This is a genomic window from Streptomyces sp. NPDC047014 (assembly GCF_040644195.1).
GTDB lineage: Bacteria > Actinomycetota > Actinomycetes > Streptomycetales > Streptomycetaceae > Streptomyces.
Genome location: NZ_JBEYVX010000039.1, coordinates 1 through 56,623, shown reverse-complemented (window position 1 = coordinate 56,623; position 56,623 = coordinate 1). Strand labels below are relative to the sequence as shown.

48 protein-coding genes (1 of these 48 cut by a window edge) are annotated in these 56,623 nt (G+C 73.5%); 23 read left to right on the top strand and 25 right to left on the bottom strand.

Features of this window, described 5'->3' with window-relative positions:
• The 7 genes from ABZ873_RS21160 to ABZ873_RS21130 all read right to left on the bottom strand — a co-directional run.
• Positions 1–116, bottom strand: the 5' portion of a protein-coding gene (locus ABZ873_RS21160) for an ABC transporter ATP-binding protein (RefSeq protein WP_360874161.1). It extends 844 nt beyond the left edge of the window; only the first 116 of its 960 coding nucleotides appear in the window; it begins with the start codon at positions 114–116; its stop codon lies beyond the left edge, outside the window.
• A 5-nt stretch (positions 117–121) separates the two neighbouring features.
• Positions 122–1,861: a branched-chain amino acid ABC transporter permease gene (locus ABZ873_RS21155; protein ID WP_360874175.1), complete on the bottom strand. Its 1,740-nt coding sequence runs from the start codon at positions 1,859–1,861 to the stop codon at positions 122–124.
• A gap of 5 nt (positions 1,862–1,866) precedes the next feature.
• On the bottom strand, positions 1,867–2,799 hold the full coding sequence (locus ABZ873_RS21150) for a branched-chain amino acid ABC transporter permease (RefSeq protein WP_360874158.1): 933 nt from the start codon (positions 2,797–2,799) through the stop codon (positions 1,867–1,869).
• Positions 2,800–2,918: 119 nt separating this feature from the next.
• Positions 2,919–4,151, bottom strand: a complete 1,233-nt coding sequence (locus ABZ873_RS21145; protein WP_360874156.1) for a branched-chain amino acid ABC transporter substrate-binding protein — start codon at positions 4,149–4,151, stop codon at positions 2,919–2,921.
• Between the two features lie 543 nt (positions 4,152–4,694).
• Positions 4,695–5,096 (bottom strand): hypothetical protein, encoded by a 402-nt coding sequence (locus ABZ873_RS21140; RefSeq protein WP_360874153.1) that lies wholly within the window; start codon positions 5,094–5,096, stop codon positions 4,695–4,697.
• A 291-nt stretch (positions 5,097–5,387) separates the two neighbouring features.
• Positions 5,388–5,870 carry a hotdog fold thioesterase gene (locus tag ABZ873_RS21135; protein ID WP_360874151.1) on the bottom strand — a complete coding sequence of 161 codons (483 nt, stop codon included), beginning with the start codon at positions 5,868–5,870 and terminating at the stop codon, positions 5,388–5,390.
• Positions 5,871–5,925: 55 nt separating this feature from the next.
• Positions 5,926–8,196 (bottom strand): FdhF/YdeP family oxidoreductase, encoded by a 2,271-nt coding sequence (locus ABZ873_RS21130; RefSeq protein ID WP_360874148.1) that lies wholly within the window; start codon positions 8,194–8,196, stop codon positions 5,926–5,928.
• 232 nt (positions 8,197–8,428) lie between these two features.
• Between ABZ873_RS21130 and polA the strand changes: the two genes are divergently transcribed.
• On the top strand, positions 8,429–11,152 hold the full coding sequence (polA, locus tag ABZ873_RS21125) for a DNA polymerase I (RefSeq protein WP_360874145.1): 2,724 nt from the start codon (positions 8,429–8,431) through the stop codon (positions 11,150–11,152).
• 45 nt (positions 11,153–11,197) lie between these two features.
• Here the strand turns inward: polA and ABZ873_RS21120 are convergent, their stop codons facing one another.
• Complete coding sequence (locus tag ABZ873_RS21120) at positions 11,198–12,061, bottom strand: DUF4184 family protein (protein ID WP_360874142.1); 864 nt, start codon at positions 12,059–12,061, stop codon at positions 11,198–11,200.
• 185 nt (positions 12,062–12,246) lie between these two features.
• Here ABZ873_RS21120 and ABZ873_RS21115 point away from each other — a divergent pair, with 185 nt between their 5' ends.
• From ABZ873_RS21115 to ABZ873_RS21105, 3 genes are all read left to right on the top strand, one after another.
• On the top strand, positions 12,247–13,530 hold the full coding sequence (locus ABZ873_RS21115) for a lytic murein transglycosylase (RefSeq protein ID WP_360874139.1): 1,284 nt from the start codon (positions 12,247–12,249) through the stop codon (positions 13,528–13,530).
• A gap of 545 nt (positions 13,531–14,075) precedes the next feature.
• Positions 14,076–14,216, top strand: a complete 141-nt coding sequence (locus ABZ873_RS21110) for an SPW_0924 family protein (RefSeq protein ID WP_360874136.1) — start codon at positions 14,076–14,078, stop codon at positions 14,214–14,216.
• Positions 14,217–14,230: 14 nt separating this feature from the next.
• The gene (locus ABZ873_RS21105) at positions 14,231–15,205 is read left to right on the top strand and encodes a DUF3068 domain-containing protein (protein ID WP_360874133.1); all 975 of its coding nucleotides are present in this window, start codon (positions 14,231–14,233) and stop codon (positions 15,203–15,205) included.
• 9 nt (positions 15,206–15,214) lie between these two features.
• Here ABZ873_RS21105 and ABZ873_RS21100 read toward each other — a convergent pair whose 3' ends face one another.
• Both ABZ873_RS21100 and ABZ873_RS21095 read right to left on the bottom strand, forming a co-directional pair.
• Entirely contained in the window at positions 15,215–18,052 is a 2,838-nt protein-coding gene (locus tag ABZ873_RS21100; protein ID WP_360874130.1) for an ATP-dependent helicase C-terminal domain-containing protein, read from the bottom strand.
• Positions 17,965–18,816: a class I SAM-dependent methyltransferase gene (locus ABZ873_RS21095; protein WP_360874127.1), complete on the bottom strand. Its 852-nt coding sequence runs from the start codon at positions 18,814–18,816 to the stop codon at positions 17,965–17,967. Before ABZ873_RS21095 ends, ABZ873_RS21100 begins: the two co-directional genes overlap by 88 nt.
• Positions 18,817–19,166: 350 nt before the next feature.
• Here ABZ873_RS21095 and rpsA point away from each other — a divergent pair, with 350 nt between their 5' ends.
• From rpsA to ABZ873_RS21075, 4 genes are all read left to right on the top strand, one after another.
• A complete protein-coding gene (gene rpsA, locus ABZ873_RS21090; protein ID WP_360874125.1) occupies positions 19,167–20,675 on the top strand; it encodes a 30S ribosomal protein S1 in 1,509 nt (502 codons plus the stop codon).
• Between the two features lie 224 nt (positions 20,676–20,899).
• Positions 20,900–21,838, top strand: coding sequence for a PAC2 family protein (locus tag ABZ873_RS21085; RefSeq protein ID WP_360874122.1), 939 nt, complete (start codon positions 20,900–20,902; stop codon positions 21,836–21,838).
• A gap of 71 nt (positions 21,839–21,909) precedes the next feature.
• Positions 21,910–22,521: a dephospho-CoA kinase gene (gene coaE / locus ABZ873_RS21080; protein ID WP_360874119.1), complete on the top strand. Its 612-nt coding sequence runs from the start codon at positions 21,910–21,912 to the stop codon at positions 22,519–22,521.
• A gap of 72 nt (positions 22,522–22,593) precedes the next feature.
• A complete protein-coding gene (locus ABZ873_RS21075) occupies positions 22,594–22,986 on the top strand; it encodes a tetratricopeptide repeat protein (protein WP_360874117.1) in 393 nt (130 codons plus the stop codon).
• A gap of 19 nt (positions 22,987–23,005) precedes the next feature.
• On the opposite strand, the gene ABZ873_RS21070 is transcribed toward ABZ873_RS21075, so the two are convergent.
• Positions 23,006–23,266: a DUF6343 family protein gene (locus tag ABZ873_RS21070; RefSeq protein WP_360874114.1), complete on the bottom strand. Its 261-nt coding sequence runs from the start codon at positions 23,264–23,266 to the stop codon at positions 23,006–23,008.
• A gap of 99 nt (positions 23,267–23,365) precedes the next feature.
• Positions 23,366–23,983, bottom strand: coding sequence for a hypothetical protein (locus ABZ873_RS21065; RefSeq protein WP_360874111.1), 618 nt, complete (start codon positions 23,981–23,983; stop codon positions 23,366–23,368).
• A gap of 156 nt (positions 23,984–24,139) precedes the next feature.
• On the opposite strand from ABZ873_RS21065, the gene ABZ873_RS21060 reads away from it, so the two are divergent.
• The 3 genes from ABZ873_RS21060 to ABZ873_RS21050 all read left to right on the top strand — a co-directional run bounded on the left by ABZ873_RS21060 (position 24,140) and on the right by ABZ873_RS21050 (position 29,709).
• Entirely contained in the window at positions 24,140–25,477 is a 1,338-nt protein-coding gene (locus ABZ873_RS21060) for a helix-turn-helix transcriptional regulator (protein WP_360874108.1), read from the top strand.
• A 243-nt stretch (positions 25,478–25,720) separates the two neighbouring features.
• Entirely contained in the window at positions 25,721–28,507 is a 2,787-nt protein-coding gene (locus tag ABZ873_RS21055) for a DEAD/DEAH box helicase (protein WP_360874172.1), read from the top strand.
• A complete protein-coding gene (locus tag ABZ873_RS21050) occupies positions 28,504–29,709 on the top strand; it encodes an SWIM zinc finger family protein (RefSeq protein ID WP_360874106.1) in 1,206 nt (401 codons plus the stop codon). The genes ABZ873_RS21055 and ABZ873_RS21050 overlap by 4 nt, the downstream gene beginning before the upstream one ends.
• Here the strand turns inward: ABZ873_RS21050 and ABZ873_RS21045 are convergent.
• Entirely contained in the window at positions 29,690–30,238 is a 549-nt protein-coding gene (locus tag ABZ873_RS21045) for a hypothetical protein (protein WP_360874103.1), read from the bottom strand. The two genes, ABZ873_RS21050 and ABZ873_RS21045, sit on opposite strands and share 20 nt — an antisense overlap.
• Before the next feature lie 127 nt (positions 30,239–30,365).
• Here ABZ873_RS21045 and ABZ873_RS21040 point away from each other — a divergent pair, with 127 nt between their 5' ends.
• A complete protein-coding gene (locus ABZ873_RS21040) occupies positions 30,366–31,106 on the top strand; it encodes a chaplin (protein WP_360874100.1) in 741 nt (246 codons plus the stop codon).
• On the opposite strand, the gene ABZ873_RS21035 is transcribed toward ABZ873_RS21040, so the two are convergent.
• Complete coding sequence (locus ABZ873_RS21035) at positions 31,099–31,779, bottom strand: DUF2293 domain-containing protein (RefSeq protein WP_360874097.1); 681 nt, start codon at positions 31,777–31,779, stop codon at positions 31,099–31,101. The genes ABZ873_RS21040 and ABZ873_RS21035 overlap by 8 nt on opposite strands.
• Positions 31,780–31,925: 146 nt before the next feature.
• Here ABZ873_RS21035 and ABZ873_RS21030 point away from each other — a divergent pair, with 146 nt between their 5' ends.
• Positions 31,926–32,318, top strand: coding sequence for a hypothetical protein (locus ABZ873_RS21030; RefSeq protein WP_360874095.1), 393 nt, complete (start codon positions 31,926–31,928; stop codon positions 32,316–32,318).
• Positions 32,319–32,456: 138 nt separating this feature from the next.
• Here ABZ873_RS21030 and ABZ873_RS21025 read toward each other — a convergent pair whose 3' ends face one another.
• Positions 32,457–33,899 carry a WGR domain-containing protein gene (locus ABZ873_RS21025; protein ID WP_360874092.1) on the bottom strand — a complete coding sequence of 481 codons (1,443 nt, stop codon included), beginning with the start codon at positions 33,897–33,899 and terminating at the stop codon, positions 32,457–32,459.
• A gap of 93 nt (positions 33,900–33,992) precedes the next feature.
• Here ABZ873_RS21025 and ABZ873_RS21020 point away from each other — a divergent pair, with 93 nt between their 5' ends.
• Complete coding sequence (locus tag ABZ873_RS21020; RefSeq protein WP_360874090.1) at positions 33,993–34,640, top strand: uridine kinase; 648 nt, start codon at positions 33,993–33,995, stop codon at positions 34,638–34,640.
• Positions 34,641–34,701: 61 nt separating this feature from the next.
• Here ABZ873_RS21020 and ABZ873_RS21015 read toward each other — a convergent pair whose 3' ends face one another.
• Both ABZ873_RS21015 and ABZ873_RS21010 read right to left on the bottom strand, forming a co-directional pair.
• Positions 34,702–35,601, bottom strand: a complete 900-nt coding sequence (locus ABZ873_RS21015) for a PfkB family carbohydrate kinase (protein ID WP_360874087.1) — start codon at positions 35,599–35,601, stop codon at positions 34,702–34,704.
• Positions 35,598–36,530, bottom strand: coding sequence for a pseudouridine-5'-phosphate glycosidase (locus tag ABZ873_RS21010; protein ID WP_360874084.1), 933 nt, complete (start codon positions 36,528–36,530; stop codon positions 35,598–35,600). The genes ABZ873_RS21015 and ABZ873_RS21010 overlap by 4 nt, the downstream gene beginning before the upstream one ends.
• A 177-nt stretch (positions 36,531–36,707) precedes the next feature.
• On the opposite strand from ABZ873_RS21010, the gene ABZ873_RS21005 reads away from it, so the two are divergent.
• Entirely contained in the window at positions 36,708–37,088 is a 381-nt protein-coding gene (locus tag ABZ873_RS21005) for a cupin domain-containing protein (RefSeq protein WP_360874081.1), read from the top strand.
• On the opposite strand, the gene ABZ873_RS21000 is transcribed toward ABZ873_RS21005, so the two are convergent.
• The 3 genes from ABZ873_RS21000 to ABZ873_RS20990 all read right to left on the bottom strand — a co-directional run bounded on the left by ABZ873_RS21000 (position 37,078) and on the right by ABZ873_RS20990 (position 40,070).
• Complete coding sequence (locus tag ABZ873_RS21000) at positions 37,078–38,424, bottom strand: MFS transporter (RefSeq protein WP_360874078.1); 1,347 nt, start codon at positions 38,422–38,424, stop codon at positions 37,078–37,080. The two genes, ABZ873_RS21005 and ABZ873_RS21000, sit on opposite strands and share 11 nt — an antisense overlap.
• A 141-nt stretch (positions 38,425–38,565) precedes the next feature.
• Entirely contained in the window at positions 38,566–39,129 is a 564-nt protein-coding gene (locus ABZ873_RS20995) for a methylated-DNA--[protein]-cysteine S-methyltransferase (protein ID WP_360874075.1), read from the bottom strand.
• A 35-nt stretch (positions 39,130–39,164) separates the two neighbouring features.
• Positions 39,165–40,070: a glycerophosphodiester phosphodiesterase family protein gene (locus ABZ873_RS20990; RefSeq protein ID WP_360874072.1), complete on the bottom strand. Its 906-nt coding sequence runs from the start codon at positions 40,068–40,070 to the stop codon at positions 39,165–39,167.
• Between the two features lie 201 nt (positions 40,071–40,271).
• On the opposite strand from ABZ873_RS20990, the gene uvrB reads away from it, so the two are divergent.
• From uvrB to ABZ873_RS20970, 4 genes are all read left to right on the top strand, one after another.
• A complete protein-coding gene (gene uvrB, locus ABZ873_RS20985; RefSeq protein ID WP_360874069.1) occupies positions 40,272–42,437 on the top strand; it encodes an excinuclease ABC subunit UvrB in 2,166 nt (721 codons plus the stop codon).
• Between the two features lie 87 nt (positions 42,438–42,524).
• Complete coding sequence (locus tag ABZ873_RS20980) at positions 42,525–43,103, top strand: TerD family protein (RefSeq protein WP_360874066.1); 579 nt, start codon at positions 42,525–42,527, stop codon at positions 43,101–43,103.
• 43 nt (positions 43,104–43,146) lie between these two features.
• Positions 43,147–45,123: a TerD family protein gene (locus ABZ873_RS20975; protein WP_360874063.1), complete on the top strand. Its 1,977-nt coding sequence runs from the start codon at positions 43,147–43,149 to the stop codon at positions 45,121–45,123.
• A gap of 237 nt (positions 45,124–45,360) precedes the next feature.
• Positions 45,361–46,350, top strand: a complete 990-nt coding sequence (locus tag ABZ873_RS20970) for a TerC family protein (RefSeq protein ID WP_360874060.1) — start codon at positions 45,361–45,363, stop codon at positions 46,348–46,350.
• 15 nt (positions 46,351–46,365) lie between these two features.
• Here ABZ873_RS20970 and ABZ873_RS20965 read toward each other — a convergent pair whose 3' ends face one another.
• The 3 genes from ABZ873_RS20965 to ABZ873_RS20955 all read right to left on the bottom strand — a co-directional run bounded on the left by ABZ873_RS20965 (position 46,366) and on the right by ABZ873_RS20955 (position 49,209).
• The gene (locus ABZ873_RS20965) at positions 46,366–47,694 is read right to left on the bottom strand and encodes an MFS transporter (protein ID WP_360874169.1); all 1,329 of its coding nucleotides are present in this window, start codon (positions 47,692–47,694) and stop codon (positions 46,366–46,368) included.
• Between the two features lie 145 nt (positions 47,695–47,839).
• Positions 47,840–48,496, bottom strand: coding sequence for an MBL fold metallo-hydrolase (locus ABZ873_RS20960; RefSeq protein ID WP_360874057.1), 657 nt, complete (start codon positions 48,494–48,496; stop codon positions 47,840–47,842).
• A gap of 23 nt (positions 48,497–48,519) precedes the next feature.
• Complete coding sequence (locus tag ABZ873_RS20955; RefSeq protein WP_360874055.1) at positions 48,520–49,209, bottom strand: maleylpyruvate isomerase family mycothiol-dependent enzyme; 690 nt, start codon at positions 49,207–49,209, stop codon at positions 48,520–48,522.
• 186 nt (positions 49,210–49,395) lie between these two features.
• On the opposite strand from ABZ873_RS20955, the gene uvrA reads away from it, so the two are divergent.
• Positions 49,396–52,395: an excinuclease ABC subunit UvrA gene (uvrA, locus tag ABZ873_RS20950; RefSeq protein WP_360874053.1), complete on the top strand. Its 3,000-nt coding sequence runs from the start codon at positions 49,396–49,398 to the stop codon at positions 52,393–52,395.
• 49 nt (positions 52,396–52,444) lie between these two features.
• On the opposite strand, the gene ABZ873_RS20945 is transcribed toward uvrA, so the two are convergent.
• On the bottom strand, positions 52,445–53,323 hold the full coding sequence (locus ABZ873_RS20945) for a carbohydrate kinase (RefSeq protein ID WP_360874050.1): 879 nt from the start codon (positions 53,321–53,323) through the stop codon (positions 52,445–52,447).
• Between the two features lie 125 nt (positions 53,324–53,448).
• Here ABZ873_RS20945 and ABZ873_RS20940 point away from each other — a divergent pair, with 125 nt between their 5' ends.
• Positions 53,449–53,880 (top strand): Rieske (2Fe-2S) protein, encoded by a 432-nt coding sequence (locus ABZ873_RS20940; RefSeq protein WP_360874047.1) that lies wholly within the window; start codon positions 53,449–53,451, stop codon positions 53,878–53,880.
• A gap of 29 nt (positions 53,881–53,909) precedes the next feature.
• Here ABZ873_RS20940 and ABZ873_RS20935 read toward each other — a convergent pair whose 3' ends face one another.
• Complete coding sequence (locus ABZ873_RS20935; protein WP_360874044.1) at positions 53,910–54,854, bottom strand: hypothetical protein; 945 nt, start codon at positions 54,852–54,854, stop codon at positions 53,910–53,912.
• A gap of 229 nt (positions 54,855–55,083) precedes the next feature.
• Here ABZ873_RS20935 and ABZ873_RS20930 point away from each other — a divergent pair, with 229 nt between their 5' ends.
• Positions 55,084–55,686, top strand: coding sequence for a papain-like cysteine protease family protein (locus ABZ873_RS20930; protein ID WP_360874042.1), 603 nt, complete (start codon positions 55,084–55,086; stop codon positions 55,684–55,686).
• A 5-nt stretch (positions 55,687–55,691) separates the two neighbouring features.
• The gene (locus tag ABZ873_RS20925) at positions 55,692–56,465 is read left to right on the top strand and encodes an LPXTG cell wall anchor domain-containing protein (RefSeq protein ID WP_360874166.1); all 774 of its coding nucleotides are present in this window, start codon (positions 55,692–55,694) and stop codon (positions 56,463–56,465) included.
• Positions 56,466–56,623: the final 158 nt, after the last annotated feature.

The window sequence follows — 56,623 nt, the reverse complement described above, 5'->3', positions numbered from 1 at the left end:
TCGACGCCCTTGACGGCGGTGAGGCCGCCGAAGCGCATGGTGACGCCCTTGGCTTCGAGGACCGTGGTCTTCGTCGTGGTGGCGGTGTCGGTGGTGGTGGTTGCGGTGTTGGTCATGGCCGTTATGCCCCCGCCTTGGCGGTGGCCAGGTCCGTGGGGGCCTGGTCAGCGGTGTCGTCGTGGAACTCGAGCTGCGCCCGCTTGTTGGCGATGAGGCCCTCGGGGCGGAAGCGCATGAGCAGGATGAGGGCGATGCCGAAGGCGAGGAGCTGGTAGTCCTGGAGGAAGGCCAGCTTCGCCGGGATCAGGAAGAGCAGTGCGGCGCCGAGGATGGGGCCGCGGATGGTGCCCATGCCGCCGAGGATGACGGCGGCGAGGAGGAACGCGGAGTTCGGCGGGACGGGTCCGGCGAAGACGTAGTTCTCGGGGACGACCGTGCTGTTGACGTGTGCCTGGACGGTGCCGGCGAGGCCGGCGAGGGTGGCGCCGAGGGCGAAGGCGATGAGCTTGACCTTGAAGCCGTTGATGCCCATGGCTTCGGCGGCGGTTTCGTCTTCGCGGATGGCGACCCAGGCGCGTCCGATGCGGCTGTTGCCGGCGCGGGAGAAGACGAGGACGACCAGGGCCATGACCAGCAGCATCAGGAAGTAGTAGTTGGCGTAGGCGCCGAGTTCGATGCCGAGGACGGTGTGGGATTCGCCGAAGTTCCACCCGAGGATTTCGAGGTGGGGGATGTTCGGGATGCCGTTGGGGCCGTTGGTGATGTCGGGGCCGGAGGTGCCGTCGAGGTTGCCCATGGCGATGCGGAAGATTTCTCCGAAGCCGAGGGTGACGATGGCGAGGTAGTCGCCGCGCAGGCGCAGGGTGGGTGCGCCGATGACCACGCCGAAGATGAGGGAGACGAGTGCTCCGACGATGACGGCGGCCCAGAAGGGCAGGTGGATGCCGAAGGCGGAGGCGGTGCTGCCGGAGACGAGGGCTGCGGCGTAGGCGCCGACGCCGAGGAAGGCGACGTAGCCGAGGTCGAGGAGTCCGGCGAGGCCGACGACGATGTTGAGGCCGAGGGCGACGGTCGCGAAGATCAGGATGTTGACGGCGATGAGGGTGTAGGTGTCGCCGCTCTGCTGGATGAAGGGGAAGACGATCGCGGCGGCCGCGGTGCCGATCAGGGTGACCTGGCGGTTGTGTGCGGTGAGGACGGAGAAGCGGGCGAGGAGGCCCGACTTGTTCAGTGCGAGGGCCGCGAAGCCGACGGTGATGAGGTAGGCGACGAAGAGCTGCGGTTCTTTGTCGTCGGTGTCGATGCCGAAGGTGATGACGAAGAGGCCGAGTGCGAAGACGCCGGTGATGATGAGGATTTCGGCCCAGGAGGGCAGTTGCTTGGCCGGGGTGGCCTTGCGGGTGTCGTCGGGGAGCTTGTACGCGGCGAGGGCCGGGACGAGCGAGCCGGCGAGGGCGATGTAGGCGCCGGGTTCGAGGTTGATCACGCCGCCGAGGACGATGGTGATCGCGATGACGGTGAACCAGGTGGCGGCCGCGTTGCCGAGGGCGAGGAACCATATGGCTTTGCGGGAGCCGGCGGGGGAGAGCCAGCGGAAGCCCTTGGTGCCGAGCGCGGAGAGTGCGTAGGCGAGGGTGAGGGCGGCGCCGGCGAGGGTGACGTACTGGAGGTCGGCGGGGCTGCCGTAGAAGGTGAGGTCGCCGGGGAAGTCGGCGGTCCAGGTCCAGGCGAGGAAGGCGCTGATGACGGTGAGGAGGCTGCCGCCGATGACCGCGTAGAGGAGTGCGGTGGGGGTGGTGGCGGCCGGTTCGGCGGCTTCGGTCTGGGGGAGGTCGGTGGGTGCGGTGGCGTTGGTGGTCATGGTTCTCACGCCCGATCCGTGACGCGCTGGCCGAGCAGGCCCTGGGGCCGGACGAGGAGCACGACGATGAGGAGTACGAAGGCCCAGACGTTGGCCCAGGCGCCGCCGCCGAGCTGCTGCATGCCGGGGATTTCTTCGATGTAGGCGATGGAGAGGGCTTCGGCGAGGCCGAGGACGACGCCGCCGACCATGGCTCCGTAGATGTTGCCGATGCCGCCGAGGACGGCTGCGGTGAATGCCTTGAGGCCGAGGATGAAGCCCATTTCGAAGTTGATCTGGCCCTTGTCGAGGCCGTAGGCGACGGCGGCGACGGCGGCGAACGCGGCACCGATGGCGAAGGCCATGACGATGATGCGGTCGGTGTTGATGCCCATCAGCTTGGCGGTGTCGGGGTCCTGCGCGGTGGCCTGCATGGCGCGGCCGCTGCGGCTCTTCTGGACGAAGACGCCGAGGGCGAGCATGCAGAGGGGGGCGAGGATGAGGACGAAGAGGTCCGCACGCTGGATCGCGAGGCTGTCGGTGATCTGGAAGGACGCGCCCTTGAATTCGGGGAAGCTGACGGCCTTCTTGGCGTCCGGGTAGAACTGCCAGACGAGCTGCTGGAGCGCGATCGAGAGGCCGATTGCGGTGATGAGGGGTGCGAGCCTGGGGGCGCTGCGCAGGGGGCGGTAGGCGAAGCGTTCGGCTGCGCAGGCTACGGCGACGGAGGTGATGGCACCTCCGACGATCATGACTGGGATCGCGATCAGCAGGGTGGTGCCGGTCGGGAGGATGGCGTAGGCGGTGAGCGCGCCGAAGCCGCCGATCATGAAGATCTCGCCGTGGGCGAAGTTGATGAGCTGGACGATGCCGTAGACCATGGTGTACCCGATGGCGATGAGGCCATAGAGAGCACCGAGGGCCAGGCCGTTGGCCAGCTGTTGCGGCAGTTCGTGCACCGCAGGGCCTCCGATGAGCGTGTCGGATAAGACTCCGCGCGAGGGCACTGTTTGCGCCCTCGCGCGGCGGGTTGGTTCAGGTGTTGCGGGTGTTACGGGTGGTGCTGGGGGTCAACCGCTTACTGGTTGAAGGTGTCGCTCTTGACGTCGACCCACTTGCCGCCCTCGACCTTGTAGACGGTGAGCTGCTTGTTGGTGGTGTCGCCGTTCTCGTCGAAGGCGACCTTGCCGGTGACGCCTTCGAAGCTGACCTTGCCGAGGGCCTCGACGACCTTGGCGCGGGCGTCGTCGGGGAGCTTGCCGCTGTTGGCGGCGACGACGGTCTTGACGGCCTGGACGAGGGCCCAGCCGGCGTCGTAGGAGTAGCCACCGTAGGCGGCGTACGGGTCCTTGTAGCCCTCGGTCTTGTAGTCCTCGATGAACTTCTTGGCGGTGTCGAGCTTCTCGACGGGGTAGCCGATGGAGGTGGAGAGGTCACCCTCGTTGGCTTCGCCGGAGGCGCTGATGAAGGCCGGGTCCTGGATGCCGTCGCCGCCCATGAGGGGGACGTTGGCGCCGGTCTTCTTGATCTGGTCGGCGAGGAGGCCGCCCTCGGGGTACTGGCCGCCGAAGTAGACGGAGTCGGCGCCGGAGGACTTGACCTTGTCGGCCGTGGCGGAGAAGTCGGTCTCCTTGACGGTGACGTGGTCGGTGCCGACGATCTCGCCGCCGAGCTTCTTGAACTCCTCGGAGAAGATGGCGGCGAGGCCGGCGCCGTAGGTCTGCTTGTCGTCGACGACGAAGACCTTCTTCTTGCCGGCGTCCTTGAAGAGGTACTGGGCGGCGAACTTGCCCTGGACGACGTCGGTGGCGGCGGTGCGGAAGTAGGTCTTGAAGGGGCGCTTGAACTCGCCCTTGCCCCAGTTGTCGCCCTGGCTGAGGGCCGGGTTGGTGTTGGCGGGGGAGACCTGGGCGAGGTTGGCGGAGGCGAAGACGCCCTGCATCTGCTGGGCGACGCCCGAGTTCAGGGGGCCGACGACGCCGACGACGTCCTTGTTGCCGACGAGCTTGGTGGCGTTGGCCTGGCCGGAGGCCGGGACGGCCTGGTCGTCGAGGGCTTCGACCTTGAACTCGATGCCGGGGACCTCGTTGTTCTTGTTGGCCGTCTTGGCCGCGAGGTCCACGGAGTTCTTGATGCCCTGTCCGAGAGCGGAGAGGGAGCCGGTGAGCGGGGCGTCGACGCCGATGACGACGACGGTCTTCTTGCCGCCGCTGTTGTCCTTGGAGCCTCCGTCGCGCGATCCGCAAGCGGTGAGGGTCAGTGCTCCCGTGGTGATCACGGTGGTGAGGATGAGCAAAGAACGGTGTCGCACGATTCTTCCTTTCCCTGGCGCGGCGCGCTCTGTCGAGGTGCCGTTGGGTCGCCGGGCCGCACTGGAGAGGTCCACGGCCGTGCTGATTCGCGCCCTGCGGCGCGGTGACTGGCCGTGACTCTAGGGCCGAGGTGGCGAGCACGGGGAGCAGGGAAAGGAGGATGTGACGCTCTTGTTATGCCAAGGCCAAGAATGTGTGGTGGGAGTGTGGACAAAACGGGCGCTTTTCCATCGGGGAGAGTGTCCGCATCGTGAGAAATACCTGTTCCACTAAGGGGCTTGGGGGCTTCATGCTCCTGTCTTAGATCAAATTGAGCCGAATGTGGCTGCGCGTGTCCGAAAGAATCCTCCGGGTGGCCTTTCTCGGGGGAAAAGGCGGATTCGGACCGGCATGGGAATTACGCAGAGTGATTGTCAAGGGCTGCCGTCCGGAATGGTGTCGATCTTGTTTCGGCAGGGTGACGGCCTCCCACCTGCGGTTCGCTCCCGGGCGGGGGACTGCCCGGAAGCCGGACACGCCGCTCGGGAATGCGGTGACCCGCGTCACGTCGGCGGACGCCAGTTCTCCGAACTGGTGGTCGCGCCGTCCTCTTCGGCGCAGCGCCGGGCCACCAGGCGGTCGATGAGCTCAAGTGCCTTGTCGTGTCCGGCAGTTCGTTCCTCGGCCCGAGCTGCGGCGACGGCCTCCTCGTGGAGGGCGTACTGGGCGTTGGACAGGCCCTTCTGCTCCCAGTCCAGACCGGACCACGTGGTGCCCAGAAGGGTCTCCTTCGCCCAGTAGGACACCAGGCTCGTGCAGACCTGTACGGGGGTGGAGGGGGCGGCGGAGGGCGGGCTTCCGGAGTCCGCCGCGGGCGGTGGCGCAGAGGTGGAGCAGCCGGTCAGGACGAGCGCCGCGAGGAGGAGGCGGGCGGCGTACCGGGCCGTGCGTGGCGGGGTCCCCATGAGGGGGGACGGTAGGCGGTGACCATCGGTGACACAACAGGCGGCGCGGCCCCGCGCCCGGACTGGCGGATTCCGGGCGGTTGGGGGCGGGTGCGGGCGCGGGAACAGGCCCGGGGCGGGCACGGGGCGCGCGCGGGAACAGGCCCGGGACGGGCGCGGGGCGGCGCGGGAACAGGCCCGATACGCGCGCGGGCCCGGATCCGGCGCCGTGGGAGGCGGGATCCGGGCCCGGCGAGGCTGCGGGGGCGCGGGCCGGGGGGCACGCGGCCTACGGCGGCCACGCCGCCGGGATCAGGCCCCCGGGGCGCCCGCGGGGGCCTGGGCTGCCTCGCGCAGCAGGCAGGTCAGCCGGGCGGTGCACACCCGGCGGTCCTGCTCGTCGCTGATGACGATCTCGTACGTGGTGGTGGAGCGGCCCCGGTGGACGGGGGTGGCCACGCCGGTGACCAGGCCGGAGCGGACGCCGCGGTGGTGGGTGCAGTTCAGGTCCACGCCCACGGCGATCTTGCCGATGCCGCCGTGCATCATCGCGCCGACGGAGCCGAGGGTTTCGGCCAGGACGGCGGAGGCCCCGCCGTGCAGGAGTCCGTAGGGCTGGGTGTTGCCCTCGACCGGCATGGTGGCGACGACGCGCTCGGCGGACGCCTCCAGTATGCGGATGTCCATGCGGCGCCCGAGGTCGCCCGCCGAGAACAGCGCGGGCAGGTCGATGCCCAGGGCGGCGTACTCGTCGAGTACGTCCTGCGGGAACTTCACAGTGTGCTCCTGACCCATGGGCCGGCTCCGTTCGTCAACGCTCGTTAACCCAGCTCTTGCTGGGGCCGTTCTATCAGGCCGGTTCGAAGCGCACGACGACGGACTTGCTCGCGGGGGTGTTGCTGGTGTCGGCGGTGGAGTCGAGCGGGACCAGGACGTTCGTCTCCGGGTAGTAGGCGGCCGCGCAGCCGCGGGCCGTCGGGTAGTGCACGACGCGGAAGCCGGGAGCGCGCCGCTCGACGCCGTCCTTCCACTCGCTGACCAGGTCGGTGTACGAGCCGTCGGCGAGGCCCAGCTCGGCCGCGTCGGCGGGGTGGACCATGACCACGCGGCGGCCTCCGGTGATGCCGCGGTAGCGGTCGTCGAGGCCGTAGATGGTGGTGTTGTACTGGTCGTGGCTGCGCAGGGTCTGCAGGAGCAGGCGGCCCGGCGGGACCCGCGGGTACTCCACGGGAGCGGCGGTGAAGTTGGCCTTGCCGGTCCTGGTGGGGAAGCGGCGTTCGTCGCGCGGGGCGTGCGGGAGGCGGAAGCCCTCGGGGCGGGCGGCGCGGGCGTTGAAGTCCTCGAAGCCGGGCACGACGCGGGAGATCCGGTCGCGGACGGCGGCGTAGTCGGCCTCGAACTCCTCCCACGGGGTGGCGGAGGCGGGGCCGAGGACGGCGCGGGCCAGGCGGGCCACGATGGCCGGTTCGGAGAGCAGGTGGGGGCCGGCCGGGGGGAGGTTGCCGCGGGAGGCGTGGACCATGCCCATGGAGTCCTCGACGGTGACGAACTGCTTGCCGGACGCCTGGACGTCCTTGTCGGTACGGCCGAGGGTGGGCAGGATCAGGGCGCGCCGGCCGGTGACCGCGTGGGAGCGGTTGAGTTTGGTGGAGACGTGCACGGTGAGCCGGGTGCGGCGGATCGCGGCCTCGGTGACCTCGGTGTCGGGGGTGGCGCCGACGAAGTTGCCGCCCATGGCGAAGAGGACCTTGGCGGTGCCGTCGCGCATGGCCTGGATGGAGCGGACCACGTCGTAGCCGTGGCCGCGGGGCGAGGTGATGCCGAATTCCTTGTCGAGGGCGTCGAGGAAGGCGGGTGCGGGCCGTTCGAAGATCCCCATGGTGCGGTCGCCCTGCACGTTGGAGTGGCCGCGGACGGGGCAGACGCCGGCGCCGGGGCGGCCGATGTTCCCGCGGAGCAGGAGCAGGTTGACGACCTCGCGGATGGTGGCGACGGCGTGCTTGTGCTGGGTGAGGCCCATGGCCCAGCAGACGATGGTGCGCCGGGAGGCCAGGATCATGGCGAGGGCGCGTTCGATCTCGGGGCGGGTCAGGCCGGTGGCCGTCAGGGTCTCGTCCCAGTCGGCTTCCTTCGCGGCGGCGGCCAGGTCCTCGTAGCCGTGGGTGTGCTCGCGGATGAAGGTCTCGTCGGTGGCGCCGTCGGTCTCGATGACGAGCTTGTTGAGCAGGCGGAAGAGGGCCTGGTCGCCGCCGATGCGGATCTGGAGGAAGAGGTCGGTGAGGGCGGTGCCCTTGAGCATGCCGAGCGGGTTCTGCGGGTTCTTGAACCGCTCGGTGCCGGCCTCGGGCAGCGGGTTGACGGAGATGATGCGCGCGCCCGCCTGCTTGGCCTTCTCCAGGGCGGAGAGCATGCGCGGGTGGTTCGTGCCCGGGTTCTGTCCGGCGACGATGATCAGGTCGGCCTGGTGGAGGTCTTCGAGGGAGACGCTGCCCTTGCCGATGCCGATGGTCTCCGTGAGGGCCGAGCCCGAGGACTCGTGGCACATGTTGGAGCAGTCCGGCAGGTTGTTGGTGCCGTACTCGCGGGCGAAGAGCTGGAAGAGGAACGCGGCCTCGTTGCTGGTGCGGCCCGAGGTGTAGAAGAGGGCCTCGTCGGGGGAGCCGAGGGCGGTCAGCTCCTCGGCGATGATCGCGAAGGCGCGTTCCCAGGAGACGGCCTCGTAGCGGTCGCCGCCCTCGGGCAGGTAGACGGGCTCGGTGATGCGGCCCTGCTGGCCCAGCCAGTAGCCGGAGCGGCCGGCGAGGTCGGCCAGGGGGTGCTCGGCGAAGAACGCGGGGGTGACCCGGCGGAGGGTGGCCTCCTCGGCGACGGCCTTGGCGCCGTTCTCGCAGAACTCGGCGGTGTGCCGCTTGTCGCCCTCGGGCCAGGCGCAGCCGGGGCAGTCGAAGCCGTCCTTCTGGTTGACCTTGAGGAGGGTGCGGGCGGTGCGGGCCAGGCCCATCTGCTGCTGGGCGATCCGCAGGGTGTGGCCGATCGCCGGGAGGCCGGCTGCCGCGTGCTTGGGCGGCGTGACCTGCGGTGCGTCCTGTACGGGATCACCTGTGGGCGGCTTGGTCGCCATCGCGCTCCCCTTCGAGCGTACGTACGTATGCAGCACGTGTGGCCGCGTCCTTCGATCCTTGCACGGACCACGGGAACAGGGGAGGGCGGCTCGGTGCTCACCGCGTCGGCACGCGTGCGCCGGGGGCGTCCGGTGGGGCGGATGCGCCGGGGGAGGCGGCGGGGAGCCGGGGGCGGGGCGGCGGTAAGGCGGCGGGCCGGGAATGTCGGTGGGGGCGCCTAGGATCGGGGGCGTGGCAGATTCAGCATCGAAGAAGACGGACCAGACGACCGCAGCGGACCGCCCGCGCCTGATGCTCATGGACGGGCACTCCCTGGCGTACCGGGCGTTCTTCGCGCTGCCCGCGGAGAACTTCACCACCGCGACCGGGCAGCCGACCAACGCCATCTACGGCTTCGCGTCGATGCTGGCGAACACGCTGCGCGACGAGGCGCCCACGCATTTCGCGGTGGCCTTCGACGTGTCCCGCAAGACGTGGCGCTCGACGGAGTTCCCCGAGTACAAGGCGAACCGCTCGAAGACCCCCGACGAGTTCAAGGGGCAGGTCGAGCTGATCGGTGAACTGCTCGACGCGATGAAGGTGCCGCGCTTCGCCATCGACGGCTTCGAGGCCGACGACGTGATCGCCACGCTGGCGACGCAGGCCGAGGCCCTGGGCTTCGACGTGCTGATCGTCACCGGCGACCGGGACTCCTTCCAGCTGGTCTCCGAGCACACCACCGTGCTGTATCCCACCAAGGGCGTCTCGGAGCTGACCCGCTTCACCCCGGAGAAGGTCGTCGAGAAGTACGGCCTCACCCCCCAGCAGTACCCGGACTTCGCGGCGCTGCGCGGTGACCCGTCGGACAACCTGCCGGGCATCCCGGGCGTCGGTGAGAAGACCGCCGCGAAGTGGATCACCCAGTTCGGTTCGTTCGCGGAGCTGGTGGAGCGCGCCGAGGAGGTCAAGGGCAAGGCCGGGCAGAACTTCCGCGACCACCTGGAGGCCGTCAAGCTCAACCGCGTCCTGACCGAGATGGTCAAGGACGTGGAGCTGCCCAGCACCCCCGCCGACCTGGGCCGCGCCCCCTACGACCGCTCCGCCGTCACCGGCGTGCTGGACGTGCTGGAGATCCGCAACGCCTCCCTGCGCGAGCGGCTGCTCGCCGTGGACCCGGGCGCCGCCTCCGAGGAGCCGGCCGCGCCGGTGGCCTCCGCCGTGGAGCTCGACGCGTCCGTGCTGGGCGCGGGCGAGCTCGCGCCGTGGCTGGAGGCCCACGCGGGCGGCCCGCTCGGCCTCGCCACCGTCGACAGCTGGGCCCTCGGCCAGGGCAACGTCAGCGAGATCGCGCTGGCCGCCGCGGGCGGGGCCGCCGCCTGGTTCACCCCCACCGAGCTGGACGAGGCCGACGAGCGGGCCTTCGCCGCCTGGGCGGCCGATGCGGCCCGGCCCAAGGTCGCGCACAACGCCAAGGGTTTGATGCGGGTCTTCCCCGAGCACGGCTGGACCCTCGACGGCATCACCATGGACACCGCCCTCGCGGCCTACCTGGTCAAGCCGGGCCGCCGGTCCTTCGCCCTGGACGCCCTGTCCATGGAGTACCTGCACCGCGAGCTGGCCCCGGCCGCCGCCGACGGGCAGCTGGCCTTCGGCGCCGACGAGACCGCCGAGGCGGAGGCCCTGATGGCGCAGGCCCGCGCCGTCCTCGACCTCGGCGACGCCTTCACCGGCAAGCTCGCCGAGGTGGGCGCCGCGGAACTGCTGCACGACATGGAGCTGCCCACCTCCGCGCTGCTGGCCCGGATGGAGCGCTCCGGCATCGCCGCGGACCGCGAGCACCTGGAGTCCATGGAGCAGCAGTTCGCCGGGGCCGTGCAGCAGGCGGTCAAGGAGGCGCACGCGGCGGTCGGCCACGAGTTCAACCTGGGCTCGCCCAAGCAGCTCCAGGAGGTCTTCTTCGGCGAGCTGGACCTGCCGAAGACGAAGAAGACCAAGACCGGCTACACCACGGACGCGGACGCGCTGGCCTGGCTGGCCACGCAGACCGACCACGAACTCCCGGTGATCATGCTGCGGCACCGGGAGCAGGCCAAGCTGCGCGTCACCGTCGAGGGCCTGGTGAAGACCATCGCCGCCGACGGCCGGGTGCACACCAGCTTCAGCCAGACCGTGGCCGCCACCGGCCGGCTGTCCTCCACCGACCCCAACCTGCAGAACGTGCCGGTGCGCACCGACGAGGGCCGCGCGATCCGACGCGGGTTCGTCGTCGGTGAGGGCTTCGAATCGCTCATGACGGCCGACTACAGCCAGATCGAGCTGCGCGTCATGGCCCACCTCTCCGAGGACGAGGGCCTGATCGAGGCGTTCGCCACCGGCGAGGACCTGCACACCACCGTCGCCTCGCAGGTCTTCGGCGTCGAGCGGGACCAGGTCGACCCCGAGATGCGCCGCAAGATCAAGGCCATGTCCTACGGTCTGGCGTACGGGCTCTCCGCCTTCGGTCTGGCCCAGCAGCTGAACATCGAGCCCGCCGAGGCCCGCGGCCTGATGGAGACCTTCTTCGAGCGCTTCGGCGGGGTCCGCGACTACCTCCAGCGCGTCGTGGACGAGGCCCGCGCCACCGGGTACACGGCGACGGTCTTCGGCCGCCGCCGCTACCTGCCCGACCTCAACAGCGACAACCGCCAGCGCCGCGAGGCCGCCGAGCGGATGGCCCTCAACGCCCCGATCCAGGGCACCGCGGCCGACATCGTCAAGGTCGCGATGCTGCGGGTGGACCGGGCGATCACCGAGGCGGGGCTCGGCTCGCGGATGCTGCTCCAGGTCCACGACGAAATCGTGCTGGAGATCGCCCCCGGCGAGCGCGAGCGGGTGGAGGAGCTGGTGCGGCGCGAGATGGGCGCCGCCGTCGAGCTGCGCGCGCCGCTCGACGTGTCCGTCGGCGTCGGCCCGGACTGGGAGTCCGCCGCGCACTGACCGGTCACCGGCCTGTTGCAGGCCGCGCCCGGCGCCCGTCCCCGCTCAGGCGGTGGGGACGGGCGTCCGCGTCTCCTCGTCCGCCGGGGGCCGCGCCCCGTCGCGGCGCTGCCGCAGCCGCACGAGGACCCCGTACAGCAGCAGACCGACGGCCAGGCCGCCGCCCGCCCCGAAGCAGACGGTCGGGATGATGTCCAGCGGTGTGCGGATCCGGTCGAAGAAGGTGAAGAAGCGGATCACGCGCACGGTGATCCCGGTGGCCACGCAGAGCGCGATCAGCGCGAGCGCGGCCCAGACCTCCGCGCGGCGCAGCACCGGCACGCCTGCCGGCACCTCGGCGCCGGACGGGATGCGGCGCAGCCCCGTCGCGGTGAACCAGAGCAGGACGCAGGCGGCGACCGCCGACGAGCCGTACTGGAGGAAGGTGTACGGCGGCAGGCCGAAGGCGACCGGCTCGCCCAGCCACGGCATCGCGTCGGTGCCCCAGCGGTCCCCGTGCGTGAAGCTGTCCCACAGCACGTGCGTGAGGGAGCCGATGACCGCCGAGAGGTAGAACCAGGCGGCGAGCGCGGGGAGCCGGCGCCCGGCCCGCCACTGCTCGCCGCGTACGAAGACGGCCACCCGGCCCCGCCACCGGTGGGGCATGAGCGCGAGCAGCGGTTCGCGCAGCAGCAGCCAGCAGCCGACGAGCACGGCGGTGAGCAGCGCGTCCAGGGTGAGCACCCCGGGCAGGGAGTGCGTGAACGTGCCGTACGCCATGACCCCTTCGACCACGGCGTCCGTGAAGTAGAAGGTGTCGGGGGCGAAGGACCCCAGGACGAGCGCCGAGGCCACGAGGGACCCCCGCGCCCGCCCCGTCCGGCGGACCGCCGGCAGTACGGCGGCCGCATGGCTGAGAGTGAAGGGCATCGCACCTCTCCTGGACTTCTCCTTTACTTCGGGCCAATGCGCCCGAAGGGTCCCGACAGTATGCGTGAGCTGTACATGGACGTGGGGATGTGGTGAATTCCCGCGCACCGTCCGTGCCGTTGCAGGGCAGTTGACGTAGGGTCGCGCGGACATTCCGGGGGAGTCGAGCGGGAGGGGTCCGGTCCATGCCGTCCATATCAGGCCGCCGACGCAGGCGGTACAGGGGCGCGAGCGCCGCCCTGGTCTGCGCGCTGACCGTCGCCGCGCTCACCGGCTCCCGGGGGCCCGCGCCGGAGCGGGCGGATGCGGTGCCCGCGGGTGCGGGTGCGGCTGCGGGTGGGGTGGCGGAGCCGAGCGGCGGTGACTCCGCCTACTTCGCCGAACTCCCGCCCCCGGTGGGCCCGGTGGCCCCGGAGGCGCCGTCCGGACCGGTGGACTCCGCGGCGCCGGAGGTCCCGCCGGGGGAGCGGCCTGCGGCGGAGCCGGCGACCCCGGTGGCGGTGGGCGTGGCCGCGCAGGGGATCCCGGCGAGCGTGCTCGCGGCGTACCGGCGGGCCGAGGAGGCGGTGGGGCGCAGCGATCCCGGGTGCGGGCTGCGCTGGCAACTCCTCGCGGCCATCGGCAAGGTGGAGTCCGGGCAGGCGCGCGGGGGACAGGTCGACGCGTCCGGGACCACCCTGCGGCCGATCCTGGGCCCGGTGCTCGACGGCAACGGCTTCGCGAACATCGCGGACACGGACGGCGGTGCCTACGACGGCGACGCGCGCTACGACCGGGCGGTCGGGCCGATGCAGTTCATCCCGTCCACGTGGGCGGCGTGGGGCCAGGACGCGGACGGCGACGGCCGCCGCAACCCGAACAACATCCACGACGCGGCCCTGGCGGCGGCCCGCTACCTGTGCGCGGGCCCGCGCGACCTCCGCGTCGAGGCGGACCTGGACCGCGCGGTGCTGTCCTACAACCACTCGACGGAGTACTTGCGCACGGTCCGCTCCTGGTTCACGTACTACCTCCAAGGCACCCACGAACTCCCGGACAGCGGTGCCACCACCCCAACGCCCCAGCCGAAGCCGAACCCGGGCCCGACGACCCCGACCCCGGGCCCGACGCCCCCGACGCCCACGCCGGACCCGACGACGCCGACCCCGAAGCCGACCCCCACCCCGGACCCGAAGCCGACGCCGACTCCCACGCCTACGCCGACTCCGACCCCGACGCCTACGCCGGAGCCGACTCCCACACCGACTCCGACCCCCACCCCGACTCCCAAGCCGGAGCCGACCCCGACGCCCACGCCCACGCCGACACCCACCCCCACACCCACTCCGGAACCGAAGCCCACCGCCACTCCGAAGCCGGAGCCGACGCCCACCGCCACCGCCAAGCCGACTCCGAAGCCCACCCCGAGCGCGACCCCGTCGCCGAAGCCGGCCAAGACCCCCTCCGGCACTCCCACCCCGACGCCGTAGCGCCCCGGCACCACCCGCGCCCGCCGCGCCACCAGCGGCGGGCGCCAGCCCGGCCCGCCGGAGACCAGCTCACCGGGGCCCCGCCGCTCCGCGCGGCGGGCGCGTAGTCGGGCCGGGCCTGTTGCGCCCGCGGGGGCCAGCCCGTCCCGCCTGAGGGCGGGTCGCGCCCCGCGCGAGGCGCCACGCCCGGCCCCCGTCGGGGACCGACCCGTCGGTCCGGCCGCCCCCGAGGGGCCAGCTCGCCCCACCGGAGACCGGCCCGCCCGGGCCCGTCGCCACGCGGCCGCGTAGTGCGGCCGGGCCCCTTGCGCCCGCGAGGGCCGGTCCGTCCCGCTCGGGGCAGGTCGCGCCCCGCCAGGGATTAGCCCGCCGGGCCGGTCGTGTCCCGCGTGGTGGGCGTCGGGCCGGCGGCCTAGGCCGGGCGGGGTCAGTCGGGCCGGCCCCCGCCCCCCTCCGCAGGCGGCGCCCGCTCGGTGGTTCTCATCTGGCCGGGGCGTTGCTACCGTGCGCTCCCCTGACGCCTCATCAGATTCCGGAGCCCCGGCATGCGCGCACTCGTCGCCGCCGGCATCGGCCTCGTGGCCGCGCTGGTTCTCGTGTTCGGCCTCACCGCCTTCGGGGTGCCCGAGGGGCGGACCTCGCCCCGGCCGCTGCTCACCACCGCGCCCCCCGCGCCCGGACAGTAGAGGAGGGCCCGGCCGTGCGACGCCGAGCGAGTCTTGTCCTGCTGGCCCTGGCCGTGTTCTGCGCGGCCCTCGCACCCCTGCTGCGCTGGTACGCGTACCCCCGCCTCGCCAAGATCCCCCCGAACCAGTACCAGGAGGTCGTCCTGGAGGCCAAGGACGCGACCCTCCTCGACTACACCGGCGGCATGCAGCCCAAGAAGGTGGACAAGGTCACGATCGTCCAGACCCTCAAGGGCAACGTCGAGGCGTCGCGGGAGATCGAGGCGAGCGCCGGCAAGGACGTGGTGGTGTGGGACACGCTGTCCTACATCATCGGCCCCGACGGCGCGATGGTCTCCCAGATCCCCGAGCGCTACATCTTCGACGCCCACACCCAGGCCCCCGTGCACGCCACCGGCGAGATGGTCGACGGGGACCCGGTCCGGCGCGAGGGCATCGAGTTCAAATGGCCCTTCTTCACCGAGCCGCGCGACTACCTCTACTTCGACGCCCAGACCCGCACCACCTCGCCCATCCACTACGCCGGCCCGCGCCGCTACCAGGGCCTGGACGTCTACTACTTCGAGCAGCAGATCCCCTGGACCAAGGTCCGCATGCCCAAGAAGATGCCGATCGAGGGCATCGACCCGGCCACCATCGAAGCCGCCACCGGCACCACCCTCTGGTACAAGGCCACGGCCCGCTTCTGGGTGGACCCGGTGACCGGCGCCCCCGTCAACGCCGAGCAGGACATCGAGCAGGAGATGCGCGGCGGCATCGCCGCCGGCGGACCCGACGGCCGGCTCACCGCCTTCGCCGGTCAGGTGCGGATGCGCGAGGACTACGCCGCGCACACGGTTGCCCTGGTCAAGTCCAACCGTACGAAGGTCCTCGCGCTCCACACCTACGCCCCCGCCGCGCTCGCCGCGGGCGGGCTGCTGCTGCTCGGGGCGGCGCTGTGGGTCGAGGCACGTGCGCGGCGCCGGGGGCCGGGCCCCGGGGAGGCGTAGCGGGGGCGGTCAGCTGCCGCGCTGGAGGCGGGCGCTGGTGTGGCGGGTGGGCTGGGCGGTGGCCGGGTCCTCCGGCCAGGGGTGCTTGGGGTAGCGGCCGCGCAGCTCGGCGCGGACGGCGCGGTAGCCGCCCTGCCAGAAGGAGGCCAGGTCGGCGGTGACGGCCGCCGGGCGCCCGGCGGGGGAGAGCAGGTGCACGAGTACGGGCACCCCCGCCACCCGGGGCGTCTGCGCCAGCCCGAACAGCTCCTGGAGCTTCACCGCCAGCACCGGCTGCTCGGCCGTGTAGTCGACGCGGATCCGGGAACCGCTCGGCACCTCGATCCGCTCGGGCGCCAGCTCGTCCAGGCGGGTGGCCTCGCCGGTGGCCCAGGGGAGGAGGCGGTTCAGGGCCTGCCCGGCGTCGATCCGCGCGAGGTCGGCGCGGCGCCGGGCCCGGGACAGCTCGGGCTCCAGCCAGTCGTCCGCGCGGGCCAGCAGGGCGGCGTCGTCGGCCACGTCCGGCCAGGCGCCGCCGAGCGTGCGGTGCAGGAAGTCCAGCCGGGCCCGCAGCGCCCGCGCGTCCGGGGTCCAGCGGAGGAGGCCGAGGCCGTCGGAGCGCAGGCCGTCGAGGAGGGCGGCGCGGACGAGGGCGGGGTCGGGGGTGCGGAGGGGGCGTACGGCCAGCTCGATCGCGCCGAGGCGGTCCACGGCGCGGGCGAGGAGGTCGCCGTCCTCCCAGCGGACCTCTTCGGTGGCGGTGAGGAGGTGCGCGGCGGCGGTGCGGGCGGTGTCCTCGTCGAGGGTGGCGGCGAGGCGGATGCGGGCGGAAGGGGTGTGGGGGGAGCGGTCGGCGACGGCTACCGCCAGCCAGGGGGTTTGGCGGAGGGGGGAGTTCTTGGCCAGTTCGGCGGCGGTGCCGGAGGCCATGAGGTAGGCGGTGTCGGCCCTTGCCTTGGCTACGCGCTCGGGGAAGGCGAGGGCGGCGATCAGCCCGGCGGCCCCCTCGTCGGGGCTCCGCCCCGCACCCCGCGCCTCAAACGCCGGCGGGGCTTGATGTGGCTCCGGCCGTCGGTTGGGTGCGGCCGCGTCTCCGGGGCTCCGCCCCGCACCCCGCGCCTCAAGCGCCGGCGGGGCTGGATGTGGGCCCGGCCGTGCGTCGGGTGCGGCTGGGTTTCCGGGGCTCCGCCCCGCACCCCGCGCCTCAAGCGCCGGCGGGGCTGGATGTGGCTCCGGCCGGTGCTGGGGTGTGGCGGTCGTGCCCGAGGGGTGGGATGCGAGGCGTTGCAGGCGGGTGGTCTCCCTGCGCCAGCGGGTTGCGTACGGGTCGGTTGAGGTGCGGGCCTGGTGCCAGGCCGTGGTGAGGTCGTCGCCGTACGTGGATGGGGGTTCTTCCGAGAGGAGGGCTACCAGTTCCGACGCGCGGCGGGCGCCCAGGAGCGGGGTGGCGTCCAGGAGGGCCCGGGACAGGCGGGGGTGGAGGCCGAGGGTGGACATGTGGGTGCCGCGGGGGGTGGGGCGGCCGGTGGGGTCCAGGGCGCCGATGGCCTGGAGGACCTCCCGGGCCGCGGCCATCGCGCCGGCGGGCGGCGGGTCCAGCAGGGCCAGGCCCGTCGCGTCCGGGTCGCCCCAGCAGGCGGTCTGCAGGGCGAACTGCGTCAGGTCCGCGATCCGGATCTCCGGCGCGGGGAAGGCCGGCAGCCGCCCGTCCTCCGCCTCGCTCCAGCACCGGTACACCACCCCCGGCGCCTCCCGCCCGGCCCGGCCCGCGCGCTGCCGGCCGGCCGCGCGGGAAGCCCGTACCGTCGCCAGCGCGCCCAGCCCCCGCGCATGGTCCACGCGCGGCTCGCGGGCCAGCCCCGAGTCGACCACCACGCGCACCCCGGGCACGGTCAGGCTCGACTCCGCGACCGAGGTCGCGAGGATCACCCGGCGGTGGCCGCAGGCCGTCAGCGCCGCCTCCTGCACGGCCGCCGGGGCCCGCCCGTGCAGCTGGAGCACCTCCGCGTCCGCCCCGGAGAGCTGCCCGGCGACCCGCGCGATCTCCCCCACGCCCGGCAGGAAGCACAGCACGTCCCCCGCCCGCTCGGCCAGAGCCCTGCGCACCACCGAGGCCACATGCGCCAGCTGCGCCGGATCCACCCGCATCCCGTGCGGCGGCCGCACCGCCCGCGGCGGCGGCGCCCACACCGTCTCCACCGGGTACGAGACCCCCGCCGCCTCCACCACCGGCGCACCGCCCAGCACCCGCGCCCAGCCGGCCGCGTCCGTGGTCGCCGAGGCCGCCACCAGTCGCAGCTCCGGCCGCAGGGTCTCCCGTACGTCGAGCAGGAACGCGGCGGCCGTATCGGCGTCCAGGTGCCGCTCGTGGCACTCGTCGAGCACCACCACGTCCACGCCCGCCAGCTCCTGGTCGCGCTGGATCCGCTGGAGCAGCACCCCGGTGGTGACCACCTCCACCACCGTGTCCGGCCCGGCCACCCGCTCCCCGCGCACCGTGAAGCCCACCGAGCCGCCGACGGCCTCGCCCAGCAGCCAGGCCATCCGGCGCGCCGCCGCCCGCGCGGCGATCCGGCGCGGCTCGGCCACCAGCACCCGACGGCGCGGCCCGCCCCCGGTCAGCCCCGCGAGGACCAGCGGCACCAGCGTGGTCTTGCCCGTGCCGGGCGGCGCGCACAGCACGGCGGTGCCGTGGCCGTCGAGCGCGGAGAGCAGGGCGGGCACGGCCTCCCGCACGGGAAGGGCGTCGAGGGCGGCGGTGCGCGGGGCGGCGGGCACGGTCAGCCGCGCTCGCAGACGAAGATCGCGGTGCCCGGGATCAGGTTGCCGCGCAGCGGGGACCAGCCGCCCCACTCCTGGCCGTTCCATTCCGGCCACTCCGGCTCTACCAGGTCGAGCAGGCGGAAGCCGCCCGCGACCACGTCCCGGACCCGGTCGCCGAGGGTGCGGTGGTGTTCCACGTACACGGCGCGGCCCTCCTCGTCCTGCTCCACATAGGGGGTGCGGTCGAAGTAGGAGGCGGCGACGGTCAGGCCCTCGGCGCCGGGCTCGTCGGGGAAGGCCCAGCGCAGCGGGTGGGTCACCGAGAACACCCAGCGGCCGCCGGGGCGCAGGACGCGGTGCACCTCGCGCATGACGTTGACGGGGTCCGCGACGAAGGGGACGGCGCCGTAGGCGGAGCAGGCGAGGTCGAAGGAGCCGTCGCGGAAGGGCAGCCGGCCCGCGTCCGCCTCGACCAGCGGCAGATCGCCGCCGCCGATGCGCAGCGCGTGCTGGAGCTGGCGGTGCGAGAGGTCCAGGGCCACCGGGCGGGCGCCCCGCGCGGCCAGCCAGCGCGAGCACTGCGCGGCGCCGGCGCCGATCTCCAGGACGTCCTTGCCCCGGAGGGAGGCGGCGGGGCCGAGCAGCGCCGCGTCCGCCTCGTCCAGGCCCTCGGGCCCCCACACGAAGCGGTCGTCGCCGAGGAAGGCGCCGTGCTCGCTCTGGTACTCGTCCGCGTTGCGGTCCCACCAGCCACGGCTGGCGCGGCTGCTCTCCGCTTCCCCGGCGTCACGGCGGGTCGCCTCGGCGTCCTCCTCGGGGCCCGGATCCGCCGCGTACGCGTCTTCGTGTGCGTAGTCCTCTTGGTTCATGGGGCCCGTCGTCGTAGTCTGCGGATGTCTGCGGGAGGGGGCGCGGAACGCCATCAGGGCGTCCACGCCGATGAATTGTGCCGGTTGTGCGGTGATCCGCCCGGGGTGTGGGCCTTCGCGCATTGACCGTGTCCGGCTGCCCCCGTATGCTACAAGTTGCGCTGCGAGCCTGTGCTCCTCAGACCTAGCAGGCTGCGCTTGCATCTGTTGATGTCCCCTCGGTTTTCGAGGCCCCGCCGCTTTCGCGGAGTGTGGGTCTCCTTGGCTGTCCGGCTTCGGCAGATGCCGATATGGGCTCCCGGCGTAGCAGTACCTACGACTTTCTGTCCGTAACCGGAGCCCTTTCCCACATGACGAGCAGCACCGAGACCACCTCGACCACTCCGCAGGTAGCGGTCAACGACATCGGTAACGAGGAAGCCTTCCTCGCCGCGATCGACGAGACGATCAAGTACTTCAACGACGGCGACATCGTCGACGGCGTCATCGTGAAGGTCGACCGGGACGAGGTCCTGCTCGACATCGGTTACAAGACCGAAGGCGTGATCCCGAGCCGTGAGCTCTCGATCAAGCACGACGTCGACCCGAACGAGGTCGTCAAGGTCGGCGACGAGATCGAGGCCCTGGTTCTCCAGAAGGAGGACAAGGAAGGCCGTCTCATCCTGTCCAAGAAGCGCGCTCAGTACGAGCGTGCCTGGGGCACGATCGAGAAGATCAAGGAAGAGGACGGCATCGTCACCGGTACCGTCATCGAGGTCGTCAAGGGTGGTCTCATCCTCGACATCGGCCTCCGTGGCTTCCTGCCGGCCTCCCTCGTCGAGATGCGTCGTGTCCGCGACCTCCAGCCCTACGTGGGCAAGGAGCTCGAGGCCAAGATCATCGAGCTGGACAAGAACCGCAACAACGTGGTCCTGTCCCGCCGCGCCTGGCTGGAGCAGACCCAGTCCGAGGTCCGCCAGACGTTCCTCACCACCCTGCAGAAGGGTCAGGTCCGCTCCGGCGTCGTCTCCTCGATCGTCAACTTCGGTGCGTTCGTGGACCTGGGCGGCGTCGACGGTCTCGTCCACGTCTCCGAGCTGTCCTGGAAGCACATCGACCACCCGTCCGAGGTTGTCGAGGTCGGCCAGGAAGTCACCGTCGAGGTCCTCGACGTGGACATGGACCGCGAGCGTGTCTCCCTGTCGCTGAAGGCGACGCAGGAGGACCCGTGGCAGCAGTTCGCCCGTACCCACCAGATCGGCCAGGTCGTCCCGGGTAAGGTCACGAAGCTGGTTCCGTTCGGTGCGTTCGTCCGCGTGGACGAGGGCATCGAGGGTCTGGTCCACATCTCCGAGCTGGCCGAGCGCCACGTGGAGATCCCGGAGCAGGTCGTCCAGGTCAACGACGAGATCTTCGTCAAGGTCATCGACATCGACCTCGAGCGTCGCCGGATCTCGCTGTCCCTCAAGCAGGCCAACGAGTCCTTCGGTGCCGACCCGGCGTCGGTCGAGTTCGACCCGACCCTGTACGGCATGGCCGCGTCCTACGACGACCAGGGCAACTACATCTACCCCGAGGGCTTCGACCCCGAGACCAACGACTGGCTCGAGGGCTACGAGAAGCAGCGCGAGGCGTGGGAGACCCAGTACGCCGAGGCGCAGTCCCGCTTCGAGCAGCACCAGGCTCAGGTCATCAAGAGCCGCGAGGCCGACGAGGCCGCCGCTGCCGAGGGCGCTGCCGCCCCGGCCGCCGGTGGCAACGCCGGTGCGGGCATCTCGGGCGGTTCGTACTCCTCGGAGTCCGACGAGACCTCCGGCGCCCTGGCGTCGGACGAGGCCCTGGCCGCGCTCCGCGAGAAGCTGGCCGGCGGCCAGAGCTGATCGCAGCGCCGCCTCGCACTCCGGTGTGAGCAGAGCTGAGTAGCGTGGAACGGTGAGGCCCGTCCCCTTCGGGGGGCGGGCCTCACCGCGTTCCCCGGGCCCGCCGCCGGATCCGTTGCGTTCCTGTGAACGCGTGTGAACGTCTGTGAATGCCGCCAACTGGGGAATGGGCGCGCCGCCTTGGACGTTCTTCGCAGAGAACGAGGCGAGGAGGAGTGGTGGCAGTGCTCGATCCACAGGGTTTGTACGAATGGGACGCCAAGGGTCTGGCGGTGGCGGACCTGGCCGTCGCCCAGGATTCGGCCGGCCTGGTCATGCTGTACCACTTCGAGGGGTACATCGACGCGGGTGAGGCCGGCGAGCAGATCGTGGAGCGGCTGCTCGACACGCTGCCCCACCAGGTGGTGGCCCGCTTCGACGCCGACCGGCTGGTGGACTACCGGGCCCGCCGCCCGCTGCTGACCTTCCAGCGCGACCGCTGGACGGAGTTCGAGGCCCCGCAGCTGGAGCTGCGCCTCGTCCAGGACGCCACCGGGGCGCCCTTCCTGCTGCTGTCCGGGCCCGAGCCGGACGTGGAGTGGGAGCGGTTCGCCGTCGCCGTCCGGCAGATCGTCGAACGGCTCGGGGTCCGTCTCTCGGTCAACTTCCACGGCATCCCCATGGGCGTCCCGCACACCCGCCCCGTGGGCATCACCCCGCACGGCAACCGCACCGACCTGATGCCCGGCCACCGCAGCCCCTTCGAGGAGGCGCAGGTGCCCGGCAGCGCGGAGTCCCTGGTGGAGTTCCGCCTCGCCCAGGCCGGGCACGACGTCCTCGGCGTCGCCGCGCACGTACCGCACTACGTGGCGCGCTCCCCGTACCCGGACGCCGCGCTGACGGCGCTGGAGGCGATCACGGCGGCGACCGGGCTGGTCCTGCCTGCCGTGGCGCACGCCCTGCGCACCGAGGCGCACCGCACGCAGACGGAGATCGACCGGCAGATCCGCGAGGGCGACGAGGAGCTGGTCAGCCTGGTGCAGGGGCTGGAGCACCAGTACGACGCGGCCGCCGGGGCCGAGACCCGCGGCAACATGATCGCCGAGCCCGCCGAGATCCCCTCGGCGGACGAGATCGGCCGCGAGTTCGAGCGCTTCCTCGCGGAGCGGGAGGGCGAGGGCTGAGCCCCGTTCCCGCCCCCGGGGCCCCGCCCCCGGGGCCCCGGGCCCGGCGGGCTGCGCCTAAGCTGCCGGGCATGCTGAAAGTGGGCCTGACGGGCGGAATCGGTGCCGGCAAGAGCGAGGTCTCGCGGCTGCTGGCGGGGTACGGGGCGGTCGTCGTCGACGCCGACCGGATCGCACGCGAGGTCGTGGAGCCCGGTACGCCGGGCCTCGCGGCCGTGGTGGAGGCGTTCGGGCCGGCCGTCCTGACGCCCGAAGGGGCGCTGGACCGGCCGAAGCTCGGCTCGATCGTCTTCGCCGACCCGGAGAAGCTGCGGACGCTCAACGCGATCGTGCACCCGCTGGTCGGCGCCCGGTCGGCCGAGCTGGAGGCCGCCGCGGGACCCGACGCGATCGTGGTGCACGACGTACCGCTGCTCACCGAGAACGGGCTCGCGCCGCTCTACGACCTGGTGGTCGTGGTGGACGCGGCTCCGGAGACGCAGCTGGCCCGGCTGACCGCGCTGCGCGGGATGGCCGAGGACGAGGCGCGGGCGCGGATGGCCGCGCAGGCCACCCGCGAGCAGCGGCTCGCGGTGGCGACCCTCGTGATCGACAACGACGGGCCGCTGGAGGCCCTGGAGCCGCAGGTGCGCGCGGTGTGGAAGGAACTCGGCGTGCGGGCGGCGGCCGCGGGCACCGTGTGACGGGTGACGTGTGCATGGAATAGCGGTGGGGGTGCGGGCGTTGCAGTCGGCCGTAGAGGGAAGGATCCTGACGTGCCCGAATCCACGCGCCCCACACCGTCCAGTCCGGAAACCCACGTCATAGACTTCCGGGCCGCCGAGCAGCTGCTCGCCGCCCGTGACCCGCGCGGCGCGGTCAAGCTGCTCGACTCGGTGGTGGCTGCCCACCCGGAGAACACGGCGGCCCGGCTGCTGCGCGCCCGGGCCTTTTTCGCGGCGGCCCAACTGCGCCCGGCGGAGCTGGAGTTCGAGCTGGTGCTGGAGCGTGAGCCGGACAACGCCTTCGCGCACTTCGCGCTGGCCCGGACCCATGAGCGCGCGGGCCGCCCGGAGCAGGCGCGCAAGCACTTCCGGCTGGCGGCGGCCCTCGACCCGCAGCCCGACTATGTGGCGGCGGCCCGCTTCGAGGACCAGGGCCAGGACTGACCTCGGGGCGTACGGGGGCTCAGCGCGCGGCGGGCGGCTCGTAGGGCGGGACGTCCTTGCCGGGCTGGTAGTGCGGGCCCTGGTGGATGTGGCGCAGGATCATGAAGAGGTCCACCGTCACGACGACGGCCAGGGCCCCGCAGGCGGCCGCCCACCCCGGACGGCCGGCCAGCGAGAAGGCCACCGTGCCGCCGACCGACCAGACCAGCCCCCAGACGCCCAGCCAGAACCGGAGCCGCAGCGGGCTGCGGGCCGTCACCGGTTCGTTTCCGGAACGCATGGGCATCGCCCCTTTCGCCCCTTTCCCGTCCATGGTCCCACTTCGGGGGGCGGGGGTGCCGTGGTGCGGGGGCCGGTCTTCGGCGGCCGACGCCGTCGGTTACGGGTTGAGCTTGTTCACCGCCTTGGTGGTGGTCTTCTTGAAGGCGGCGACCGGGGCGTGCGAGAGGTCGCCCATCTGACCCCACTGCACGACGGTCACGGTGGAGCCGTCGCGGCCGATGCCGAAGAGGTGCACGCCGGGCTCGGATTCGGGGATCGAGGTGTGGACCCCGTACACGTGCGCGCCCTCCTCGACGGGGAGGGTGCCGTAGTCCTGCCAGGAGGCGGTGCCGCCGGGGGTCGTGCGCAGCCAGTCGGCGGCGCAGGCGGCCACCTTGCGCTCCAGGGCGCCGGCGAGCTTGGTGGCCGCGGCGGGCGAGGCGGCGCGTACGGAGACCTGTACGGCGCCGGCGTCGACGTCCGTGCCGAAGGTGCGGTGCCAGCTGTTCGCCGCCGGGAGCGCGCCGTCCAGGCAGAAGGGGGCGGTCTCGGGCAGCCCCTTGGTGACCTGGCCGGCGTACCAGGGGGAGGAGGGGTGCGGCGGGAGGTCGGCGCCGGCCAGGAAGCCGGGCGCGGTGACGGCGGCGGTCGCGGTGGAGGTGGCGAGGACGAGCGCGGTGGCCGCGGCGGCGAGCGCGGTGGCGGCGGTGCGCAGGGTGCGGGTACGTCGGAACATTCGGTTCTCCCCGTGAAGGCGTCGAAGTGCGTGGTGCTGCCTGACAAGGCTGTTCCCCGACGGGGGCGCGGGACCACGGCTCGGGACGAAACCGGGACACTGGAACGCCCGTACGGGCTGTCACCTGGGGGAACACCTCCTGCATGGAACGGGGACATGGGACGGGAGACGGGGGAGACCGTGACTGAGGCGGGGGATTTCGCGCGGCGGATGCGCGAGCTGAAGGAACGCGGCGGGCTGAGCTACGGGGCCCTGGCGCGCAAGCTGCACACGAGCACATCGACCCTGCACCGCTACTGCAACGGGCAGGCGCTGCCGGGGGAGTTCGCGGTGGTGGACCGCTTCGCGCGCGCCTGCGGGGCCACACCGGCCGAGGCGCTGACCCTGCACCAGGCGTGGCTGCTGGCGCAGGCCCGTCGGCAGGAGGCTGCGGGGGCGGGGCAGGCGGCGGGGCAGGCGGCGGGCGCGGGTGCGGCGCCGGAGCGGGGGCCGGGCGGGGTGCCGGAGCGGGAGGTGGTGCTCGTACCGGAGCCCGGGGTGCGGGCGGAGGGCGGGGTGCGCCGGGGGTGGTGGCGGCGGGCCGGGGTGGCCGTGGTGGCGGTGGTCGTGGCCGGGGGGTTGCTGGCGGGGTCCGGGCCCGAGCGGGGGGCTCCGGTGGCCGGGGTCCTTCCGGGTGCGGGTGGGGCTGTGGCCGCGGGTGGCCCGTCCGAGCCCGTGGTTCCGCCCGTCTCGTCGGGGAGCGGCGGCCCGCCCGCCCCGTCCGGGCCGCCGCCGCTGGTGGAGGGGACTCCGGTGCCGGGCGAAACGGGGGGCTCCGCCGGGGCCACGGCCCCGCCCGCGCCCGGTGGGACGGGGGCGGTGGTGGGGCCGACGGTGAGCCCCGGGCCCGTGCTGCGGGCGGCGGTGCGGGGGCACGTGTGGGCCGGGGGATGCGATCACGCCTATCTCACCGAGCGCGGGCCCGGTTCCGTGGCCGCGCCGCCCGTCGAGGCCGACGCGCCCGCCTGGGCGGCCGCGCAGCGGGCCGTGCACGCGGGGACGCAGATCGTGGAGGTCAGCGTGCACGGCACCGGCGCGGGAGCCGTGGTGCTGGAGGGGCTGGAGGTGCGGGTGACGGCTCGCCGCACCCCGCCCGCCTGGAACGTCTTCCAGATGTCGCAGGGCTGCGGCGGCGGCCTCACCCCGGCCGTGTTCGCCGTCAACCTGGACGCACCGCGCCCGCTGGCCCGCCCCGTCCCCGGCAACGACGCCGGGACGCGGCTGCCCGCGCCCGCCTTCCCGCTGCGCGTCTCGGCCGCCGACCCCGCCGTGCTGCGGGTGCAGGCGAGCACCACCGGCTGCGACTGCGACTGGTACCTGGAGCTGCGGTGGAGCGCGCCCTCCGGTTCGGGCGTCCTGCGCGTGGACGACCTCGGCCGCCCGCTGCGCACGAGCGCCGCCCCGGGCCGTCCCGTCTACGGCTACGCCACCGACCAGGGCCGCTGGGTCCGCTGAATCCGCAGGCCGGAGGGGTTGTCAGTGGGCCCGCCTAAAATCGGGAGAGCCGAGGAAGGACCCAGCAGGGATCCAGGAGGGAGGGGACGGATCGCCATGTCAGCCATGTCAGCCATGTCAGCGAGGCCGGCCACGCGGGCCGCGTCAGCCGTGCCGGCCGCGTCAGCCATGCCGACGACGGCAGCGGCATCGGCAGCGGCGGAGGCAGCCGCACCGCACGCCGCGCTGCTGCCGTACGCCGCCATGTTCCTGCCCGCCGCCGTCCCCCGCGAGGGGCGCATCGCGTTCTGGTCGCCCGAGGGGCATCCGCTCCCGGAGGCGGCCGGTCCGCCCGGCCCGCTCGGCGTCGTGCGCCCGCACGGCACCGGCGTGCGCGGCCGCACCGTGCCCGCCGTCTCCTTCTCCGTCACCGCCGCCCTGCCCCTGCTCGCCCGCGCGGCCCGCAGCCCCGCCGCGCATCCCGCCACCCGTGCCTGGGGCACCGCCGCCACGCAGGCGCTGACCCTCGCCGCCCGGGGCCGTCTGCTGCCCGGCCTCACCCCGGAGGGGATCGACGCCTGGCGGGCCGGTCCGCTCGACGCCGACGACATGGCGTACCTGCGCGCCGTCGCCGCCGCCCTGCCGCCCGAGGGGTACGCCACGCCGCTGGCCGGCCGCCGCCCGCTCCAGCTGCCCGAACCGGAGGCCCTGCTCCGCGCCTTCCTCGACGCCGTCGCCGACAGCCTGCCGCGCACCCCGGCGGCCGCGGTGGCCGCCGGGAAACCGTTCGCGGCGCGGGAGCCGCAGCATGTCCCCGGCATAGCGGAATGGGCCGCGCAGGTCGCCGCCGGGACCGATGCCGGCGTGGGGCTCTCGCTGCGGCTCGACCTGTCCTCCTTCCGCCTCTTCGACGAGGCCGAGGGGGAGGACACGCGGCGCGCCGGAGCCGCCGTGGTCCAGGTGCACAGCCTTGCCGATCCCACGCTCGTCACCGATGCCGCGCAGCTCTGGGCGGGGACGGCGGGGGGCGGCTTCGGGCCCCGGGCGCGGGTCGACGCCGTGCTCGCGCTGCGCCGGGCCGCCCGGGTCTGGCCGCCGCTGCTGCGCCTGCTGGACCAGCCCGTGCCGGACGCGCTCGCGCTGTCGGACCCGGAGCTGGAGGATCTGCTCGGGGTGGGCGCGGGCCGTCTGGCGGCCGCCGGGGTCGTCGTGCACTGGCCGCGCGACCTGGCCCGTACGCTGTCCGCGACCGCTGTCGTACGGTCCACCGCGCCCGGCTCGGCCATCGACGGCACGGCCTTCTTCGACGCCGAGCACCTGTTCGCCTTCTCCTGGGAACTGGCCCTGGGCGGGGACCGGCTCACCCCCGGCGAGATGGACGCGCTGGCGCAGGCGCACCGGCCGGTCGTGCGGCTGCGGGACCAGTGGGTGCGGGTCGATCCGGAGCTGGTGCGCAAGGCCCGCAAGCGTGAACTGGGCCTGCTGGACCCGGTGGACGCGCTGGCCGCCGCCCTGTCGGGGACGGCCGAGGCCGGGGGCGAGCAGCTGGCGGCGGTGCCCGTGGGGGCGCTGGCCGCCCTCCGGGACCGGCTCACCGCGGAGCTGGCCCCGCTCCCGCAGCCCGCCGCCCTCAAGGCGACCCTGCGCGACTACCAGGCGCGCGGGCTGGCCTGGCTGGACCTGATGACCTCCCTCGGCCTCGGCGGCTGCCTCGCCGACGACATGGGGCTGGGTAAGACCGTCACGCTGATCGCGCTGCACCTGCACCGGGACCGCCGCGAGCCGACGCTCGTGGTCTGCCCCGCCTCCCTGCTGGGCAACTGGCAGCGGGAGATCGAGAGGTTCGCGCCCGGCACGCCGGTGCGCCGCTTCCACGGCGGGGGCCGGAGCGCCGAGGACCTGGCCTCCTGCGAGGGCGGCTTCGTGCTCACCACCTACGGCACGATGCGCGCCAGCGCCGCCGTACTGGCCGCCCAGCGCTGGGGCATGGTCGTCGCCGACGAGGCGCAGCACGTCAAGAACCCGCATTCGGCGACGGCGAAGGCGCTGCGTACCCTCCCGGCGCCCGCCCGGGTGGCGCTGACGGGCACCCCGGTGGAGAACAACCTCTCCGAGCTGTGGGCGCTGCTCGACTGGACCACGCCGGGCCTGCTGGGCCCGCTGACCGCCTTCCGCGCCCGCCACGCCCGCCCGGTGGAGCACCAGCAGGAGGAGGACGGCGGGAACGAGGCGGCGGTGGCCCGGCTGTCCGCGCTGGTGCGGCCGTTCCTGCTGCGGCGCAAGAAGTCCGATCCGGGTATCGCGCCCGAGCTGCCGCCGAAGACGGAGACCGACCACCCCGTCTCCCTCACCCGCGAGCAGGCGTCGCTGTACCAGGCCGCCGTGGACGAGGCGATGGCCGTGATCGGGGCGAGCGAGGGCATGGAGCGGCGCGGCATGATCATGAAGCTGCTGGCCTCGCTCAAGCAGATCTGCAACCACCCCGCGCAGTACTTGAAGGAGGACCCGCCCCGGATCCCGCACCGCTCGGGGAAGCTCGCCCTGCTGGACGAACTGCTCGACACGATCCTGGCGGAGGACGGCTCCGTGCTCGTCTTCACCCAGTACGTGACGATGGCCCGCCTGATCGAACGGCACCTGGCGGAGCGGGGGATCGCCACGCAGCTCCTGCACGGCGGGACCCCGGTGGCGCGCCGCGAGGAGCTGGTCGACCGCTTCCAGGCGGGCGAGGTCCCGGTGTTCCTGCTGTCGTTGAAGGCGGCGGGGACGGGGCTGAACCTCACCCGCGCCGGACATGTCGTGCACTTCGACCGCTGGTGGAACCCGGCGGTGGAGGAGCAGGCCACCGACCGCGCCTACCGGATCGGGCAGACCCAGCCCGTGCAGGTCCACCGGATCATCACCGAGGGCACCGTGGAGGACCGGATCGCGGAGATGCTGGAGGCCAAGCGGGCCCTGGCCGAGGCCGTGCTCGGCTCCGGCGAGGCGGCGCTGACCGAGCTGACCGACCGCGAGCTGGCCGATCTGGTGTCCCTGCGGAGGCCCGCGTGATCACCGCGCGGGAGGACCGCAGGCGCACCTTCGAGACCGTGCCCGCCGGGGCGGAGGCGGTCAGCTGGTGGGGCCGCGCCTGGGTGGCGGCGCTGGAGGAGGCGTCCCGCGACACCGCCCGGCTGGCCCGCGGCCGGGTCTACGCCACCGCCGGGCATGTGGACGCCGTGACGGTCACCCCGGGCCGGATCGTCGCCTACGTCCGGGGCAGCCGGGCCCGTCCGTACCGCACCGAGCTGACCCTGCCCGCCTTCGCGGACCCGGAGTGGAGCGCCCTGCTGGAGGAGGTCGCCGCCGATCCCGCCGCGCTCGGCGCCCTCCTGGAGCGGGAGGTGCCGCGCTCGCTCGCGGGGACCGTCCTGCCCGGCGCGGGCGAGCTGGTGCCGCACTGCTCCTGCCCGGACGTGGGCCGTCCGCCGTGCAAGCACGCGGCCGCCCTCTGCTACCGCGCCGCCCGCCTCCTCGACGAGGACCCCTTCGTGCTGCTGCTCCTGCGCGGCCGCGGTGAACGGGAGCTGCTGGACGAGCTCGGCCGCCGCAGCGCCGCCCACGCCGCGCGCGAACAGCCCGACGCCGCCGCCGGATTCCCCGGTGTCCCGGCCCGGGCGGCGTTCGCCCGGACCGCGCTGCGGCCGCTGCCCGCGCCGCTCGCCGCGCCCGCCGCGGCGGGTCTGCCGCCCGCCTGCCCGGCGGACCCGGCGGCGCCCGACCCGCTGGCCCTGGACCAGCTCGCCTCCGACGCGGCGGCGCGCGCCCTCGCGCTGCTCACCACCGGCGAGGATCCCTCGGCCGGGCTCACCCTGTGGCAGGACGCCGTCCGGCTGGCCTCCGCACACCCCACCGCGGGGCTGACGGGCGCGGCCCGCGCCCTCTACCGGGACCTGGCCCGCGCCACGGGCCGTACGACGACGGACCTGGCCCGGGGCGCGGCGGCCTGGCGGCAGGGCGGCCGGCCCGCCCTGGCCGTGCTGGAGGAGGCGTGGGACCCGCCGGCCGGCCCCTTCGACCGGGCCCGGCCCGCGCTGCTGGCCGCGGCGGAGGGCTCCTTCCGCCCCGACCGCAACCGCCTGACCTCCCGGACCCGGCAGCTCCGCCTGGGCCGTGACGCCCTCTGGTACGCCTACGAGTCCCGCCCGGACGAGGGGGACTGGTGGCCCACGGGCCGCCCCTGCGCGGACCCGGTCAGCGCCCTGCGGGGCTGATTCCCTCCGCCCAGCGCGTCAACTCCGTGAAATCGCGCTCCCGGAGCCCGTGCCGGGGATGGACCCGCAGCAGGAGGGCCGGCGCGGGATGGTGCGCGGCCACCCAGGAGCGGTCGCGCGGGGTGATCATGTCGTCGACCCAGGCGAAGGGCCGCCCGGCCGCCCACCGGCTCAGATGCCGGGTCTTCCAGGACAGTCCCTCGGGATCCCGGGCGAACAGCTCGGGCCATTCGACGACGGTCAGATCCCCGGGCAGCCCGATGTGCGGGGAGATCATCGAGTTGGCCTGGTGGGTCCAGGCGGTGGCCCACGCGATCTCGAACGGCAGCCCCAACAGCCGTGCGCCGTGCGAGGGATGGAGCCGGACCCGCACCCCGCGCCGGGCCGCCCGGGACTCCGGGTCGCGGTACGAGAGCCACACCTCGGGCCGCATCCGGTGGCTCTTGTAGCCCCGCAGTGCGGCGAAGGGGGAGCGGAAGGGATTGAGCGGGCCGTCCACATCGAGGAGCAGCAGAGGGCGATCAGTCATGAAGTAGCCAGTACCCAGTACACGATTGAGTGAAATGCCTACCGGCGCTATAACCCGTACGGGTTTCCGGGCGTTATTCCCCCTGCGGGACGAATCCCGTGAACTCCTCCGGAAAGCAGGGAAACTGATGCGTCACACTCGTCGGAACGGCGTCATCGCGGCGGTGGTAGCGGGAGGCGGGCTGGCGGTCGCGGGCGTCGGCGGATTCGCCCACGCCGATGCGGACGCGAGCGGCCGGGCCGCGGGCTCGCCGGGGGTGCTCTCCGGGAACCTGGTCCAGCTTCCGGTGAACGTACCGGTGAACGCCTGCGGCAACACCGTGAGCGTCGTCGGCCTGCTGAATCCGGCCTCCGGGAACCGCTGCGCGAACGTCTCCCAGGGCGGCGGCGCGCACACGGGCTCGGGATCCTCGCACTCCTCCTCCTCGTCCTCCTCCGCCTCCTCCTCGCAGGGGGGTGCGGGCAACAGCTCGGGCGCGACGGCCCAGGGCGCCACGCAGGGCTCCCCCGGCGTGATCTCCGGCAACGGGCTCCAGCTGCCGGTGGACCTCCCGGTCAACGTCAGCGGCAACTCCGTCAACGTGGTGGGCATCGGGAACCCGGTGTTCGGCAACAGCTCGGTCAACGGCGAGAAGCCGACCGAGGGCAAGCCGGTGCAGCCGCCCGTCGTCGAGAAGCCCGTCACCCCGGTCAAGCCGGTCACCCCGGCCAAGCCGACCGCCCCGGTCACCGAGGTCGCCCCGCCCAAGGCCCCCGCGCACGAGGCCCTGGCCCACACCGGGGCCGACGGCGCCGGAATGCTGATCCCCGGCGCGGGTGTCCTGCTGCTCGGCGGTGTCCTCCTCTACCGCCGCTTCCGCGTCAGCTAGCCGCCGCGGCGGGTCCCGCCGGGGCCGCCGTGCGCCAGCCGTCCAGGACGGCGTCGATCTGCGCCGCCAGCCGGGCGCGGGCCGTGAAGCGGGGCACCCCCGCCATGAGCAGGGCGTCGTACTCGGTGTCGGTGTGCCGCACGGCGGCCCGTACGGCGACCGAGACGGCCGTCTCGTCGAGGGCCCGGCCGGCCGCGGTACGGCCAACCCGGCCGCTGCCGCGCAGGGAGGCGTGCCGGGCGATCGCCACGGCCCGGCCGGCCGGACAGCCGGGGAACAGCCGCACGATCTCGGCGGCGAACGCCGCCGTGAAGCGCGTGTCCTCGGCCTCCCTGCGCCGCCGGTCGCGCTCCCTGCGGCGGGCCCGCGCCTCCGAATCCGCGAGACAGGCACGCTCGGCATGCGCCAGGGCCGCCTCCTCGACGAGCAGCCCCAGGCGCTCGTAGCGGCGGCGGCGCCGGTGGAAGCGGACGACGACGGCGTACAGGGCGCTGGCCTCGCGGGAACGGCGGGTCAGCGCGGCGTCCCCGCGCGGCAGGTAGACGAGATGGCCGAGGTCCGCGCAGTCCAGGCAGCGCGGTACGCCCGCCTCCCGGACCAGATGCCGCAGCGGCCCCCGCCGGCAGTCGGCGCAGTGGATCGGCTTCACTGACTCGAAAACGACCGGGCTCATACAGAGGTGATACCGCTCTCCTCCCCTCATATCACCTGGTGGAGAAGGGCGGTTGAGGCCCGTCGGCCCTTCCGGGAAACGCCGCCGCCCTCTTACGGTGTGGCCTGGGACCGCCTCACGCCGGCCGGTCCCGCCGAGGAGGGGACATGGGTGGAGCGCGGGCACTGACGGCAGCACGGCCGGAGGCGGTGGCGGCGGAGGACGATGCCTCGTGCGTCGCCTCGCTCCCGGCCGACCGGACCATCGTCATACCGCCGGGCGGCTGCACCGGCTGGCATTTCCACCGGGTGAGACTGGACGCCGTGGTCCTGTCGGGAACCCTGACCCGGGTCCTGCACGACCTGACCGTCGAGGTGCACACGGAGGGCACCACCTTCGTGGAGCCCGCGGGCAGCGGGCACATCCACCTCGGCCACAACCTCGGCACCGAGCCGGTCGTCCTCCACGTCACCCCACGGCAGCCCGTGGGCACGGCCTTCTCCATACCCGTGCCCGCACCGGCCGGTGCCACATCGGCCGTCTGCGGGCAGCACGCGTGAAGCACGCCCCCGTGAAGAACACCCCCGTGAACCACGCCCCGGTGAACCACGCCCCCGTGAAGCACAACCCCGTCAAGCAGACCCCCGTGGTGCGCACCCCCGTGTCGCACCACGCCCCGGAGCCCGCCCGCCGCAGCGTCAGACCAGCCGGCGGATCTCCCCGCGCACCCGGTAGAAGCCGCCCGAGGACGCGTGCAGCCCGTCGACCACGTACCGGGCGCCGGCCTCCCGTATCCCGCGCGGGAACTGCACGTTCCACGGCTCGAAGCCGCCCGACACCACCTGCACCCGCATCCGGCCGCCCTGCTGGACGCACTCCACCACCACACCGTCCGCCGGTACCGCGGCCACCGAGACCGTCGCCACCGCCGCGGCCGACACCGCCGGGGTGAACACCGGCAGGGCCTCCGCCGACTTCACGTCCCGCGCCGCCGGGACCGTGCCCTGCTGGGCCGCCGCGATCGCCTGCTCGCTCGCGTCCACGCACACCAGCGAGCCGTCCGTGGTGACCAGGTACAGCCGGCCGTCCAGGTACTGCATCGACAGCGCCGAGCCGCCCCCCGTGCCCAGCTTCCACAGCCGGTGCCCGTCCGCGTCGAAGCAGTAGACGGACGAGGAGGAGTCACCGGCGAAGACATGCCGCCCGTCGGGCGAGGTCGCGCAGGAGTACACGGACGCGTCGCACACGTACGAGGCTTCCGTCGCGCCCGTGGCCTTCGACAGGCGCTGCACCCGGTTGCGGGCCGTGCCCGCGTACACCGCGTGCTCCTCCTGCCAGCCGAACAGCACCCCGCCGGGGGTGGCCGTGTGCCACAACTGGCCGGTGCCGTCCGCCGCGTAGGCCGTGACGCCGCCGCCGTGGCCGTGGAAGACGGCCCGCTCGTCGGCCCGGACCATCCAGGCGTGCCGGCCGGAGGACTTCCGCGACCACTGGTGCTCGTCCTCGTGGTCGATGACGGTCAGCCCGCCGTTCGCGTCCGAGACGTGCAGCACGCCCTCGTGGATGTCCAGCCAGAAGATGTCCACGTCCGGCGCGATGGCGTAGGCGCCGAAGGGGACCTTCGACGACAGGTCGTACACCGTGCCGTCGTCGCAGCCCGCGTAGATCCAGAAGTCGTCCGCGACCAGGCACTTCACCCCGTCCGGCAGCGAGTAGCGGGCCAGCACCTCACCGCCGTGGCTGAGCGTGTACACATCGCCGGACTGGTTGCCCACCCAGCAGCGGTCCTCGTCGATGTGGATGCCGAAGGCGGCGGAGCCGGTACGGAAACGCCACAGCACGGGGGCGACCGCGCGGGCCGTCGACGGGTCCGAGGACACCTGGCGGCGCGTCACCGCGCGGGCGGCGCGCTGGCCCTGCACGGCCGGGGCGTATCCCTTGCGGACCTTCTCGCCGATCTTCTTCGCGGCGGCCGCGCGGGCCTTGTCCGCCGTCGGGAAGGTGGAGCTCTGCAGCTGGCCGGGCGCGCCGATCCGGCCGTAGCGCACGGAGACCGCCGTGCCGTCCACGGTCACCTCGTAGAACTTGTGCGCACCGCCGCCCTCCTGCGACAGCTCCAGATACGTCGTCTCCCGCGCCATGACAGACCCCTCCCCGAACACCGGCCCACCGGAGCCCTTTCCGCCGGTGATCCCTCGTGACAAAAGCTACGGCCGGGCACTGACAATGGGCCCGTGCACTGGGAAGCGATCACCTGGCAGCGGATGGCCGAGCGGCTGGCCGGTCACCTGGACGACCCCGGGAACCCGCCGGAACCCGGCGGCTGGCGCCGCGTGGGCGTCGACGGCGCGCCCGCCGCCGGCACCGGCGTGCTCGCGGGCCTGCTCGCGGAGGAGCTGCGCTCGCGCGGCCGCCCGGCCCTGGTGGTGCCCACCGCCGGTTTCCTGCGGCCCGCCTCCCTGCGCTTCGAGTACGGCCGCCAGGACGTGGACGCGTACCTCGGCGGCTGGTACGACACCGCCGCGCTCTGGCGGGAGGTCTTCGGGCCCACCGACCCCGGCGGCTCCGGGCGGGTCCTGCCCGACCTCTGGGACCCGGTGACCGACCGCGCGACCCGCAGCCCGTACGTGGAACTGCCGCCCGGCGGCGTGCTCGTCGTGCACGGGCCGCTGCTGCTCGGGCAGTGGTACCCCTTCGACCTCAGCGTCCATATCCGGCTGTCGCCGGGGGCGCTCGCGCGGCGCACCGAGGAGCTCGAGCGGTGGACGGCGGCCGCCTTCGCCCGGTACGAGGCCGAGGTGGACCCCGCGGCGGGCGCGGACGTGGCCGTACGGGCCGACGACCCCCGGCACCCGGCGTGGACCGGCCTCCCCGCGCACTGACCACGGCGGCCGGAGCGCCGGAGCACCGGGACGCCGGAGCGGAGCAGCGCCAGGGGCAGGGCTACGGCCGTGCCCCCGGCCGGGTCACCGACAGGGCCGCCGTGCGGCAGCCGCGGCGGGCCGCCTCCGCCGGGTCGGCGCCCTCCAGCCGGGCCGCCAGGAAGCCGCCCGTGAAGGCGTCGCCCGCGCCCGTGGAGTCCACCGCCCGCGCCGGTTCCCCCGGCACCTCCGCCGTGATCCGCCCCCGCTCGGCGACCAGCGCCCCCCGCGCGCCCAGCGTCACCACCACCAGCGGCACCCGCCGGCTGAGCGCCACCGCCGCCCGGGCCACCCCCGAGGACGGCGGCAGCCCGGCCAGCAGCCGGGCCTCCTCCTCGTTCGGCAGCAGCACCGCCGAGCCCGCCACCGCCGCCATGAACCGCTCGGGCCCGTGCGCCGCCAGGAAGCCCGCCGAGGCCGGGTCCACGCTCACCGGCACCCCCCGTGCCCGCGCCGCCCGCAGCGCGACCGCCGCCAGGTCCCGGCTGCGGTCCGCGAAGAACAGGTAGCCCGACAGGTGCAGATGGGCCGCCCCGTCCAGCAGGGACGGCGTCCAGTCCGCCGGGCAGAGCCGCAGCGAGGCCCCGCTGTCGGTGAGGAAGGTGCGCTCCGCGGCCCCGTCGACCAGGGCCACGACCGTCCCCGTCGGCTCCTCCGGGTCGACGACCAGCCGGGGCCGCACCCCCGCCGCCACGAGGGCCCGCTCGTGCCAGCCCGCCGATTCGGTGCCCACCCGCGCCAGGAGGCGTACCTCCGCGCTCCCCGTGCACGCCGCCCAGCAGGCCGCGTTCGCGCCGGCGCCGCCCGGCAGGGTGCGGATACGGGCGGAGGTGTCCGTCGCCGGGACTATCGGCTCCGGATGCATCGCCACCACGTCCGTCACCACGTCCCCGACCACCAGCAGCGCCCCCGCCGCCGTCATGCCCGCGCCGCCCAGGCGCCGGCGATGCGTGCCCCGAGCCGTACGTTGCCGCGCACCGCCGCGAGGTTCGCCTCCAGCGAGGCGCCGCCCGTCGCGTCCACCAGGTACTCCAGCAGGAACGGCGTCACCGCCTGCCCCGTGATCCCCCGCTCCCGGCAGGCGGCCAGGGCCTCGGCCAGGACCCGGTCGTGCAGCTCCGGATCCAGCTGCTCCGCCCGGTCCACCGGGTTGGCCACGAGCAGGGCCGACTCCGGTCCGCCCAGGGTGTCCTGGGCGGCCATCACCGCCGCGACCTCCTCGGGCCGGTGCACGGTCCAGTCCACCGGCTCGCCGGAGTCGGCCAGGTAGAAGCCGGGGAACCGCCCGGTGCCGTAGCCGAGCACCCCCACGCCCAGGGTTTCCAGCCGCTGCAGCGTGGCCGGCACGTCGAGGATCGACTTCACCCCCGCGCAGACCACCGTGATCCGGGTCCGGGCCAGCAGGGCCAGGTCCGCCGACTCGTCCCGCGTCTGCGCGTACTCCCGGTGTACGCCGCCCAGTCCGCCCGTGGCGAAGACGCGCAGGCCCGCCCGCGCGGCCAGGAAGGCCGTCGCGGACACCGTGGTCGCCCCGGTGGCTCCGGCGGCCAGGGCGGGGGCCAGGTCCCGGTGGCCGAGCTTGCGGACGGGCCCGCCCGAGGCGATCCGCTCCAGCTGGTCCTTGTCCAGGCCCGCCCGCGCGACGCCGTCCACGACCGCGACCGTCGCCGGTACGGCGCCCTCGGCGCGGACCAGCGCCTCCAGTTCCAGGCCGACTTCGAGATTGCGGGGGCGGGGCAGGCCGTGCGCGATGATCGTCGACTCCAGGGCCACGACGGGCCGGCCCCGGGCCAGTGCCTCGCGTACCTCTTCGGACAGGACCGGGACCTCGGATGCTCTGCGCTGTGACATGTCCCCATCCATGGCACGGGATCGGCGCCCCCAAACGCACTCCCGTCCCACCCGTCACAAGCTGTCCGAGTCCCGTTCCCGGGTGCGGGCCGCTGGACAGGGTGACGCGTCCGCCGGGACCTTCCTGGACGCTGTGGTCACCGCGCGGCACGGGCCGGCGGGGCTACGCTGCCCGCCATGAGCACCAGTGATCACTCCACGCCTCCTTCCGCCGGCCCCGCCTCCTTCGCCGTGTCCGTCGCGGACGCCGAACTGGAGCGCGAGGACCTCGACCCGGCGCAGATCCTCTCCGGCGACCCGGTCGTGACGGGGAAGGTGCTGTGGGAGGCGGCCGACGGCAGTCAGGTGCGCGGCATCTGGCAGATCACCCCCGGCGTGGTGACCGACGTCGAGGCGAACGAGCTGTTCGTGGTGGTCAGCGGGCGCGCCACCGTCGAGGTCGAGGGCGGCGCGACCCTGGAGCTGGGCCCCGGCACGGCCTGCGTACTGCGCGAGGGCGACCGTACGACCTGGACCGTGCACGAGACCCTGCGCAAGGCGTACCACATCAGCTACTGACGCCGCCCTTGCCCGGCTTCGGCGACGGCGACGACGACGGCGACGGCGTGCGGGCGGCCTCCGGCGCCGGGTGCCGGCGGGCCGTGAACAGGGCGAGCGCGGCCATCGGCAGCAGCAGCGCGGCCCCGACGGCGTTGAGCCAGCCGTAGCCCGCCTCCGACATGATCAGCCCGGCCGCGGCCCCGCCCACGCCCGCGGCGGTGTTCATCGTGAGGTCGCTCAGGCCCTGTACGGCGGCCCGCGCGGCCGGCGGCACCGAGTCGGTCAGCAGCGCCGACCCGGCCACCATGCCGGCGGACCAGCCGAGGCCGAGCAGGAAGAGGCCGAGGGCGCTGCGGCCGTGGCTCGGCCCGGCCGTGCCGGCGAGCAGCGCGGCGACCGACAGCAGTCCGGCGGCCAGGCCGATCACGGAGAACCGGCCGAGCCGGTCCGCGAGCCAGCCCATCACCGGCGAGAAGGCGAACATGCCGGCGATATGACCGCTGATGACCAGCCCGATCAGCTCCAGTCCGGCACCGTGGTGGTCGAGGTCCATGGGGGTCATCACCATGATCGAGACCATGGTGGTGTGCGACACGGCCACGGTGACCAGGGCGAGCCGGGCCCGCGGCGAGGACCGGACGGCGGTGATCCCGGCGCGGATCGAGCGGCCCTCCTTGGCCTGCTCCTCGGGTGCGGCCAGGGCGCGGGCCGTCAGCAGCGGGTCCGGACGCAGGAACACGGCGATGAGCGCGCCGGTGAGGACGAAGACCGCACCGGCCCAGACGAAGGGACCCGCCGTCTGCGGGACGGGGGTGCCGGCGAAGCTGTGGCTGGCCGGGGCCGACAGGTTGGGGCCGAGCACCGCGCCGAGGGTGGAGGCCCAGACGACGAGGGAGATGGCCCGGGCCCGGTGGTCCGGCGCGGCCAGGTCGGCGGCGGCGAAGCGGGCCTGGAGATTGGCGGAGGAGGCGGCGCCGAAGGCGGCCATGCCGATCATCAGCAGCGGGAAGTTCTTGATGGTGGCGGCCAGGACGACCAGGGCGGCCCCGGCGGCGCCGATCGCGTAGGCGAGCACCAGCCCGGGGCGGCGCCCGCGCGCGGTCATCAGCGCGGCGAGCGGCAGCGAGACGACGGCGGTGCCGATCACGGCGGCGGTGGAGGCGAAGCCGGACAGCGCCTCGGTGCCGCTGACCTCGGTGGCCAGTACGGGGGCCAGCGCGATGCTGATGGGCACGCCGAGGCCGCCCAGCACCTGGCCGGCCATGAGCACCCGGGAGGTGCGCCGGCGCAGCCGTTCCAGGTCGGGCGGGCTCAGCGCGGGGGCCGGGCGGTCCGTGCCGGGCGCGGCGGTCATGCCGCGCCCCGCGGACAGGTGCGCGCGGTGCGGGGCGCGCGGGAGGGTATGAGGCCGGGTGCGGCAGCAGTAGTCACCGCCGCAGTGTGCCACCCCTTACGCGGGGGCGGAACAGGAATATGACCGGCGCGGGAGGCACGCTCAGAACAGCGGCTGCGGGAGCACGCCCTCCAGGGCGAGCAGCTGCCGCTTGGTCTCCCGCCCGCCGCCGAAGCCCCCGATGCCCCCGTCGTTCTCCACGACCCGGTGGCAGGCCACCACCAGCGGCAGCGGATTCGACCCCATGGCGTTGCCCACGGCCTGGGCGGCCCCGGGCTGGCCGACGCGGGCGGCGAGCTCCCCGTAGCCGACGACCGATCCGTAGGGCACGGACCGGTCCAGCTCCTGGAGCACCTGGCGGTTGAAGCCGGAGCTGAGGCGCCAGTCCAGCGGGAGGTCGAAGCGGCGCAGGGATCCGGCGAAATAGGCGTCGAGCTGGCGTATCGCCTCGGCGAGCAGCACCTCCTCGCCCGGTGCGGGCCGCCGGGCGTCGGCGCCGAGCCGGGAGACGAGCGGCCCGATCATCGCGTCGACCCGGTCCGGCCCGGCATGGAACTCGACCCGGACCAGACCCTCGGGGGTCGCGGCCAGGAGCAGGGGACCGATGTCGCTGGCGACGACGGTCCATTCGAGGTGCGGCCCGCGGGGCCGCTCGGTGCTGTCCACGCCTCCACGGTACGGCCGCCCGCCGACAGCGCCGGTCAGAATCCGCCCACGGCCTCGCGGACCACGTCCGGGGCGTTGGTGATGATCCCGTCCACGCCCATGTCCCGTACCTTCCGGGCGGTGGCGGCGTCGTCCACGATCCAGGTGTCCACCTCCATGGCCCGGCCGTGCGCCCCGGACAGCCGGTGCACCGCGGCCACCCAGTCCGCCGAGATCGTGGTGTGCCACGGGTTGATCCGGTCGGTGAACTCGGCGTAGGCGGGCAGGTCGGCCACCTTCGGGGTGCCGAGGAAGGCGGTGACCAGGTCCGGGCGCAGCCCGTGCACCGTGCGCACGCTGTCGGCGCTGAAGCTCTGCACCACCAGGCGGCCGCTCACGTGCCGCCGGTCCAGCCAGCCCGCCCGGTCCAGCACCCGCAGGGTCTGCTCCTCGATGCCGGGGTAGAGCTCCGGCTTCTTGATCTCCAGCAGCAGCCGCTGCTGGTTGCGCCGGACCCGGTCCAGGTACTGCCGCAGGGTCGGCACCCGGGCCCCGGCGTACTCCTCGCCGAACCAGCTGCCCGCGTCCAGCCGGGCGATCTCGGCCGCCGTGAAGTCCTTGACCCGCCAGGGCGCGCGGCCGGGGAAGAGCTGTTCGACGTCGGTGGTCCGGGCCAGGGTGTCGTCGTGGACCACCACCAGCTCGCCGTCCTTCGTGCGCTGCACGTCGTTCTCCACCCAGTCGAAGCCCAGCCGCCGCGCCAGGTCCACGGCCTCCAGGGTGTTCTCCGGGGCGTACGCCGAGGCCCCGCGGTGGGCGTACACGGCGGGGCCGCCGAGCCCCAGCGGCCCGGGGGCGGCGCTGCCGGGGCCGGGGGCGGCGTACGAGGCCGGCCCGCACAGCAGCGAGAGGGTGAGGCCCAGGAATGCGGCGGCGGCCGCGGCGGCGGGTCGGACGTGCATGTGCGTTCTCCTCGGGTCGTGAGCCCTGTTCCTGCGTCAGACGGGTGCGGAGCGGCAGGCGTTGCGGCGGTGCACTTCACCGCGATCATGGGGTTGAAGATCACCGGGCCGCCACCGAACTACGACAAACGGACCAGAACGAGGGACACCGGGACTCCGTGGGGACGCGTGCGTGTCAGTGCGGGGTCGTACGGTTGAGTCATGCGGCCCGTATCGAAGATCGAACGCACGGTGGCACCTTTCGAGGTCGTCAGCCCCTACCAGCCCAGCGGCGACCAGCCGGCGGCCATCGCCGAGCTGGAGAAGCGCATCCGCGCAGGTGAGAAGGATGTCGTCCTGCTGGGTGCGACCGGCACCGGCAAGTCGGCCACCACGGCCTGGATGATCGAGAAGCTCCAGCGCCCCACCCTGGTGATGGCACCGAACAAGACGCTGGCCGCACAGCTGGCGAACGAGTTCCGCGAGCTCCTGCCGAACAACGCCGTCGAGTACTTCGTCTCGTACTACGACTACTACCAGCCCGAGGCGTACGTCCCGCAGTCGGACACCTACATCGAGAAGGACTCCTCGATCAACGAGGAGGTGGAGCGGCTGCGCCACTCCGCGACCAACTCGCTGCTGACCCGGCGGGACGTGATCGTCGTCGCCTCCGTGTCCTGCATCTACGGCCTCGGCACCCCGCAGGAGTACGTGGACCGGATGGTCTCCCTCAAGGTGGGCGAGGAGATCGACCGGGACCAGCTGCTGCGCCGCTTCGTGGACATCCAGTACACGCGCAACGACCTCGCCTTCACCCGGGGCACCTTCCGCGTGCGCGGCGACACCATCGAGATCTTCCCGGTCTACGAGGAACTGGCCGTCCGCATCGAGATGTTCGGCGACGAGATCGAGGCGCTGTCCACCCTCCACCCGCTGACCGGCGAGGTCATCAGCGAGGACCGCGAGCTCTACGTGTTCCCCGCCAGCCACTACGTCGCCGGCCCCGAGCGCATGGAGAAGGCGATCACCGGCATCGAGGCCGAGCTCACCGAGCGCCTGGCCGAGCTGGAGAAGCAGGGCAAGATGCTGGAGGCGCAGCGGCTGCGCATGCGCACCACCTACGACCTGGAGATGATGCGCCAGATCGGCTCCTGCTCCGGCATCGAGAACTACTCGCTGCACATGGACGACCGCGAGCGCGGCTCGGCGCCCAACACCCTCATCGACTACTTCCCGGAGGACTTCCTCCTGGTCATCGACGAGTCGCATGTCACCGTGCCGCAGATCGGCGCCATGTACGAGGGCGACGCCTCCCGCAAGCGGACCCTGGTCGACCACGGCTTCCGGCTGCCGTCCGCGCTCGACAACCGCCCGCTCAAGTGGGAGGAGTTCCAGGAGCGCATCGGCCAGACCGTCTACCTGTCGGCCACCCCCGGCAAGTACGAGCTCTCCCGCGGCGACGGCTTCGTCGAGCAGATCATCCGCCCCACCGGCCTCATCGACCCGGAGGTCGTGGTCAAGCCCACCGAGGGCCAGATCGACGACCTGGTGCACGAGATCCGCCAGCGCGTGGAGAAGGACGAGCGGGTCCTCGTCACCACCCTCACCAAGAAGATGGCCGAGGACCTGACGGACTACTTCCTGGAGCTCGGCATCCAGGTCCGCTACCTGCACAGCGACGTGGACACCCTGCGCCGCATCGAGCTGCTGCGCGAGCTGCGGGCCGGCGAGTACGACGTCCTGGTCGGCATCAACCTGCTGCGCGAGGGCCTGGACCTCCCCGAGGTCTCCCTGGTGGCCATCCTCGACGCCGACAAGGAGGGCTTCCTGCGCTCCGGCACCTCCCTGATCCAGACCATCGGCCGCGCCGCGCGCAACGTGTCCGGCCAGGTCCACATGTACGCGGACAAGGTCACCCCGGGCATGGAGAAGGCCATCGAGGAGACCAACCGGCGCCGCGAGAAGCAGATCGCCTACAACACGGCGCACGGGATCGACCCGCAGCCGCTGCGCAAGAAGATCAACGACATCGTGGCCACCATCGCCCGCGAGGAACTGGACACCGAGCAGCTCCTCGGCACCGGCTACCGGCAGGCGAAGGACGGCCGCCCGGCCCCGGCCCCCGTCCCCGCGCTCGGCGGCCGCGCCGCGCAGGCGGCGGGCGCGGGCAAGGCGGCGAAGGGCGGCAAGGGGGCCAAGGCGGCCAAGGGCGCCGAGGTGCTCACCGACCGGCCCGCCGCCGAACTGGCCTCGCTCATCGAGCAGATGACCGACCGCATGCGCGCGGCCGCCGCGGAACTGCAGTTCGAGGTCGCCGCCCGGATCCGGGACGAGGTCGGCGAGCTCAAGAAGGAGCTGCGGCAGATGAAGGAAGCGGGCCTCGCCTGAGGAGGGGCCTGTCAGTAGGGTTGGGTCACAGCCGGAGGTAGACGCCGCGCCCCAGGCGATGGGGCGGGCGAGGGAGAGGGGACACGCGTGACGGTCAACATGACCAAGGGCCAGGCCATCAGTCTGCAGAAGTCGGACGGAGGGACGCTGACCGCGGTGCGCATGGGCCTCGGCTGGCAGGCGGCGAAGCGCCGCGGACTGTTCGGCTCGCGGACCCGGGAGATCGACCTCGACGCCTCCGCGGTGCTCTTCGCCGACAAGCAGCCCGTCGACGTGGTGTTCTTCCGCCACCTCCAGAGCGACGACGGCTCCGTGCGCCACACCGGCGACAACCTCGTGGGCGGCGTGGGCCAGGGCGGGGACGACGAGGCGATCCTCGTCGACCTCCAGCGCGTGCCGGTGCACATCGACCAGATCGTCTTCACGGTGAACTCCTTCACCGGCCAGACCTTCCAGGAGGTGCAGAACGCCTTCTGCCGCATCGTCGACGAGACCAACGGCCAGGAGCTGGCCCGCTACACCCTGGACGGCGGCGGCCAGTACACCGCCCAGATCATGGCGAAGGTGTCCCGCGTGGGCGCCGGCTGGCAGATGACGGCCCTGGGCAACCCGGCCAACGGCCGCACCTTCCAGGACCTGATGCCGGCGATCCTGCCGCACCTGTAGCAGTACCGGACAAGAGAAGAAGGCACGGGGGAGGGGCTGCACGATGACGGCCGAACTGGTCCGGGGGCAGAACCACCCCGTGTCCGAGAGCCGGGTGGAGATCAGGGTCTCGGCGGGCACACCCGTGCTCGCCCTGGCCGCGCTCCGCGACGAGGAGGGCCGGCTCTCCGGCGGTGCGGCCCTGGCCCACCCCGGCGCCCGGTCCCTGCCCGGCGTGAGCGCGCCGGGCGGCGCGGCGGAGCGGCAGACGCTCGCCGTCGACCTCGGCGCCGTACCGGCGGAGGTCCACACGGTGGGCGTGCTCCTCGTCCTGCCGCCCGGCGGCCCCGTGCGCTTCGGCGCCGTCCCCGCCTCCTACGTGGCCCTCACCGGCCCGGAGGGCACCGAGCTGGCCGGGTACACCCTGACCGGCCTGGAGGCCGAGACCGCCGTGGTCGCCCTGGAGCTGTACCGGCGCCAGGGCGCGTGGAAGGTCCGCGCCGTCGGCCAGGGCTACGCCGACGGCCTCGGCGCCCTGCTGGCCGACGGCGGCCTGCCCGCGCCGGAGGCCGCCTCGCTGGCCGCCGCCGCCCTGCGGGCCGGCGCCCCCGCCGTGGACGCCGATGCCACGCTCGCCGCCACCACCGGCCTCGCCGGTGAGCTGCGGGCCCCGCAGAGCCCCGCGCAGGCCCCCGTCCCGCCCCCGCCCCCGCCTCCGGCCCCGGAACCGGTCTCCGGCGGCTCGGGCTCCGCTTCGGGCTCCGGCTCCGCCTCCGGCGGTACGTACGGGGACGGCGCGGGCGCCCCGCCCACGATCAGCTACGCCCACCCGCGCCGCCGCCGCACCAGCAGCGAGCCGCCCGAGCCCGCCCCGCGGCCCGCGGCCGCCGCCGGGCCGGGAGAGGCGGCACGGCCCGTCGCCGGGGACGCCAGCGGCTGGTCCATGGACGAACGGCTCTACAACCAGGTCTGGGGCATGTTCGAGGACCTGGCCCGCACGGTCGCCGCCTACCGCGGCGCGGTGGAGTTCGCCGACAACCGTATGGACCGCGAGCTGGACACCGCCCTCTCCGACCCGCGCCACCGCCTCGGCGGCTCCGGCGACGCCGCCCGGGACACCGCGCGCGCCCGCCGCGAGGAGCTGGTCGGCCAGGCCCGCGCCGTCCTCGACCGGGACCTCGCGCAGCTGATCGCCGAGGCCGAGGTGGTCGAGCCCGCGCTCCCGGCCGCGTACGCGGGCTGGGACAACCCCGTCTGGCACGGCCACCGGATGCCCGAGGAGGCCCCGCTCGCCCTGCGCCTGGGCGACCTGCACCTGCCCGAGCGGCCCGATCTGCGCATCCCCATGCTGGTCCGGGTCCCGCTGGAGCGCGGGCTGTGGATCGACAACGGCCGCACCGGCTCCGAGGCCGCGATGGCCATGGACACCGACCGGCTGCGCCGGGCCGCCATGGACATGGCCGTCGCCTACGCGGTGCGGCTGCTGGCCGTGCACCCCGCCGACCGGTTCTCCGTCCACGTGATCGACGCGGCCGGGGCCGGGGCGGCCTCCCTGGAGCCGCTGGTACGGGCCGGGGTGCTGGCCGCGCCGCCCGCCGCGGGGGCCGCGGGGGTCGCGGCGACGCTGGACGGGCTGACCCGCCGGGTGGACCTCGTACAGATGGCGCTGCGGGCCGGGGCGCCGGAGGACCTGCCGCCGGACGTGGACCGGGCCGACCAGCTGCTCATCGTGCACGACTTCCCGCACGGCTTCGACGACCGGGCGGTGACCCGGCTGCGCTACCTCGCGGACGAGGGCGCGGCGGTCGGCGTGCATCTGCTGATGGTCGCGGACCGGGACGAGGCATCGGCCTACGGCCCGCTGCTGGATCCGCTGTGGCGCTCGCTGATGCGCCTGTCACCGGTCCCGGACAACCACCTCGCCGACCCGTGGGTGCACCACGCCTGGACCTTCGAGCCGAATCTCCCGCCGCGGGGCAGCCAGGTCCTCGACCGGACCCTGGAGCGGATCGCGGAAGCCCGGCGCACTACCCGTCCGTGACCATTCCTTGGGGTTCCCTTTACCTTTTGGCTCGTTGATGGGTATGCTCGGCAGCGCGGAGGGGAGTATTCCTGCTTTCCTGCTACGGCGTACCCGTCAATACGGACCACTGCGGTTGCATCAACCCGGTGTCCCGGGGCGTCGGCCCACGGCCTCCAGGCCGCCCGGGTGGAAGAGACCTCCGGCAGCGATGACGCTGACGAAGTGCTGAGCCATCCGCCGGAGGCATGTTCCACCATGGAAGTTTCCTGGGCCCTGTGGGCCGCGACCATTCTCGGTCTCTCCCTCCTCATCGGTGCCGATTTTTTCATCGGCCGCAAGCCCCATGACGTGTCGATCAAGGAAGCCGGCACCTGGACGGTCGTCTGGATCGTCCTCGCCGTGATCTTCGGCCTCGGCCTGTGGTTCTTCGGGACCCCGCAGGCGTCCCAGGAGTTCTTCGCGGGCTTCATCACCGAGAAGTCCCTCAGCGTCGACAACCTCTTCGTCTTCGTCCTGATCATGGCGAAGTTCGCGGTGCCCTCCCACCTCCAGCAGCGCGTCCTGCTGATCGGTGTACTGATCGCCCTGGTGCTGCGCGCCATCTTCATCGCCGCCGGCGCCGCGATCATCGCCAGCTTCTCCTGGGTCTTCTACATCTTCGGCGCCTTCCTGATCTACACCGCCTGGAAGCTCATCCAGGAGGCGCGCAAGGACGAGGAGGACGAGGAGTTCGAGGAGAACCGCCTCCTCAAGTCCGTGGAGAAGAGGTTCGGCGTCGCCGACAAGTACCACGGCACCAAGCTCTTCATCATGAGCAACGGCAAGCGCGTGCTCACCCCGCTGATGATCGTCATGCTCGCCATCGGCACCACCGACGTGCTGTTCGCCCTGGACTCCATCCCCGCGATCTTCGGCCTCACCCAGGACCCGTACATCGTGTTCACGGCCAACGCCTTCGCGCTGATGGGTCTGCGCCAGCTGTACTTCCTCATCGGCGGTCTGCTGGAGAAGCTGGTCCACCTCAGCTACGGCCTGTCGATCATCCTCGGATTCATCGGCATCAAGCTGGTGCTGCACGCCCTGCACGAGTCCGGGGTGCACGTCCCGGAGATCTCCATCCCGGTCTCCCTGGGCGTCATCTGCGGTGTCCTGGTCATCACCACGATCACCAGCCTGATCGCCTCGAAGAAGAAGGCGGCGGCCGAGGCCGAGGCCGGCGCCGGCACGGAGAGCGTCGACGCCTGACCCGGCCCTGCGGGTCTACACGGGGGCGGCCGTCTCGGCCGCCCCCGTCTCGCGTTCCCGCTCCGCCTCCCCGGCGGTGCCCGCCCGCCCGCGCAGGGCCCGGGGGCCGGTCTCCGGCAGCAGCGCGAAGCAGGCCAGGCTGACCAGGGCCACCCCGGTCAGGTACGCCGCCACACCCCAGGGCGGACCCGGACCGTCCGCCAGGGCCGTGGCCACGACCGGGGTCAGCGCCCCGCCGAGGACGCCGCCCAGGTTGTAGCCGACGGCCGCGCCCGTGCAGCGGATCCGCGGGGCGTACAGCTCCGGCAGGTAGGCGCCCACCACCGAGAACATCGTCACCATGCCGAGCAGCGCCACCGCGAAGCCCAGCGTCATCAGCAGCGGGTCCGCCGTCCGCAGCAGCGCCACCAGCGGGAACATCCACACCACGCAGAGCGCGCACCCGGCCAGGCACAGCGGCCGCCGCCCGTAGCGGTCGCCGAGGAGCGCCACCAGCGGGGTCATCAGGCCCTTGAAGGCGACCGCCGCCATGATGCAGGCCAGTATCGCCGTCCGGCCCACCGACAGCCGCTCGGTGGCGTACGCGAGGGACCAGGTGGTGACCGCGTAGAACACCGCGTACCCCACGGCCAGCGCCCCGCCGGTCAGCAGGAGCAGCCGCCAGTGGCCCCGGAACACCTCGGCCAGCGGGGCGTCCGCCCGCCGCCCGCTCTCGGCCAGCTCGCGGAACTGCGGGGTCTCCTCCACCGACCGGCGCAGCCACAACCCGGCCAGGGCCAGCAGCCCCGCCGCCCAGAACGGCACCCGCCACCCCCACGAGGTGAACTGGGCGTCGGTCAGTGAGGCGGACAGCGCCAGCATCATGCCGTTGGCCAGCAGGAAGCCCACCGCCGGGCCGATCTGCGGGAAGCTCGCCCACAGCCCGCGCCGCCCCTCGGGGGCGTGCTCGGCGGTCAGCAGCACCGCGCCGCCCCACTCCCCGCCGAGCCCGAGGCCCTGGAGGAAGCGCAGCACGAGCAGCAGGACGGGCGCGGCCGTGCCGATCGTCCCGTACGTCGGTACGCAGCCCACGGCGACCGTGGCGAGCCCGGTCAGCAGCAGCGAGGCGAGCAGCACTGGGCGGCGGCCGTAGCGGTCGCCGATGTGGCCGAAGACGGCGGAGCCCAGCGGGCGGGCGAGGAAGCCGACGCCGAAGGTGCCGAAGGCGGCGAGGGTCCCGGCGAGCGGGGAGAAGGAGGGGAAGAAGAGCGGCCCGAGCACGAGGGCCGCGGCCGTCCCGTAGACGAAGAAGTCGTAGAACTCGATGGCGGTCCCGGCGAGGGCGGCCGAGGCCAGCCGCAGCATGCCGGGCCGCGGGGGACCGGCGGGCGGGGAGGGGTCCTGATGCATGCGGCACCAGATACCGCCTCCGCGCCCGCGGGGGAGTGGATTCGGCCGGGGATGACCGGAAGGAGTGGCCGGGCGCGCCGAAGTTGACGCGTTGCCGTCCCTACCAGCCGCGCTCGCGCCACTCCGCGAGGTGCGGGCGCTCGGCGCCGAGCGAGGTGTCGTTGCCGTGGCCGGGGTAGACCCAGGTCTCGTCCGGCAGCTGCCCGAAGAGCTTCTGCTCGACGTCGTCGAGGAGGCTCGTGAAGGCCGCCGGGTCGTCGTGGGTGTTGCCGACGCCGCCGGGGAAGAGGCAGTCCCCGGTGAAGACGTGGGCGTGGCCGTGCGGGTCGTCGTAGATCAGCGCGATCGAGCCGGGGGTGTGGCCGACCAGGTGCCGCGCGGTCAGCTCGACCCGCCCGACGCGCACGGTGTCTCCGTCCGCGACGAGCACGTCGGTGCGGACGGGGATGCCCTCGGCGTCGTGGGCGCCGGCGTAGGTGGTCGCGCCGGTGGCGTCCACGATCTCGCGCAGGGCGCCCCAGTGGTCCCCGTGCTGGTGGGTGGTGACGACGGCGGTGATGCCGTCGTCCCCGATCAGGTTCAGCAGGGTCTGCGGTTCGGCGGCCGCGTCGATCAGCAGCTGCTCGTCGGTCGCGCGGCAGCGCAGCAGGTAGGCGTTGTTGTTCATCCCGCCGACCGCGACCTTGGAAATCATCAGGTCCGCGAGTTCGTGCACGTCGGCCGGACCGCCGACCTTGACCTCTCCGGTGTACGTCATGGTGTGATCCTAGAGGGGTCCGGCTACAGCGGCGGGAGCGCGGGCAGGGCCCCGCCGGTGGTGGTCAGCGCGGCGCCCTTGTCCCCGCGCCCGGCCAGCCAGGCGAGCAGTGCGGCGGGGCTGCCGGAGACGGTCACGGCCGGGTCCCCGGCGGAGCCGGTGCGCCAGGTGCGCCCGTCCTCGGTGGCCAGCGCGGTCGGCGGCACCTCGGGGCGGCCGGACCAGCGGTCGGCGAGGAAGGTGATCTCGCGGTCGGTGAACTCCGCCGGGAGGTCGGCGAGCCCGTAGCCGATGTCCAGGTCCACGTGGTGCAGGTCCACCTCGACCCAGCGGCGGAACGGGATGTTCGCGGCGCTGTCCGTGACGCCGTTGCGCAGCTCGACGGTGCGGGACCAGTCCTGGGCGGGCTCGGTGGTGGCCAGGAAGCGGGCCGCGGAATCACGGAGGTCCGCCAGGTGTTCTTCCAGGGGCCGGCCGGCGTCGCGTGCGATGTCGGCGTCGCGCACGTCGGCGCTCGCGTACATCGGGCGCCCCTCGAAGACGTTCACGAGGGCGTCCGCGTTGCGCGCGAGGTGGGCCAGGATGTGCCCACGGGTCCAGCCCGGGAGGTGTGACTCCTCGGACAGGGCGGCGTTGTCCAGTTTCGCGACCGCGGTCAGCAGCCGGTCCGTGGCCTCACGTACAGATCGCAGGTCGTGCACATGATCAGTCATGGCGCCGAGCCTAGTGGCTCGGTCCCCGCCCTCACACGATCGGGTGAAGAGGTCTCCGGAGTGCCGTAAATCGAATGTGCGTGCTATACGCTCGAAGTCCAGACCCCCCTCCACCGCTGCGGCGCCCCCCATACCCTGGACAGCCGGGGCCAGTGCCCCGCTCACTCAAGAAAGGTGCGGACCGGCGTGACCGACCGTCTCATCGTTCGTGGCGCTCGCGAGCACAACCTCAAGAACGTCTCGCTCGACCTGCCCCGCGACTCGCTCATCGTCTTCACCGGACTGTCCGGGTCGGGCAAGTCCTCCCTGGCCTTCGACACGATCTTCGCCGAGGGCCAGCGCCGCTACGTCGAGTCGCTCTCGTCGTACGCCCGCCAGTTCCTCGGGCAGATGGACAAGCCCGACGTCGACTTCATCGAGGGGCTCTCGCCGGCCGTCTCGATCGACCAGAAGTCGACCTCGCGCAACCCGCGCTCGACCGTGGGCACCATCACCGAGGTCTACGACTACCTCCGCCTGCTCTTCGCCCGCATCGGCAAGCCGCACTGCCCCGAGTGCCGCCGGCCCATCTCGCGGCAGTCGCCGCAGGCGATCGTCGACAAGGTCCTCGCGCTCCCCGAGGGCAGCCGCTTCCAGGTGCTGTCCCCGCTGGTGCGTGAGCGCAAGGGCGAGTTCGTCGACCTCTTCGCCGACCTCCAGACCAAGGGCTACAGCCGGGCGCGGGTGGACGGGGAGACCATCCAGCTCTCCGAGCCGCCTACGCTCAAGAAGCAGGAGAAGCACACCATCGAGGTGGTCATCGACCGCCTCACGGTCAAGGACAGCGCCAAGCGCCGGCTGACCGACTCCGTGGAGACGGCCCTCGGCCTCTCCGGCGGCATGGTGATCCTGGACTTCGTCGACCTCGCCGAGGACGACCCCGAGCGTGAGCGGATGTATTCCGAGCACCTCTACTGCCCCTACGACGACCTCTCCTTCGAGGAGCTGGAGCCGCGCTCCTTCTCCTTCAACTCGCCCTTCGGCGCCTGCCCCGAGTGCACCGGCATCGGCACGCGCATGGAGGTGGACCCGGAGCTGATCGTCCCGGACGAGGACAAGTCCCTGGACGAGGGCGCGGTCTCGCCCTGGTCGCTCGGCCACACCAAGGACTACTTCCAGCGGCTGATCGGCGCGCTCGCCGGGGAGCTGGGCTTCCGCACCGACATCCCGTGGGCCGGGCTGCCCGCCCGCGCGAAGAAGGCCCTGCTGTACGGCCACCGGACGCAGATCGAGGTCCGCTACCGCAACCGGTACGGGCGCGAGCGGGCCTACACCACCGCCTTCGAGGGCGCCGTGCCCTTCGTCAAGCGCCGGCACGCGGAGTCCGAGAGCGACGCCAGCCGCGAGCGCTTCGAGGGCTACATGCGCGAGGTGCCCTGCCCCACCTGCGAGGGCACCCGCCTCAAGCCGATCGTGCTCGCCGTGACCGTGATGGAGAAGTCCATCGCCGAGGTCGCCGCCATGTCGATCAGCGAGTGCGCGGACTTCCTCGGGCGGCTGCGCCTGGACGCCCGCGACAAGAAGATCGCCGAGCGCGTCCTCAAGGAGGTCAACGAGCGGCTGCGCTTCCTCGTGGACGTCGGCCTGGACTACCTCTCGCTCAACCGGGCCGCCGGCACCCTCTCCGGCGGCGAGGCCCAGCGCATCCGGCTCGCCACCCAGATCGGCTCCGGCCTGGTCGGCGTGCTCTACGTACTGGACGAGCCCTCCATCGGCCTGCACCAGCGGGACAACCACCGGCTGATCGAGACCCTGGTCCGGCTGCGGGACATGGGCAACACCCTCATCGTCGTCGAGCACGACGAGGACACCATCAAGGTGGCCGACTGGGTCGTGGACATCGGCCCCGGCGCCGGCGAGCACGGCGGCAAGGTGGTCCACAGCGGTTCCCTCAAGGAACTGCTCAAGAACACCGAGTCGATGACCGGCCAGTACCTGGCGGGCAAGAGGTCCATCGCGATCCCGGACATCCGCCGGCCGGTGGACGGGCAGCGCAGGCTGACCGTGCACGGGGCGAAGGAGAACAACCTCCGCGACATCGACGTCTCCTTCCCGCTCGGCGTGCTCACGGCCGTCACGGGCGTCTCCGGCTCCGGCAAGTCGACCCTGGTCAACGACATCCTCTACACGCACCTGGCCCGCGAGCTGAACGGCGCCCGTTCGGTGCCGGGACGGCACACGCGGGTGGAGGGCGACGACCTGGTCGACAAGGTCGTGCATGTGGACCAGTCGCCCATCGGCCGGACGCCCCGGTCCAACCCGGCGACGTACACCGGTGTCTTCGACCACGTGCGCCGGCTCTTCGCGGAGACCATGGAGGCGAAGGTGCGCGGCTACCTGCCGGGCCGCTTCTCCTTCAACGTCAAGGGCGGCCGGTGCGAGAACTGCGCCGGTGACGGCACGATCAAGATCGAGATGAACTTCCTGCCGGACGTCTACGTCCCCTGCGAGGTCTGCCACGGCGACCGCTACAACCGGGAGACGCTGGAGGTCCACTACAAGGGCAAGTCCATCGCGGAGGTCCTGAACATGCCGATCGAGGAGGCCCTGGGCTTCTTCGAGGCGGTCCCGACGATCGCGCGGCACCTCAAGACGCTGAACGAGGTCGGCCTGGGGTACGTGCGCCTCGGCCAGTCCGCGCCGACCCTGTCGGGCGGTGAGGCACAGCGCGTGAAGCTGGCCTCCGAGCTGCAGAAGCGCTCCACGGGCCGCACGGTGTACGTGCTCGACGAGCCGACCACCGGTCTGCACTTCGAGGACATCTCGAAGCTGATCAAGGTGCTGTCGGGTCTGGTGGACAAGGGCAACTCGGTGATCGTCATCGAGCACAACCTCGACGTCATCAAGACCGCCGACTGGGTCATCGACATGGGCCCCGAAGGCGGGTACGGCGGTGGCCTGGTGGTGGCCGAGGGCACCCCCGAGCAGGTGGCGTCGGTGGGCGCGAGCCACACCGGCAAGTTCCTGCGGGACATCCTCGGGGCGGACCGCGTCTCGGACGCGGCGGCGCCCCCGGCGCGGGCCACCGCGAAGAAGGCCCCGGCGAAGAAGGCCCCGGCGAAGAAGGCCCCCGCCAAGAAGGCGGCGGCCGCGAAGAAGACCGCGGCCCCGGCGAAGAAGACGGCGACGCGCGCCCGCAAGGCGTAGTCGTCCGGCGCGGAAGGAGGGGGCCCGGCCACCGGGCCCCCTCCTTCCGCTATGCGCCCAGCTCCGCCGCCCAGGGCGGTTCCGCGCCCGGGCGGGTGCAGGTCAGGGCCGCTGCACGGGCGGCGTACGCGAGCACGTCCGGCCAGTCCACCGGGGTGCCGGGCGCGGCCGTGAGCCGGTGCAGCAGGGCCGCGTTGACGGTGTCGCCCGCGCCGATGGTGTCCGCCACCGCGACCGGACGGGCGGCCGCCGCGTACTCCGCGCCCTCCCGCGTCCGGACCGTCAGCCCGGCGGCGCCCCGGGTCAGCACCACCGCTGACGGGCCCGCCGCAAGCCAGTCCTCGGGCCGCCCGCCCAGCCAGGCCGCGTCCTCCTCCGACAGCTTGAGCACGCCCGTGTACGGCAGCAGCCGCAGCAGGCGCGCCCGGTGCGCCGCCGGGTCCGCGATCAGCGCGGGCCGGACATTGGGGTCCAGCAGGGTCAGCAGCCCGCGCCGCGCCTCCCGGCGCAGCAGGGCCTCGTAGGCGCTCGCCCCCGGCTCCAGGACCAGCGAGCAGGTGCCGAGCGCCAGGGCCCGCGCCGCGTCCGGCAGGGCGTCCGGCAGGCCGAAGAGCCGGTCTGCGGTGCCCTCCACGTAGAAGCCGTACGAGGCCGAGCCTTCCGCGGCCAGCGAGGGCACGGCGAGGGTGGTGGGCTCCGGGCCGCGCTGGACCAGCGAGAGGTCCACCCCGGCCGCGCGCAGCCCGGCGAGCAGGCTCTCGCCGAAGCCGTCCGCCGAGACCCGGGAGCAGAAGGCGACCCGCGCGCCGAGCCGCCCGAGGGCCACCGCGGTGTTGTACGGACCCCCGCCCGGCCGGGGGAACAGTGCGCCCGGCGGCCGCGCCAGGGGCACCAGGTCGATGAGGGCTTCTCCGCCGACGACGATCACGCGGGGGAAGGTACCCCATACGGCGGCGGTATCGTCGGGGTGGGCCGCCGGCGCCCCGGGCCGGGAACCGACCCCGCGCCCCGTCCCCGCTCCGCCCCGCCGTGCCCGCACCCCAGGAGAACCGCATGTCCGCGCCGCAGTCCGCCGCCCGCCGTACCGTCCTCAAGGGCGCCGCCGCGCTCGCCGGGGCCGCCGGGGCGGGAGCGGCGCTCACGGCCTGCTCCACGGAGAGCAACAGCGGCGGCCGCACCCCCGCCACCCCCACCGCGCCCGTGGACCTGGGCGCCGCCGCCGAGGTGCCGGTGGGCGGCGCGAAGCTGTACCGGGAGAGCAAGCTCGTGGTCAGCTGCCCGGAGGCGGGCCGCTACAAGGCGTTCAGCGCCCAGTGCACCCACTCCGGCTGCGTCCTGGACAAGATCGTCGAGGGTGAGGGGAACTGCCCCTGCCACGGCAGCCGCTTCGACGTGGCCACCGGGCAGGTCCTGCGCGGCCCGGCCGCCCAGCCGCTGCCCGAGGTGCCCGTCAAGGCCGAGAACGGCCGGCTCGTCGCGGGCTGAACCGGCCGCCCGCCAGGAGCTCCCGGCCGTCAGTCCCAGTCCCAGGCGATGCCCAGCAGACCGCGCCGGACCGACTGCTCCACCAGGTGCACCGCCCGGTGCCGCCCGCTCGGCGTCAGATCCGCCAGGGCGGTGCGCGGGGACTGCGGCCCGCTGCGGGCGAAGCGGTGGCAGCGCACCGGCAGGGCCGCCTCGTCGAAGCGGATCTGCAGCATGTACTGGCCGCCCGCGTAGCTGAAACCGCGGACGTACTCGCCGCTGCGCGGGCCGGTGCCGTCCTCGACGCGGTAGCCGAAGACGTAGGTGTCCCCGCGCCGCAGCCGCGCGTCGAACAGCAGTTCCGCGACCACGATCCCGGCCTCCGGATGGCAGCGCACCCGGCCCGTGCGGCAGTTCTCGTACGCCGTCACGCGGATCCGGGACACGTCGCAGCCCGGGTCGCCGTGGTGGACGGCGAGATAGCGGTCGACGCCGTCGCGGTGGGCGCGGACGATCTGCTGCGAGGCGCGGTCCCGCAGCTCGCCGCCCGCGCCGATGCGGACCCGCTCGTGGTGGCCGACGGAGTGCAGCCCGCCGTCCGGGGGCAGGTCCATGCCGTCCAGCAGCCGTTCCACCGTGCCTCCCATGGCCAGCAGCGCCCGGTACGAGCGGCCGGGCGGGCGGCGCGTACCCTCGGCGCCGGGCCCGGGCTCGGCCAGCAGGCGCAGGAGGGAGCCCTCGGGCAGCTCCAGGATCCGTTCCAGGGCGGTGACGGCCCGCAGGGACTCGGGGTGGTGCGGGCGGCGGACGCCGCGCTGCCAGTAGCTCAGACTGGTCACGCCGACCTTGATGCCCTGGGCCGCCAGCCGGTGCTGGACCCGGTGCAGTGGCAGGCCGCGTGCGGCGAGGGCGGCACGCAGGGCCAGGTGGAAGGGGCCGGCGCGCAGCAGGCGGTTCAGTTCCGCCGTGCTCGCCGGATCCGTGGAAGGTCGCATGGCGACTCCTCTGTGAACGTTCACACGCGCCGAGGTGGGGGTCACGGCGGCAGCGTCGGGGGACCAGGTGAAACGACAGCAACCGTTCACACCGCAGTCCCACCGTTCACACTGCAACGTCACCGCGTATTGAAGCGTGTTGACCTGATCGCGACAACTCCCCGATGCTCCTCCACAGCGTCCGGACGCGCTCCTCCACCCCCCCACTCCCCCCATCGGGAGGAACGCGATGCGCACCCGAAACCGGCGGCTCTCCCCGGCCGCCGCCCTGACCGCCCTGCTCAGCGCGATGATCCTCGCGCTGTCCGCCGGTACCGCCACCGCCGCGGAGACCGGCACCGACTCCGCCCTCGCCACCAAGCGGCTCAACATCACGATGCAGGCCCAGCAGAAGACGAACTGGTGCTGGGCCGCCGGCGGCAACACGATCGCCACCTGGTTCGGCCGGAACTACTCCCAGAACCAGTTCTGCAATGCCGCCTTCAACCGCCAGCAGGGCACCGACTGCCCCAACAACCAGGCCACCCTGGGCAATGTCCAGACCGGGCTGCGCTGGGCGGGCGTCAGCCCCGGCTCCTACGTCACGGGCTGGCTCCAGTACTCCACCGTCCAGACCGAGATCAACGCGAACCGGCCGGTCGAGACGCGGATCCAGTGGGCGAACGGCGGCGGGCACATGCACGTGCTCTACGGCTACGACACCGCCTCCAACTGGGTCTACTGGGGCGACCCCTGGCCCTCCAGCGACCGCTACAACTGGGCCTCCCACTCCTGGTACGTGAACAACAGCACCTTCTCCTGGACCCACTCGCTCTACCGGATCGGGGCGTGACCGCCATGACCCTGCGCGCCACCGCCGCCGCGGCGGTCCTCGCCGCCACCGCCCTCCTCGGCCTCGCCCCGCAGGCGGGCGCGGCCCCCGTACCGCAGCCGGCGCAGGCCACCGCCGAGCACGTGGCCGCCGCGGGGCGGGCCGCCGCCGCCCCGGACACGCTGGCCACGCTCTCCCGGTTCTTCGCCCGCGAGGGCAGGGTCTCCGTCGCCGCCGCGCAGCCGCGGGTGGAGGGGGAGGCGATACCGGTGCACCACCTCTCGCCGGAGTTCGTGGCGGGCCGGGCGGGCGCGCCCGTGGCGCGGCTGGAGTTCCTGGCCAGCCGGGCGGTGTCCGCCGACGGGCAGGAGGCCGCGCTGTGGACGGCGCGGACGGAGGCGGGCCGCTGGGAGGTGGTGAACATCGCCACCGGCGACGACGAGTTCCGGTACGCGCGGCTGGGCGCCGAGAAGCTGCCGGGCGGAACGGTGTTCCGGGAGCCGCAGATCGACGCGTGGTACGTGGCCGGGGGTGGCAGGGTGCTGCCGCTGGACGACGACGCGGCCGGGGCGGTGGGGGCCGGGGGTGTGACGCTCGGTGCGTACCGGGCCCGGGTCGCCGCCGCGTACGGGGACAAGCTGCCCGGGTCCCGGTACGCGGAGCGCGGGGCGGCGGGGGGCTACGCCGAGGGGGCCGCGGGAGCCGACGTCCCGGGCGTGGCGCTGCCCGCCGCCGGGGCGCTCGCGCTGGGCGCCGCGGGGCTCCTCGTCCTGCGACGCCGCCGCCGCGCCAGGGCCTGACCCGCGCCTGCGGCGCCGCGACCCTGCGGGGGGCCCGCCCCTCCGTACCCGGCCGCGGCGCCGTGGCCGCGCCTCAATCGCCGGCCGGCCGGCGACACCGCCCGCGTGCGGTCGCTCAGCGCCGAGCTGGAGAACCACCACGCGGGAGAGGCAGCCGT

Coding starts and splice junctions, on each gene's coding strand:
- ABZ873_RS21155 (WP_360874175.1), bottom strand. CDS start 1,861: ATGACCACCAACGCCACCGCACCCACCGACCTCCCCCAGACCGAAGCC.
- ABZ873_RS21140 (WP_360874153.1), bottom strand. CDS start 5,096: ATGGGGACCCCGCCACGCACGGCCCGGTACGCCGCCCGCCTCCTCCTC.
- ABZ873_RS21135 (WP_360874151.1), bottom strand. CDS start 5,870: ATGGGTCAGGAGCACACTGTGAAGTTCCCGCAGGACGTACTCGACGAG.
- ABZ873_RS21130 (WP_360874148.1), bottom strand. CDS start 8,196: ATGGCGACCAAGCCGCCCACAGGTGATCCCGTACAGGACGCACCGCAG.
- ABZ873_RS21120 (WP_360874142.1), bottom strand. CDS start 12,061: ATGCCCTTCACTCTCAGCCATGCGGCCGCCGTACTGCCGGCGGTCCGC.
- ABZ873_RS21115 (WP_360874139.1), top strand. CDS start 12,247: ATGCCGTCCATATCAGGCCGCCGACGCAGGCGGTACAGGGGCGCGAGC.
- ABZ873_RS21110 (WP_360874136.1), top strand. CDS start 14,076: ATGCGCGCACTCGTCGCCGCCGGCATCGGCCTCGTGGCCGCGCTGGTT.
- ABZ873_RS21100 (WP_360874130.1), bottom strand. CDS start 18,052: ATGGAACGGCCAGGAGTGGGGCGGCTGGTCCCCGCTGCGCGGCAACCT.
- ABZ873_RS21095 (WP_360874127.1), bottom strand. CDS start 18,816: ATGAACCAAGAGGACTACGCACACGAAGACGCGTACGCGGCGGATCCG.
- rpsA (WP_360874125.1), top strand. CDS start 19,167: ATGACGAGCAGCACCGAGACCACCTCGACCACTCCGCAGGTAGCGGTC.
- coaE (WP_360874119.1), top strand. CDS start 21,910: ATGCTGAAAGTGGGCCTGACGGGCGGAATCGGTGCCGGCAAGAGCGAG.
- ABZ873_RS21070 (WP_360874114.1), bottom strand. CDS start 23,266: ATGCGTTCCGGAAACGAACCGGTGACGGCCCGCAGCCCGCTGCGGCTC.
- ABZ873_RS21065 (WP_360874111.1), bottom strand. CDS start 23,983: ATGTTCCGACGTACCCGCACCCTGCGCACCGCCGCCACCGCGCTCGCC.
- ABZ873_RS21060 (WP_360874108.1), top strand. CDS start 24,140: ATGGGACGGGAGACGGGGGAGACCGTGACTGAGGCGGGGGATTTCGCG.
- ABZ873_RS21055 (WP_360874172.1), top strand. CDS start 25,721: ATGTTCCTGCCCGCCGCCGTCCCCCGCGAGGGGCGCATCGCGTTCTGG.
- ABZ873_RS21045 (WP_360874103.1), bottom strand. CDS start 30,238: ATGACTGATCGCCCTCTGCTGCTCCTCGATGTGGACGGCCCGCTCAAT.
- ABZ873_RS21040 (WP_360874100.1), top strand. CDS start 30,366: ATGCGTCACACTCGTCGGAACGGCGTCATCGCGGCGGTGGTAGCGGGA.
- ABZ873_RS21035 (WP_360874097.1), bottom strand. CDS start 31,779: ATGAGCCCGGTCGTTTTCGAGTCAGTGAAGCCGATCCACTGCGCCGAC.
- ABZ873_RS21030 (WP_360874095.1), top strand. CDS start 31,926: ATGGGTGGAGCGCGGGCACTGACGGCAGCACGGCCGGAGGCGGTGGCG.
- ABZ873_RS21025 (WP_360874092.1), bottom strand. CDS start 33,899: ATGGCGCGGGAGACGACGTATCTGGAGCTGTCGCAGGAGGGCGGCGGT.
- ABZ873_RS21015 (WP_360874087.1), bottom strand. CDS start 35,601: ATGACGGCGGCGGGGGCGCTGCTGGTGGTCGGGGACGTGGTGACGGAC.
- ABZ873_RS21010 (WP_360874084.1), bottom strand. CDS start 36,530: ATGTCACAGCGCAGAGCATCCGAGGTCCCGGTCCTGTCCGAAGAGGTA.
- ABZ873_RS21005 (WP_360874081.1), top strand. CDS start 36,708: ATGAGCACCAGTGATCACTCCACGCCTCCTTCCGCCGGCCCCGCCTCC.
- ABZ873_RS21000 (WP_360874078.1), bottom strand. CDS start 38,424: ATGACCGCCGCGCCCGGCACGGACCGCCCGGCCCCCGCGCTGAGCCCG.
- ABZ873_RS20990 (WP_360874072.1), bottom strand. CDS start 40,070: ATGCACGTCCGACCCGCCGCCGCGGCCGCCGCCGCATTCCTGGGCCTC.
- uvrB (WP_360874069.1), top strand. CDS start 40,272: ATGCGGCCCGTATCGAAGATCGAACGCACGGTGGCACCTTTCGAGGTC.
- ABZ873_RS20975 (WP_360874063.1), top strand. CDS start 43,147: ATGACGGCCGAACTGGTCCGGGGGCAGAACCACCCCGTGTCCGAGAGC.
- ABZ873_RS20970 (WP_360874060.1), top strand. CDS start 45,361: ATGGAAGTTTCCTGGGCCCTGTGGGCCGCGACCATTCTCGGTCTCTCC.
- ABZ873_RS20965 (WP_360874169.1), bottom strand. CDS start 47,694: ATGCTGCGGCTGGCCTCGGCCGCCCTCGCCGGGACCGCCATCGAGTTC.
- ABZ873_RS20960 (WP_360874057.1), bottom strand. CDS start 48,496: ATGACGTACACCGGAGAGGTCAAGGTCGGCGGTCCGGCCGACGTGCAC.
- ABZ873_RS20955 (WP_360874055.1), bottom strand. CDS start 49,209: ATGACTGATCATGTGCACGACCTGCGATCTGTACGTGAGGCCACGGAC.
- ABZ873_RS20940 (WP_360874047.1), top strand. CDS start 53,449: ATGTCCGCGCCGCAGTCCGCCGCCCGCCGTACCGTCCTCAAGGGCGCC.
- ABZ873_RS20935 (WP_360874044.1), bottom strand. CDS start 54,854: ATGCGACCTTCCACGGATCCGGCGAGCACGGCGGAACTGAACCGCCTG.
- ABZ873_RS20930 (WP_360874042.1), top strand. CDS start 55,084: ATGCGCACCCGAAACCGGCGGCTCTCCCCGGCCGCCGCCCTGACCGCC.
- ABZ873_RS20925 (WP_360874166.1), top strand. CDS start 55,692: ATGACCCTGCGCGCCACCGCCGCCGCGGCGGTCCTCGCCGCCACCGCC.